The sequence below is a fragment of the Liquorilactobacillus aquaticus DSM 21051 genome, from assembly GCF_001436755.1.
GTDB lineage: Bacteria > Bacillota > Bacilli > Lactobacillales > Lactobacillaceae > Liquorilactobacillus > Liquorilactobacillus aquaticus.
Map to the genome: position 1 here is coordinate 1 of NZ_AYZD01000034.1, position 57671 is coordinate 57671.

The following is a 57671-nucleotide window of genomic DNA, read 5'->3' on the forward strand; positions in this document are numbered from 1 at the left end:
GGAGACCCTACACATTTGATTCGTCGAAACTTTGTTCAGTTTTCAAAGGTCTACATGAGTTGTTTAACACAACTTCATAAGTTTAACATGTACTTAAGTCAATGTCAAATCTTTTTTTGAATAAATATTCAAATTCGAACAATTTTATTCAATTTCTTAAGTGCAAATAATTCTTACGCGTTAATTCGAAAGAAACAATTTATGTTTCTTCGCCTTAACGACAATAAATATAATACCAAGTATCACGGCTGTGGTCAAGGCTTTTATCAAGCTTTTTTTATTATTTATTCAAATCCACATAATAATTAAAATTAGCAATTTATCATTCGTGTTTCATTGGATAAATTTCCATAAATACAATTTAGTTCCTTTTTTTAAGTAAAAAGGAACTAATATATATTTGATTTTCTTAGAACAAAACAAAATAGAAGCGTCAAGTTTAAAAAATGATAACCCACATTTTAAGAACAAGAATCATTTTTTGAATGCTGGCTAAGAATCGTATTCTTGCTTGGGATTGGTGCATTTAGTTCTTAATAAAAACCATTTTTTCTATTAGCTATATAGTAAGCAACTATTGCTCACTCTTCCACCAGATGATTCCACTAAAACATTTCACAGTTTTTACATTTAGAAATCCGCGTTATTGAATGAAAACGACTTTTAGGGACATTATTAGCAGAGCAATAGCCAAAGAAAGCTTTAGAAAAGCATTAGAGCGCATCTGGCGTGTATCTTTTTAACGTAATCAAAAGACCCAGTCAGAAATAGTTTTTAACCTCTTCCAACTGGATCTCTTCATAAAATGTATTCGCGTGCCTTAATAAAACCTTCGAGGGCTTATAGGGTTTACTTGCTTTCGTTTTTTAGTTCAGGCGCATCTGTACTAAACAAATCTGTCGTCGACTTTCCACCGTTTTGCTCAATTAAACTCTTTTTCTTCTTTTGAGCCTCTTTTAATTTCTTCATTGCATCGCTATATTTATAACTATAGTCAGCCTTGTTAACTTTTTTGAAATTAGCAGGTGTATAAAACCTCAACAAATCACCTGTAACTATCTTGTCCGATAGAGACAGCACCTTATCAGTCCGCTCTTGCTGCTTGGTTACTTCTTGTTTCTGTTCTTTCGTCAAACTATTTAATTCTTTACCCGTGCTATCATACACTTTGCTTCCAATCTTACTGAATGTTGGCGAAACAAAGTCACCATCTCTGAATGCAACAGTTTGATTCCGATTAGATGCTAAAAGATCATTTCCTAGCTGAATAGTATCATTGTTTTTGACACCTAAAAGGTCCAACAATGTCGGCATGACATCAATCTCACCTCCATACGTATGATTCACTCCACCCTTTAATCCAGGCATATGAATCATAAACGGTACCTTCTGGAACATCGCAAGATCATAGCTCGTAACACTCTTTTTGCCAAGCAATTGGCTAATAGCCTTCTTATGATTATTCGAAATACCATAATGGTCCCCATAAGCAACAATCATTGAATTATTGTATAGACCGGATTTTTTGAGATAATTGATAAACTCTCCGAAAGCTTGATCCAGATAATGAGCTGTTTGAACATAACCATCTACGGTTTGATCACCAGTATTGGTCTTAGAAATGGTTTGATTCATTTTATCTAACTCATAAGGATAGTGGTTAGTAACCGTGATAATTTTAGCGTAAAAAGGCTGTGGCAGTTGTTCAAGATATTGAATAGACTGTTTCAAAAAAATCTTATCCTTTAGTCCATACCCTACGCTATAATTTGTTTTTTCTTTGAAATAATTATCGTTAAAGAAATATTGATATCCCCAAGACTTATAGGTATTGTCACGATTCCAAAAACTTCCTACATCACCATGCATTGCAGCTGTTGAATATCCTTGTTGACTCAATATTGCCGGCATTGCTTGAAAAGTATTAGAAGTCCCATACGAGGTCATTACCGAACCGGAAGGAAGACCAAACAGTGAATTTTCAAGCATTGTTTCCGCATCAGATGTCTTACCTTGTCCAACTTGATTAAAGAAGTTATCAAAAGACAGCGTACTGCTATCACTATAAAACTTATTTATATTTGGTGTAACTTCTTTACCATCAACCTTATAATTTATAAGGAACTGTTGAAAGCTTTCTAAATGAAAAATAAACACATTTTTTCCCTTAGCCTTGCCGTAATAAGAAATATTAGGTGAAGTCCTATTTGTTTTCATATAATTCAAGACTGATTTTAAATCACTGCTGCTTGCGTTAGCACGTGTAGAACTTTCCTTATATGTTTGGTAAGCATTATACCCAGCATAAAAATTTATTCCCAAATATTTAACAATATAATTATTATCGAAAGTTCTTGTTAACAACTGCGGTCTATTTTTTTCCGCTAAAGAAAGATTGATTCCAAACAATGCAACTGCAGCAATTGAAATCATTCCTGCTGTTCTGAACTTTATTTTCCGATTATCGATCTTGATAATTTTGAAAATTAATAACAGACTAATGACAACAACATCAAAAAATATTAAGAAATCACTAGGATGTATAATTTCCATAATACTTAATCCCAAGTTGTTAGAAACTGAACCAGACGATTTAATTATTCCTAAAGATAAAAAATCTGAAAATTCACGGTAATATAACACGTTCGCGAAAAGCCAAAATGATTGAATCAAATCAATTATCATCATGATCCAATAAGATTTTCGTCCTCTAAAATAAAGCGCAGCTCCAAACAATAATAATCCAACAGGTATCGGATTAAGAATTAACAAAGCTTGTTGCATGCCATCACTTACGCCGAGGTTGAACTTGGTTTGGTAAGTTACATAAGTTTTTAGCCAAAATACCACCACTAAAAACACAAAAAAAACAATCCTATTGTTCAAGGCATTTCTGATTTTCCCCAAGCCTGACGACATCTAACTACCTCCATTATCTAAAAATCCTTTTTCCTAATTATTATATATTGTTATACATATCATGGAAAACTTTTTGCATCTATCTTCAAAATTATTTAAGAATATCTTCTAATCATTCAATAAATCATATACCTCAATCGCAGCTAAATCTATATTATCGAATTCAAATTTTTGCTTATCTGGCAGTTCTTCTAAGACAAATGTTTGCGTTGCTGGATCAAAGCTAACAACCCCTTTTTCCTTGCCATCTTTCTCGAACCTTCTCGTTTGAACATCTTGACCTTCATTTTTAACCATTGCATCCAATCTCGAAATTATTGCAACTAATTGTGAGCTTTCCATAAGGAGACCCTCTTTCATTTTTACTTTCAAACTCTACTAGCCATTCTTCTTATTATACCCAATTTTATCAAACTAACATATAACATACACTATATAAATCTAAATTCAAGTTTTAAATGGCATAATAACTATAAAAATCACTTTAAACTTTATTTTTCTTATTCTCATCATTTTGAATTTTTTTTGGTTTGAGTACTAACGCAATCATTCCCATAAACATTCCCAAATAATATGTAATTAAGCGCCATAACAGCATTGCTAAAACAAGTTTACTGGCATTTGAAATAAAACTTGTAAAAATAATTGAAAAGCTGTATTCAGCTCCACCCGAACCACCTGGAATTGGAAATAGGGAAATTATCATCACAATCAAGACATGCATTGTAGTAACCATTAAGAAATTAACGTTTGTCACACCTAAGGCAAGCAAAATAAAGAAGGGAATAATGTAATAAAAAAACAACTGAGCAAGTGTTAACAGGCTAATTTTAACAAGCAATTTCCAACTTCTTTTTAGCCTCAAACTTTCCCTGTAAAAATTATCTATCTTTTCATCCACAATATGTTCCCATTTTAAGTAACGTGCTTCCTTGAAGAAAAATTTCAGCGGTTTGAAAAAAAACTTGACCACTTTTTTTGTAAAGTTATACCAATACATAATCAGCAGCAGGCTGACAATCACTATAAAATGAACTATAAAACCAAAAACAAAAAGTAAAGATAAAGCATGAATCTTATCAGACACATATTCGAAGCCAATTACTAATGATACAACAAAATTAATAACAACCATTGACTGATAAACAATAAATTTCATTAACAAAACAGACGTTGCGCGCCCAGCATCAACGCCTGACTGAAGCAATGCAAATAGTTGTGCGGGCTGCCCCCCAGAAGAAAAAGGTGTTATCCCATTGAACAACTGTTCAATTAAAGGAATTCTGACCGCATCACGCATCGGAAAAAGTGAACCTTCTCTTTTTAAAAGTACTCTGACAACTAAAGCTTCTAAAAAGAAAGAGAACATCATGCTTGCCACAGCTAACAATAACCACTGCCATTTTAGCTTGGTAATATCACCAATAAGTGATTCAAAAGAAACATTCCTAACAGAAAAAGCAAAGATAGCAGTACCGAAAATAAGCATCAATGCGAGTACAATTTTGTTATTTCTTGTCATCACTTCACCATCTCTGTCTGCTTTTTGTAAAAGGAGTACCATATTTGTGCAAGATGATCTTCCGAATATTTCACAGAAGCATCAAGCGCTCTTTCATGTAATTTTTGCAATTTTTCTCTATTTCCAGCTAATTCCTTAACCTTCAATTCCATCCCATCAACATCACTTGCAGGTAAATAATACCCATTGATAATGGAATTGTACAACCCTAGTTCTCTAAGTATCACTGGTACCCCACAACTAAAAGCTTCTAAAACGCTCATCGGGAACAATTCATTAAATGAAGGAAGCAAGAAAACATCAGCTAAATTATAAAAATCATTCATCTTACTGCGTTCTACAATTCCTGGAAAAAACAAGTTAGCTGGTGGATTATCAACAACTTTTTTCAAATCACTATACCCATCCGTAATTTTTCCAAAAGAAAAGCCGCCCACCCAAATAAATTGAATGTTGGGCAAACGACGAGCTAATTCAATGAAATCAGCTACGCCTTTTCTTTCTTGAATTTGGCCAGTCCCAATAACGACGAATTTTTTTTCAGTTATTCCCTCTCTTTTGCGAAGTTTTCTTTTCTCTTCTTTGGATAATTCAAAAAAACTATTTTTTGAAACAAAGTTAGGAATATACGTTATCTTATCTTTAGATATTCCATAACTCATCAAATCATCGATAAAACTAGGATTTACAACAACTAGCTGGTCCATCCTTTTATAAAAAGCAATAAGATAATGGGAAAAAAACCATCTAAAAGGTTGTGGTATTTTCAAACTTCCATTTAAAGTTTCCGGCAAAAAATGAACATACCCTATTTTTCTTCCTCTCCCTGGTAAAAAAGTCGAGAGATAAAATTTAAAATCTACTGTATGATAATGGCTGATATCAGAACCACTTAACTTGTTAATCTGAACATCAATATCACTTGCGAAATGCTTTTTTAACAATTGGACAAGTTCAGTATATGCACTTCCAACTCCCTGGCCTTTAACCTTAGTTGCAGAAGAAAACATGTGAATCCTCAACATAAAAAAACTCCTCAAAAATAAAAATTAACTGGTTTCTCCAGAATGACTAGCCTGATTTTCTTTAGCATAAGTTGTTTGACAGTCCTTATACAACTGTAAAATACGATCACCAAAATTGTCCGCCGAAATATCATGCAGTTTTGCTTGTTGCTTCTTTCTATCGTCAAATTTTTTCTTATTTGTTAAGTAATCACAGACAATGTCAACAAGTTCATTTTCATCAAAAAAAGTAGCGCCGATCGCTGGATCATCTAATAACTGATCAGTGTAAGGGCTATGTGTGGCAACAACTTGTAAACCAGAGGCCAAGGCTTCAATATAGGTCAGTCCTTGTGATTCGGAAATAGACGTTGAAACAAATAAATTTGCCATATGATAATAATGGGGAACATCCTCATTATCAACTTCACCTGTGAAAACAATATTGTTATGCAACTGCAAATGATTAACTTGCTCACTCAGTTCGTCCTTTGCAGGACCGTCTCCTACAACTAGCAGACGAACATCAGGAACTCTTTGAATAATCCTTGGCATTGCAGCAATCAGGTTATTAATATTCTTTTCATATGCCAATCGACTCACTGTCAACAAAAGTGGTGTCTCCATAGAAATTCCATATTTAACACGCCAGTTGTCTGCCGTATCACAATGCTGAAATTTAGCAATGTTTACTCCAGTTGGTATTACTGAAATAGGGGTTTTTATCCCATAACTCTCAAGTGTGTTCAAGACTCGCTCACTTGGTGCTACGATTCCCGTCATATGATAGCAAAAAGATCGCGACATTTGTTTAACGTGATATGGCTTTAACAATCTTCCCTTAGCTACATAATGCAAATAGTCTTCATACATCGTATGGTAAGTATGCAGGCAAGGTATTTTTAAATTTTTCGCAACAAACTTGCCAATCCATCCCATTGAGAATTCAGTTTGAGTGTGAACAATATCTAAATTTAATTCTTTAGCAACTTGATAAGCCCGAAAAAGCCCCCTCACCGCTATTCTCCGATCAGTGAAAGAAATGAATGGAATACTTTTAAATCTAAAAATATTGCGTTCATAATGGTTAGAATCCACCTTGGGATCTGTAGTCGTGAAGATATAGACATTATGTCCATGACTTTCAAGCTGCTCTTTTAACGTTTTGATAGAGGTAGCTACGCCGCTAACTTGTGGATAGTATGTATCCGTAAAAATACCAATGTTCACGAGCATCCCCCTTAGTGTTTATAGTCACCACTAATTATATTGTTTCTGACACCGTTATGCAACGATTCATATGCTGTTCTTAACAAAACACCGCAAATCTTAACAAAATTATTACTTAGTCCCTCAGGTTAACAAAAAAAGACTAAAGCAATTTGCCTTAGTCTTTTTTATATGAGAAGTATATCCTTACTTCGTATACTGCTTAACTAATTCAATAACTTCTTCAGTCGTTTCACAATCATTAGTTGCTTTTGCAGCTAATTCCTGCATCTTAGTTGTGTCAATTTTCTTCATTAGGCTTCGTGTCTTCAAAATCGAAGTTGCACTCATTGAAAATTCATCTAATCCTAATCCTGCAAGGATAGGAACAGCTATTTGATCTCCAGCCATTTCACCACACATACCAGTCCATTTACCTTCTTTATGCGAAGCATCAATAATGTTCTTTACTAATCTCAAAATTGATGGATTATATGGCTGATACAAGTAAGACACTCTTTCATTTCCACGATCAGCAGCCATTGAGTATTGAATCAAGTCGTTTGTCCCAATACTGAAGAAATCAGAATATTTTGCAAGCTTGTCAGCAATCATAGCAGCTGCAGGTATTTCCATCATCATACCAACTTCGATATCATTAGAAACAGAAGTACCCTTCTTAACTAATTTTTCTTTTTCTTCTTCAAAGATAGCTTTTGCTTCTTTAAATTCTTTAACAGTTGCAATCATTGGGAACATAATCGCCAATTTCCCATAGTTAGATGCACGCAACAAGGCGCGCAACTGTGTGCGAAAAATATCTTGACGATCTAAGCTGATTCGAATAGCACGATAACCAAGGAAGGGGTTCATCTCTTCCGGCAATGGAAGATATGGCAACTCCTTATCGCCCCCGATATCCATCGTACGGACAACAACTTGCTTGCCATTCATACCTTCAACAGCTTGCTTGTATGCCTCGAACTGATCATCTTCACTAGGTAATTCGCTTGCATCCATATAGAGGAACTCAGAACGGAATAATCCAACTGCTTCCGCACCGTTATCATTTGCACCCTCAACATCTTTCGGTGTTCCAATGTTTGCCCCTAGGATAAAGTTCTTACCATTAGCCGTTACAGTCTTAGCATCTTTCAGCTCTTTCCATTCAGCTTTTTGTTTAGCAAAGGCTTCTGCTTTTTCAGCGTAGTTTTTTAATTCCTCACTTGATGGATCAACCAATGCATTTCCTTCTATCCCATCAATTATAACTGTTTGTCCCTCTGAGATAGTTGTTGTTGCAGACCCGGATCCAACAATTGCAGGAATTTCCAAAGTTCTTGACATGATAGCCGAATGCGAAGTTCTACCGCCAATATCCGTGATAAAGCCCTTAACATATTTTCGATCAAGCTGTGCCGTATCAGATGGAGTCAAATCATGCGCAACTATTACAACTTCTTCGTCAATCAATGCAGGATTAGGCAGTGTTACACCCAAAAGATGGCTCAATACTCGCTTCGTAACATCACGAATATCCCCTGCACGCTCTTGCATATAAGCATTATCTGTCATGCCCTCGAACATAGCGATGAATGTGTCTGTAACATCTTTTAAAGCTTTTTCTGCATTTACTTTTTCATCTTTGATCTTATCGTTAATGTTTCCCATTAATTCGGGATCTGAGAGGATAGTCAAATGAGCTTCAAAAACTTCTGCCTCCTCGGCACCAAGGTTTGCTGCAGCCTTTTCTTTAATGATCTTTAACTCGTCTTTTGCAGCATCAACAGCGTTTTCAAGACGTTTGATTTCCGCTGCTGGATCATCAATGCTTGCTTCGGAAAATGATAAGTCGGGTTGTACAAGCATATAAGCTTTCGCAGCGGCTATTCCATCGCTAGCAGCAATCCCCTTTAGCATTTTCGTCATTATTCAGCAAGTCCTTCCTTTTTCATTGCATCGCCAATTGCTGCGATAGCGTCTGCTTCATCGGCACCATCCGCTGCAATCGTTACATCAGCATTTTGACCAACACCAAGAGACATAACTCCCATGATTGATTTCAAATTAACTGATTTGTCCTTATAAGTTAAAGTAATATCTGCATTATATTTGCTTGCAGCTTGAACCAATAATGTAGCTGGACGTGCATGAATACCTGTTTCTGCAATAATGTGAAATTCTTTCTTTTCCATAATAAATCGTACCCCTTTGCTATATGAATGTTTATTAAGAATCATCCCGCCAAATAATGCATTCTTTCAAGAACGCGTTTTCATTATTTAATGCGACATTATTCTCACTAGGATAAATGTTAGCATGAATTAAATTGCAAAACAAGTGTTTTTGAATCATTCCTTTGTATGCTTGTCTTCACGCTTGTATATCACATTTCCACCTCTTTGGGCACTGCCGACCACATTTTTTCGATGTTGAAAATCCATGAAAACTTCTTGAAAATTCATAAATTCATCTGGCGTTATCTCAAAACTTTCGATTTGGTCGTTCATCAGTTGCTCTAGCAATTTTTGATAATCTTTTTTCATAGGTAAACTCCTCACATTAATAACCTTTTTACCAGTCCATAGTAACTAAAAAAAAGATGTAATACAACTTTGAACCAAATAAGCATTCTACTTGCGCTTTTTTTGCTGACTATGTATACTATTCTCGAAAGGTCAAAGATAGTCAAATTGATCTTTATCCGATAATGAAAGGTCGTGATTAGTACTATGTTATGTCAAAATTGTCATCAAAATCCTGCTACGATCCATTTATCGACTAGTATTAATGGACGTCAAACTTCGATTGATCTCTGCCAAAACTGTTATCGTACTATAAAGGAAAGAAATCAACAACAAAACAATTCCAATATGATGTCAGATCCATTTGGTTTTGGGAGTTTAGATGATATTTTCCGTACCATGAATAACGAAAACACTAACTCACAATATCAGAAACCATCTAAAGACCCACGTCCGAGTTCTGGTAACACGGGCCGTGGAAATGGAAACGGTGGAATAATTGCACAATATGGATTAGATCTAACTGCTGAGGCAAAAAACAATCAGATTGATCCAGTTATTGGACGTGATAAAGAAATTGCACGCGTTATTGAGATATTGAATAGACGTACTAAAAACAACCCTGTTTTAATTGGTGAAGCAGGAGTCGGGAAAACTGCTGTTGTTGAAGGACTAGCCCAAAAAATCGTTGATGGTGATGTTCCGCAGAAACTCCTTGATAAAAAAGTTGTTCGCCTTGATGTTGTTTCGCTAGTTCAAGGTACTGGAATACGCGGTCAATTTGAGCAACGCATGCAGCAATTAATGGATGAATTGAAACAACAACAGAATACTATTCTTTTTATAGATGAAATTCATGAAATTGTTGGTGCTGGTAATGCAGAGGGTGGTATGGATGCCGGAAATGTTCTTAAGCCTGCCCTTGCACGTGGCGAATTACAATTAGTCGGAGCAACGACCTTAAATGAATATCGTGCTATCGAAAAAGATGCTGCGCTGGCACGTCGTCTACAGCCTGTTCAAGTTAATGAACCAAGCATTGAAGAAACAGTAAAAATTTTAAAAGGTATTCAAGGCAAGTATGAGAGTTATCATCACGTTAAATATACTGATGCAGCTATTGATGCGGCTGTCAAGCTTTCCAACCGATACATTCAAGACCGGTTCCTACCTGATAAGGCAATTGACTTATTAGATGAATCCGGCTCTAAAAAGAATCTAACTATCCAATCCATTGATCCAGAAGTAGTGGCTGAAAAAATTGCGAATGCGGAGAAACAAAAACAGGAAGCTTTAAAGAATGAAGATTACGAGAAGGCTGCCTATTATCGTGATCAAGTCAATCGGTTCAATAAGCTTAAAGACTCAAACGTTGACGAAAGCAATGCCCCAGTCGTAAGCGACAAAGATATGGAAAAAATTATCGAAGAAAAGACAAAAATTCCTGTTGGAGAACTAAAAAATAAAGAAAAACAACAGTTACGGGATTTGTCTGCTTCACTTGAAGCACATGTTATTGGACAGGATGAAGCTGTCAGCAAAGTTGCCCGCGCTATCAGACGTAATAGAATCGGTTTTAATAAATCAGGTCGACCAATTGGCTCATTCTTGTTTGTCGGACCAACTGGTGTCGGCAAAACGGAAACGGCCAAACAGTTAGCGAAAGAATTATTTGGAACAACCGATGCGATGATCAGATTCGATATGAGTGAGTACATGGAAAAACACTCAGTTTCTAAATTAATCGGATCCCCTCCAGGTTACGTTGGATACGAAGAAGCTGGACAGTTAACTGAAAAGGTTCGACGCAACCCTTACAGTTTGATTTTATTAGACGAAGTTGAGAAAGCTCATCCAGATGTGATGCATATGTTCCTGCAGATACTTGATGATGGAAGGCTTACCGATTCACAAGGCAGGACCGTCAGTTTCAAAGATACTATTATCATAATGACCTCAAATGCTGGTAGCGGCGATGCAGTGGCAAGCGTAGGCTTTGGTGCTGCTTCATCCGGCAAGACACATTCGGTAATAGATAAACTTTCTAAATACTTTAAGCCTGAATTCTTAAATCGTTTTGATGACATCGTCGAATTCAATCCCCTGACGAAAGAGGATCTTGTTTCAATTGTTTCATTAATGCTTAATGACGTTAATAGTATGCTCGCACAACAGAATCTGACTATCAAGGTTACTCCAGAAGTTAAAAATAAATTGGTAGATTTAGGTTATAATCCCCAAATGGGAGCACGTCCTTTACGTCGTGTCATTCAGGAACAGATAGAGGACAAAATTGCTGACTACTATCTTGATCATCCAAATGTAAAGAGCTTCAAAACTCTACTCAACGATGAAGATATAGAAGTAGTCTCAGCCGAAGACAAATCATCTGCTACTGAAACAAAGTAAGGGCAAAATGTTCTGAGCTTTAGAGAGGACTACAAAAGTGAATATTGTTACCATTAGATAAGGAGGCTGCGACAAAACGATTGTTTTGCCTCGGTCTCCTTATTTTTTAAAATCATCATAGAAAGATTTTTTCTCAGAAAATCTCACTTGTCCGAATCCGAATATTCCTTGTTTCATTTTTTATTTAATAGGTTTATATTAGGAATTGAACTAAGAAACTACACATGTTTTCATTTTTGGGTATATTTTAATTCTATACGCATTATATAATGCACTTACAAAGACAAGGAGGAATTTATATGCACTTAGTCGATGTTAGTAACAGCTATTCAAGAAAAATTCAAAAAGAACTAGCACAGTCTTCTACCCATTTCATAAAAATCTATACTCTTGGCGGAACAAGAATCGTTTATAAAAAAAACCAACAAAAAGAAGAATTGGTTCTCTCTAATAAGGTCCGTAAAGTTACAGATGAAGAAATCGATTTTACTTTGTCAAAATTAACTAATTTAACGAAGCAGGATGTCGACATTACTAAGGCAAGAGACTTAGTTGAAATCATTATCAATGATAGTTCAAACTAAACGTTATAAAATTACAGTTCTTACTGTTAATAGTCAGCAAAGACGATTATAATTTATATATTCAATAAATTATTAAGGTGGTGTTATTATTGTCCTTTTCTGACCTCTTTAAACGCCTAATTATTAGAAATCCGCTTCGCAAGAACAGACATCATAAGAGAGTTTTCGAATCTGCTCCAAAAGATGAAACTTTAGCTGTTCGCTCTAAAACAATTACAGAGATCAAAGCAGCTGAAGAAAATGAAGAGGCAATCCGTCAGAAACCGATAACAATTGCACCTCAAAAGAACGTAACCCGTCAAAACGCGTTGCTTTTAGTTGTTTATCAAGATTTGCAAGGTAATCTTCTCTCTCCCTCACAAATTATTAGTGGCACACTGGGTGAAAAGTTAAGGTTACAGTTCAAGAAACTGACTGATTACAATTTGGTTAGGATCAAAGGATTTACCAGTTATTTTGCTTCGCACTACGGCATAATTACTTTAACCTATAGCAAAAAAGATGCTGGTGTAATTTGGGTAATCTGTCGCGATATTGATACTAACTTTTTCTTGACTGACCCGCAATTGGTCAAAGGAAAAGTTAAGGAACCATTCCAACTGTTTTCGCCTTCTCTTCCTGGGTATAACCTACTCCGCGTTTCGGGTAAACTGCGGGGTAATTTTTCTTATGACCAAAGCTTTGTTACCTTTTATTATCGTCATAGCTCATGGAAAGATGTTAAAAAAACTGAAACCTATTTAAGAATATTGGCACCTATTTCTAGCTATGAAAAACCGCAAGGGGAACAAATAAACATTTCTTTTGCACTGAACACTGTTTGGCGTACCTTTTCTTCGATTACACTGAACACTGGCGAACTTTGGTACTGCCTAGGGGGAACGATCTGGGTTAAGTTCGATTCTAAAAAAATGGCTTATTCAAATAAGATGGAAGACTTCTCCATGTTATCACCCAAGGCTGTGGCGCAAGTCAAGAGGTTTAAAAATTCTAAAGAAGCATTGATTGATTTTATCCCAAATAAAGATATCGGTGTCTATGACTCACCATTTGGACAAAAAGTGGGTGCCCTTAAAGATGGAACTAAAGTTTCCATTACTGCAAAAACTTTGAATGATGATGTCGTATGGTTCAAGCTTGTTCAAGATGTCTGGATTCCACGTCAATATCTTAAATTTTAAATAGTTAACAAATTTTTATGGTGTAAAAATAAAAAGACGACCGGTCAAAATTCAAATTTTGACTTGTCGTCTTTTTTGCGTTCTATTTTTGCACTTTAGCAGAATTCATACTGAAGCGCTTGTAGACAACCAACTTATACCTAACCCAAAGTTCAGAGCACGTTTGTAGTCTGCCGTTAGCGCTGTTCTCCCTTGGCTCGGCTCCGAGATAATTTTATAATTTAGCAGTCAGCTTAACTTCTGGGTACTTGTCTTGGAACCATCTTTCCGAAAATTCATTCTCAAATAAAAACAAAGGTTGTTCTTGGCGATCTTTAACCAACAAATTACGCGATGTGGACATTTTTTCGTCCAATTGCTCGGGTTTAATCCAACGGGCTATCTTCTTGCCCATTGGCGTCATTACAACCTCAGAATGATATTCATTTAACATTCTAAATTGAAAAACTTCAAATTGCAGCTGACCAACAGCCCCCAAAATATAATCTCCCGTACTATAGCTTTGATACAATTGGATGGCCCCTTCTTGAACCAATTGATCTATTCCCTTATGAAACGATTTTTGTTTCATAACATTCTTAGCCGTAACCTTAACAAAAATTTCAGGCGTAAATTGAGGTAACTTTTCAAACTGAATTGTTTTTTTACCACTATATATCGTATCCCCAATTTGAAAATTTCCGGTATCATACAAACCAATGATGTCGCCTGCAACCGCAGAATTCAGCGTTTCCCGTGTATCTGCCATAAATTGTGTAGAATTGGATAAACGAATTTTTTTGTTTCCCCGTGCCAGAGTGACATCCATTCCGCGTTCGAATTTTCCTGAACAAATTCTAACAAACGCAATTCGATCACGGTGATTAGGATTCATATTGGCCTGAATTTTAAATACGAAACCAGAAAAAACATCATCTACAGGTTTAACAATATCATCATCATTTGTCCGGTGCTCATGTGGTGCAGGCGCAAACTGAAGATATGCATCTAAGAAAGTCTTTACTCCAAAATTTGTTAATGCCGATCCAAAAAAGACAGGCGTTAATTTACCTTGACTAATTTTTGCAGCATCAAAATGATTCCCAGCATCTTTCAATAGCTCAATTTCGCCCAGTACTTGCTGATAAATACTTTCTTCTTTCAGTGGATGTTCACCAATAATTTCTCCACTATCATCAAGTTTAACGAAACTTTCATCCTTATCTTCACGACGGTAAAGTTCAATCCGCTTATTGAAAATATCATATATTCCTTTCAGACCTTTTCCCATTCCAATAGGCCAATTCATTGGGTAGGCTTGAATATTCAAAACTTCTTCAAGTTCAGTTACGAGATCTAACGGCTCTCTTCCATCACGATCTAGTTTGTTAATGAATGTGAAGATAGGAATTCCACGCATTTTACATACTTGAAACAACTTTTTTGTCTGTGGTTCTATTCCTTTAGCGGAATCAATCACCATAACAGCTGAATCTACTGCCATCAAAGTTCGATATGTATCCTCGGAAAAGTCCTCATGACCCGGTGTATCTAAGATATTGATCCTTTTCCCAGCATAATCGAATTGCATTACAGAACTAGTAACTGAAATACCACGTTTTTTCTCAATCTCCATCCAATCAGATTTTGCAAAACTGCCAGATTTTTTTGCTTTAACTGTACCAGCTTTGCGAACTACTCCCCCAAAAAGCAATAATTGCTCAGTAATTGTTGTTTTCCCAGCATCCGGATGAGAAATAATCGCAAATGTTCTTCGTTTTTCAACAGCATCTATCATTTTTTCCTTTTCCATTTCAAACCTCTTTCTTATACAAAATTATCTTTTTAAGTTCATTAAAATGAGCTCCAAATTAGAGCCATTTTTTTAACTTATTTATCAAATTTCACGCATGCTTTTTTCCTTGCGCACGTGTTCCATGACTAAAGCTGCTGGTAAAATCACACGAACCTTCATTATGCGTGAATCATCAATTAATTCCGTTAAAAGAACTACATGTTCATCCGTCTCGACCTTAACTTTTTCACCATCACTTGGTATAAAACCCAATTTTGTTATTATATATCCTGCAATTGTATCAACTTCATTCATCACCAAGGTTGTTCCAAATTCACTATTAAAATCATCGAGTGAAAGCCGCCCTTGCACGACAAATTCGTTATCAGATACCTTATGATATATTTGATCTGGCTGATCAGATTCATCATCAATCTCGCCGACAATTTCTTCTAAAAGGTCTTCTAAAGTAACTAGACCAACTACACCGCCATACTCATCAAATAAAATAGCCATTTGATTTTGAGTTTTTTTCATCTCAAACATTACTTCATCAATTGTCATTGTTTCAGGTATAAATAACGCTGGTTGCAATACCCGTCTGATGGTAACGTGCTCAAAACCGTCTTTACGGGCAGTACGCAGCACATTTTTTATGTGCACTACCCCTAAAATATTATCTTTATCCTCATTATAAACAGGTACTCTTGAATAAGGCATTTGCAAAATTGCATCAATATTACGATCATTGTCATTTTGAATATCAATCATGAAAGCATCAGTTCGAGCAACCATCACTTCACGTGCCATTTTACCATGCATCGAAATGACTCCTTCAATCATTTCAAACGCTTCGTTATTTAATTCACCATTTCCTTTTTCATGCGTAATCATGTCAATAATTGTTTCCCAAGAAGCTTTGTTTATCGTTTTATTTTTTTTGGTTTGGGGCGTCAGCTTTAAGCCGATTTTATTTAAAAACAAAGCAAAAGGGTAAAAAAGACTTCCCAAAATTACAGCCGTACGGTAAGTTCTCTGAAAAAACCTAGAAGGACGCTCCCCAATGATTACTTTAGGAAATATCTGTGTTAATAAATACAAAACACTGGTCAGCAAACAGTTAATAAGGATAAAACACCCTATACCGTCTAACTCTGCACTATACAAATTCAAACAGCCAAGCGTAACAATTCCAGCTTCCATCACTATTAGGAACACAATTGCCAAGTTGATTGCATTCAGATATTTTGCGAATCGCTCCAACTTATCAGGAATTTCGTTTTTTACTTCATTGTTTGCCTTTAATAAAGAAAAAGCGGCCACTGAACTTGATAATATATATAAAGCTGCCAATATTAAAAATATTAAAATTATTATCAGCCATCCTGCAGGTTCAGAATCTAAACTCATATCAGTTTTTACTCCTCTAAAAATTAATCTTAACTTAAGCCGCACTATCCATCATTTCGGAACTCTTATAATATCTCCCGATTTCAATTGGCTATCCGAAGTCATACTATTTATTTCTTTGATTTTATCAGCAGTTGTAGCATATTTTTGTGCAAGTCCCTCTAATGTATCACCATCAGAAACGTTAATGGTCTGCGTATTTTTTAATAACGCTGCCTTACTTTCACTAGACGCCTTAGCTGAAGAAGAGCTTGCTGCGCTCTCGCTTGATGCTTTTGACGATGCTGCTGAAGATGATGCGGCAGCTTGCGATGATGCTACTTTAGCTTTTGAATCCGACAACGCTTTGGATTTGCTGCTGTTTTTAGAAGCTTTTTTTGCCGTAGATTCCGTCTTTTTCTCTTGTTTACTTTTTTCAGAAGCTGTTTGTGTAACATCATTATTATTGCCAATACCTGCAAAAATTTTATTATCGATGCTGAACCACACACCACCTATAATTAAAAATGTTACTAAAACACCTACTGCATACTTTAATTTGCTGTTTTTATTTTTCTTCTTGTTTTGTGGATTCTTTTCATCATCATTTTTTTCTTCAATATTGCCATTCTCATTATTTACCGGATCCACACCATGGTCTTTATAAAAAGCTTTACGCATACGCGGTTCATCTTTACGTGTGAAGCCATGTTTGAATTGCTCGCTTTTAAATTCCTCATAGACAGTACTAACATCAAAATCAATGCGTTCTTTCTGTTTTTTTGCTAAATAATCATTTTTTTCAGGTAAACTCAGCGACCTAAACCAATTAATATAATATTCAAATTGTTCTAAGACCTCTTTTGTTGGTCCAAAACCTTGAACCTCACCATACTGAAGCCAGACAGTCCGTTCACAGAAGCGTTCGATATTGAAAACATTGGTATCCGCAATAATAAATGAGACCCCAATATCCTTCAATGACTGAATTTTTTGGGCCGCTTTTATATAGAATATATTATCCAAGTTACCTAAAACACTATCCAGCAATACCAATTTAGGTGTTACAAAAAGAGCTATCCCTAAACTCAAACATGAGTACATACCAATTGAATAATCACCCACAGGGCGGTACAGCAATTCTCCTAAATCAGTAAAATTAATGATCGCATTGACCAAATGTTTGGCTTTGATTTCATCAAGTTCGGTTGCAGAAATTGCTTTTTGAATATTTTCCAATCCGGTCAGTGCATTATCCATACCACGTCGTGCACTTGCACGATTAACTTTTCCGTCAATCGTAATAAATCCCGTTGTTTGCTTCGTATTTCCTGCTAAAATGTCAATCAAAGCTTCTTTTCCTGAACCATTTGTACCGATCACTCCGACGGCCTCACCTTCACCGATATTCAGCGAGACTCCCCGTAATTCCCAGAAACTTTTCTTGTCACTGACGGACATTTTTGTTTTACCAAGGTCTTTCTTCCCCAGCAACAAAGGTTCATTTTTAGTAATATATTTAACTTCCATTTTTCTCATAATTTTATTCACCTAATATTTTGATTACACTGAAGCGATTCCTCAGCTGCTAACATCTTCAAGTTAAAAATATATAATTTTTAACATAACAATAAAAATAGCCTCGGTTGACATAAAAATGTTACCAAAGCCAAAAACACACTTATTTTTCTAGTTCATTCCTAAATCATCTTTTATTTTTGTAGTTGAAATACCTTCAGTTCGAGGTAAATAAACAACTTGGCAATAATCTTCTAAAAAATCGAACTTTCCTTTCCAATCATCGCCCATCACAAATAGATCAATGTTGTACTTAATAACATCGTTTATCTTTTGATCCCAATTTTCCTCGGGGATCACATCATCGACATATTTAATTGCTTCTAAAATATACTTCCGGTCTTCATATGAAGTATACGCTTTTTTTCCTTTAATCGCGTTAAATTCATCAGTTGAAACGCCGACTGTCAGATGGTCTCCTAAGGCAGCCGCTCGCTTTAACAGTCTAACATGACCTTTGTGCAGCAAATCGAATGTTCCGTAAGTAATAACTCTCTTCATTTTTTTAACCTCATCGTTCAACTCGAAATCAAATTTCTGCATTAACAACTATATTCTGGCTAAACTTGTCCCAAGTTTTAACCACTGTACTACTACAGCGACAGTTTTACCTCAAGTAACATAATAGCCATATCTCAGCTATACAGAATAATACTTAATCACTGTCTTTATAAACTTAGTATACAATAACATAGTTGTATACTAGCGTCAATCAAGGGAAAACTATGCATTTATTTTCGTTCGTGTTCATTTTCTAAATGGTATATATCTACAAAATACTTAATAACAACCTTCAAAACAGCATATGTAGGTATTCCCAAGATCATTCCCATCAGTCCAGCAATATTTCCAGCTACCAAAAGCAAAATAATGATCGTCAACGGATGAATATCTAAACTTTTACCAATAACATTGGGATAAATGAGATTACCGTCAACCTGCTGAACTATCACACAAACGACAACAACCGTAATAACCATTTTAGGGGAAATAAAAACTGCTAGAATCAATGCTGGCAGTAACCCAATATATGGTCCAAGGTAAGGAATTATATTGGTAGTTCCGGCTAAGACTCCCAGCAAGAAAGCATAAGGCATTCCAATCGCCCAATAACCAAGGAATGTAAAAGTCGCAACAAAGGCACATTCAATTGCCTGACCACCAATATACTTTGAAATCGTATCCCCCATCTTCCCTAATAAGATCTCAGTTTTATCAGCCGGTCGCTCAGGCATCATTTTTTTTATGTTCGGAACTAATCTGTGTCCATCCTTAAGCATGTAAAAAAGCATAAATGGCACTGTTATTGCAGTTACTGTAATGCTGGTTATTGTCCCAATGATTGTTCCTAAACTGTTTGTGACTCCTCCCATAAAACTCTCCAATGAGTTTTCAACTGTCTTTTCAAATTTTTCGATATAGCTGTGAACATTTAAGCGTCTGACCCATTCATAATGGCTGAGATCAACATAGTATTGATTAAGAATTTCCTGTAATTTGGCTAGATATGTAGGTGTTTTAGCTATCAACTGTCCAACCTGAGAGATCAATAAGGGTATTAAAAAAATCAGTGCCAATGCAACTATTGTACCTAAAAGGAGAAACACAATAACAACAGCCAATGTCCGGTTCACTTTAAACTTATTAATTTTGATTTTCATTAATATATTGACAAGTGGTCTAAAAAGATAATATAAAAAACCCGATATAATAACAGGAGTAAACAACGTAGATATAAAAGTACCTATCGGTTCAAATACAAAGCCAATATTTGAACATACCCAAATTAAAGACGCTAAGAGGAGTAATTCAACCGTCCAAAATAAGATTCTTGATTTTTTTAAGCTTTCAAACATTTACATAACCATCCCTTATAATGCCCCATATAATTTCAAACACAATAAAACTTAAAAGTGTCAAAAAAAACTGTAATCACAAACCGAGGGACTTTGTAACTACAGATTTTCTGTTATAAACTGAGATATTCACTGACGTCGTGACAATTCGAGATACCGCTTATACCAAATTTCAATGTATTCCTTCGAAAAAGGTCCCTTGCCGCCGTCTATCCAATCGACAAGCGTTAAAACATTGTGCTTTAATATTTTGTCAATCTCACTTGAATAGTGCCATTTTGCTCCATGTTCCTCATACTCGTCAACATCTAACAATTTCTTTTCTCCATTAGGAAAAACTTTAACATCTAGATCATAGTCTATATATTTTAAAGCTTCCCTATCCAAAACAGCTGGAGATGCAAGATTACAATAATAGGACACTCCATTATCACGAATCATTGCAATAATGTTAAACCAGTAATGTTTATGGAAATACACTAGTGCAGGTTCTCGTGTGACCCAACGTCGTCCATCCGACTCAGTTACTAATGTATGGTCATTACATCCAATCAATGCATTTTCACTTGTCTTCAGCACCATTGTGTCTCGCCACGTTCGATGCAAACTACCGTCATGTTTATAACTTTTGATGGTGATAAATTCACCTTCTCTTGGCTCTTTAGACTGACGCATTAAAAACCCTGCCTTCTATAAACACAGGTGTATTCTACACCGATATCACATCCATTATAGCAAAGTTATGTGAAAAAGCCTAAAGTTTATTGCATCTTTTCTCGAACTTCAATTTTTTGCTTAATGTGTCAGTAAAAAATGATACAACTCAGAATCAACTACCATATTGAAAGGTTTTCTTGAATTTGGATTATTCGTCTGCAAAATAACAGCTTGTTTACCATCAGCCGAAATATCTCCAATTGTTTCGTAACCATACTCAGCACCATGGAAATGATAACCACTATTTATTCCAAGCTCTTTGAATTGTTGTAAATACTTTAGATGATAAAGACCAGAACTGTATGTATTGTTAGGAGGAAAAACTGTAAATAACTCAGATGTAGATCTAGTGTTCAACACTCCTCCAGTAACAAAAGTACGAAGCATTTTATATAAATCACCATTCGTCATGTAAAGATTTCCAGTCCCCAGCTCATTGGTGTATTGGTATTTTTGCTCATTTGCAAGTGTTCTATAATCATTCATATTCACAGAATTGTAGGCTATTGTCTTTCCGTTGATTAATTTATAATATTCATCGAAAAAACAAGTATTTTCTAAACCAAGCGGTTCTTGAATTGTCCGTCTGAATTCTTTATAATAGCTACGCCCAGTTAGTTTCTTGATTATTCCTGCTAATAACACAAAATTAGCCGGCTGGTAATACTGCTTACCTATATGTTTGGGATTTACTTCTACATTTTTGGCGACATAATTTACCAGTTGGTCTTGCGACATTACTTTCTCAGGCATTGTTTTCAAAGATACTCCCGAAATCATATTCAACATCTCTCTTAATGTAACTGCACTACTATATCCAATATTAGGATAGTACTTAGAAAGTTTGTCGTTTAATGACATTCGACCAGCCTGAACCAACTTCATAAGCATTACTCCGGTTGCTGCTTTTTGAACAGAAGCAATTTGAAAAAGCGAGGTAGCTGAATTTTTTTTATTATTTAATCTGTCTGCATAGCCATAGCCATTTTGAAAAATAGCCTTACCATTTTTGACGATCAAGACTGTTCCAATAAAATTATCTTTTTTTAATTCTTTTTCAGTATAATCTATAATTCTATTTTCATGCTCATTTCTGACATTTAATCCAAATTGATCTCTACTTTTGCTGGAACCTCCAACTTTCTGAATCACAATTTGCTTGTCTTCATTCACTTTATGCCCTGTATTATTTTCTATCATCTGTTTCGGGGCACTCTTTTTATATTCAAGAAAGATGCCCATTACTACGACCATAAGGGATAAAATAATAGTCCACATATATCTTTTCTTCATAATAGTTTTCCCTACCAATATAATTTAACCAGTTTTTCTCAAACCCCGCAAAATTTTAACTGTTTTTACGTGTCAGCTTCACGACCGCCTCACATCTTGCAGTTTGTGGGAACATATCGATTGATTGTATATATTCAACTTTATATATCCTTGTCAGCTTTACAAGATCACGTGCCAAGGTTGAAGGATTACACGAAACATAAACAAATTTTGTCGGTTTAATTTGCAAAATAGTTTTTATTAACTTAATATCTAGCCCTGAACGCGGTGGATCAACTACAAGTGCATTCGGAGCAAGACCCTCCGCGAACCATTGAGGTATTAGCTCTTCCGCTTTTCCGGTTTCATACATAGTATTTGAAAATCCGTTCAGCTTTGCATTAAAGCGTGCATCTTCGATCGATTCCGGCGTAATATCCATGCCCCGTACTTCTTTAACTTTCTCCGCAACAAATAAACCAATTGTTCCTACTCCACAATATGCATCTATCAAAACATCATTTTTCTTTAATGCAAGTGCTTTTTCTATTTCCTCGTACATCTTCTCCGTTTGCTGCGGATTCAATTGAAAAAAAGCACGCGCAGAAAGTTTAAATTGAATGTTTCCTAATTTTTCCATAAGATAGTTTTTCCCAGCTAAATGAACCGTTTTTTCCCCCCAAACAAGCGATTTTCTTCCCTTATTGACATTTTGCATGACAGAAATCACCATCGGCAATTTCTCTTTTATTTTCATCAGAAGTGTTTTCTTTTGGGGAAGTTTATCCGAATTCGTAATGAAAGTTAATTGCGCGTTCTCTTCTGCCCTTGATTCACGCACAACCAAGGTTTTGATAATTCCAGAATTCTTTTTTTCATCGTAAATCGGGATATCCAACTCCTGCAATAATTTACAGACCGTTCGAATAATTTTTAAGGTCAAAGGACGTTGAGTACTAAATGTTGGTAAAGAAACCAAATCATGACTATTACGTCGGTATAATCCCGCGATTACTTGTCCCTGCTCATTTTTTCGAACTTGAAATTGCGCTTTATTCCGATATTCAAATGGTTCTTTCATTCCGACTGTCGGCAAAAGGTTATAGTTTTTATAGCCTTCAGGTTTAAATTTTTCAAGTGATTGTCTAACAATGTCACGTTTAAATTCTAATTGGCTTGGATATTTTAAATGCTCTAATTCAATACCACCAACATCATAATGATCTTTTTTCTCTACTCGGTCTTGGCTACGATGTCTTAAACGATGCATTTTAGCAATCGCATAATTATGTTCGACCGAAGATACCTCAGCAACGATCACTTCCTGCGGCAAAGCACCAGGAACAAATATTACTTTATGCTTATAATACCCAATACCTTCTCCATTTATACCTAACCTTTTGATGGTAAGAGGGAAACGCTGCCCCACCTTGATTAAATGATTATCTTTTTTTTGATAATATGCTACCATTGTTTTCTCCCTTTAAAATGTTATAGATAATTATATCATGTCTCTTCAACATTTTATAATTTACACTAAATTGTTATAATAATTACAAAAGCTTGAATACCACTGCCAAAGGACGGTCATACCTTGAAAATAACAAAAATTCAACTTCAAAAGAGAAAAAAACGTTTTAACATTTATCTTAATGACAAATATTCGTTTTCAATTAGTGAGGATGTTCTTGTAAAATATCATTTATTTAAAGGACAAGAATTAAAAACTGAACAAATCGAAAATCTGTCGAATGCTGATGAAATAGCTAAAGCCCATTCTAAAGCACTAAATTATCTTTCTTCTCAATTAAGAACGGAAAAAGAAATAACAGACTATTTAAAAAAACACTTGATCTCGCCAGAAAAGATTCCGCATGTCATTGAGAAACTGCGCTATGAAAAGCTTGTAGATGATGAAAAATATGCAGAGAGTTATATTCGAACAATGATGAAAACCTCCGATAAAGGTTTCAAAGTTATTCGTAATAATCTCCGTGCAAAAGGTGTAGTCGAAAAGGACATCGAGCAAGCCGCAAGTGAATATAATAGCTCTTATATGATAGCTAAAGGCATAGCTTTGACTGAAAAATATGAAAAACAATATTCACGTTATCCTTTTAATAAAAAGATTCAGAAAATAAAACAGCGTTTTTTGTCTAAAGGATTCTCAACAGATGAAATACGTGCTATCACTCAGAACAGTGATTTTACCAAAGATGAGCAAATTGAAAAACAAATTCTCGAAAAAGAAGCTGCCAAACTATGGCAAAAGCACCACGCCATTGACAAAAAGCAGCGCTACTTTAAAGTCAAACAAGCTCTTTACCGTAAAGGCTTTTCATTGGATGAAATCGAAAATATTCTTGCAAATTTTTAACAATAAAGCTCAACTTCAAAAAACATACTTCAACAAATGATTAACTGAAAAGTATGATTTTATAATAGAAATCGAAAAGGGAACTGAATCAAAATTAAAAATTTTGATCCAGCTCCCTTTTTTTCTAACCTTGGCATTTAATTAAATTATCTATCGTAATTATCGCGTAAATATTTGCGTAACTTGCCTTCTCTAGGCTTTATTATATTATAGTAGCGGTATTCTAAGGTAGCGTTAAGACTAGCACCCAACATTATAATCCAGCCTGAGTAATTAAGCCAAAACAAAAGCACTATGAATGTTCCGATTGTTCCGTAGCTCAAAACTGATTTGGCAAAATAACGTACATAGATCGAAAAACCCTGGGCCAAGATGATCCACCCAAAAGTTGCTAATAACGCGCCCGGGAAAACCAACACTAAATGAAGTTTAGCATTTGGTAGAAAATAATACATCAAACTCAAAATGATAAAGAGCGCAAAAAAAGTAATCGGCCACTTTAGTTTTCCGAAGGTTCCAGCAAATTCAATAGGCAAGTTCAAGATTGGAGTAATGTAGCTTAAAACCATCTGACCAAAACTAAATAAGATAATAATTGAAATCAACAAAATTGCGAAAACAATCGTCAAAAAAAAAGAAATTACTCTAGCAGTTATGGCCCCTTGCGAATTCTCAACATCATATGCATTGTTCAATGCTAACTTCAAAACATTGACTCCCTTGCTAGCTGCCCACAAAGCAACTAATGCGCTGATTGAAATCAGTCCTCCACTGCCTTTATTTAAAAACGAGACGACAATTGGATGTAATGTCTCGTAGATAGTGGCTGGAACTGCTGTCTCTAAATAAGATAACACTGTTCCTGATTTTATATTTAAGAGCGGCAAAACATTGCCTATCAAAATAATAGATGGGAAAAACGCTAGAAGAGAGTAATACGCAATAACAATTGATGTATTACTAATGTCAATATCAGATGAACGCTGAAATATTGATTTTATTATTTTGATTAATCCCTTGAAACGACCATTTTCCTTAATCATTTCCATCCCCCGTCCGTTTCAACTGTATCGTAATTGTTTTATTAATATACGAACCAAGGTTACCACAATTACTTTCCAGCGTCACTTAACATGCGTTGTGATCATAGCTACAGTGAATTATCCTGCATTTCCTATTCACTATCTGCTGATGATGAAACTGCGGTGGATGTTTTTGTACTTGGCACTATCAATTTTGTACCAGGGTTTAATGTACCTGTGTCTAATTTATTCAGGTTCATCAGCTCGGTCGTAGTTGTATTATATTTCGCTGCTATCATTGTTAAACTATCACCATATTTTACTGTGTAAGATCCATAAGTAGTTTTCTTGCTTTTAGTCTTTGTATCTGTTCCGCTAGCTTTAGATTGTTTTTTATCAACACTTTGGGAAGCATCTTGACCCGAACTTGATACCTTGTCCGCAGTTGAACTTGCATCGACTTTCGCTTTTGATTGGTCCGTTTTCTTGACAGTACCATATTTTTTTTGAGCAAGACTCTGCTGTTTTTTATATTCGGCCTTTTGAGCACTTTTATTATCACTAAAAGAACTATTTAATCTTGCACGAATACTTCCATTCTTCCAGCCCCAAAAAATAATCAACAAAATAATAATAATAGCTGCAACATATTGAACCAACTTCTTATATTCCTTATGTCCCTTTTTCCGTGCCATTTTACTTCCCCCTACATCCTAAGATTGAACTTTTTTAACCATAAATAATTATTAAATATAAATCAAATAATTTCAATAAAAATATTGTATTATGAGTAAAAAAGAAACCGAGAGCAAACGAACATTTTGCTCCCGGTAAACTCATAATATCTTATTTTTTTAAATGTAATCAACAATTGAAAATTATTTTCAAAAGATAAGCTCTTAAAAGTAGATTACTTCAAAGACTTAGATAACTCTTTAATATATGCTCGCAAATCATCTTTAACTTCGGGATGTTCAAGTCCAAATTGAATTGAAGTCTTTAAATAACCAAACTTATACCCTACATCGAAACGTTCACCTTTAAATTCGTGCGCAAAGACGCGCTGAATTTTATTCAAACGATCAATTGCATCCGTTAATTGAATCTCATTGCCCGCTCCTGGCTTTTGCGTTTCCAACATACCAAAAATCTCTGGTGTCAGCAGATAACGTCCAATAATAGCTAAATCACTTGGCGCCTTATCTACGTCTGGTTTTTCAACAAACTTCTTTACATCATAAAGGCCCCTGCTTGTCTCAGAGCCCGGATCAATGACTCCGTATTTATATACTTCTTCATGCGGAACATTCATAACTGCAAGTGTAGATGCGTGTGTTTGATCGTAACGATCAATCAGTTGTTTGGTCAATGGAACCTTGTCACGCATCAAATCGTCACCTAACATAACCACAAAAGGTTCGTTGCCCACAAAATCCTTCGCCATCAAGACTGCATCGCCGAGACCTCGTGGATGTGACTGTCGAATGAAATAAAGATTGATATCTGTTGTCTGTTCAACTAATTTTAATAATTCTGTCTTGCCTTTTTCCTTCAAGTTCTGTTCAAGTTCTGGAACAGAATCAAAATGATCTTCAATAGGTCTCTTACCCTTACCAGTAACAACAAGGATGTCTTCTATTCCTGATTTCTTTGCTTCTTCTACAATATATTGAATTGTTGGTTTATCAATTATTGGCAACATTTCTTTTGCCAATGCCTTTGTGGCTGGAAGGAAACGTGTTCCTAATCCTGCCGCCGGAATAACAGCTTTTCTGACTTTCATTATGATAGCTCCTTATCTGTTAGCGTTATCAGAATACATAGATTATTATAGCATTCTTAATAGGCAAAACAAGAAAAATTTTTTTATGTTTTAAATTTTGTTTTCAAATTCTTTTAAAATTTGGAAACTACTAAGATCATCATACTCGGATCATTTAAACTATTTATTAAGCAGATATTTTTTATCTCTTGCAGGGTCTTGGGAAGTTAAAATCTTAGGACCATCATTTGTAATAGCCAAAGTATGCTCGTACTGACAAGATAAACTTCCATCAGCAGTTCTTGCCGTCCAACCATTGGGATCGTCCATTTCTGCTTTCCATGTTCCCATATTGATCATTGGCTCTATTGTGATCGTCATTCCAGCCCTTAACCGAAGACCCTTTCCAGCTTCACCGTAGTGAGGCACATTGGGGCTTTCATGCATTGTTGGTCCAATGCCATGACCGATGAACTCACGCACATCCCCGTAACCATTCTCATCTTCTGTGAAATGCTGAATTGCTGCACCGATATCTCCGATCCTATTTCCTACCTGTGCCTTTTCGATTCCTAGGTACAGAGCGTCTTTAGTAACCTTCATTAGGCGGTCAATTTCAGGGGTTGACTTGCCAACAACATAGGTCCAACATGAGTCACTCATTGCTCCGTGATAATTAACAACCGTATCGACTTTCACAAGATCTGCATCTTTTAAGATCAAACTTTTACGGGGAAATCCATGACAAATCTCATCATTAACACTTATACAAGTCGCATACTTATAACCTTCAAAACCAACTTGTTCTGGAATAGCATCGTGTTCTTTAAAATATTTCAAAGCAAATTTTTCAATTTCCCAACTTGAAATACCAGGTTTGATGATATCTCTAAGGCCGACATGCATTCCGGCAAGAATAGCTCCTGACTTTTGCATTTCCTCAATCTCGCGTGGTGATTTTAATGTAATCATTATTTCTAAATGCCTCCAATTTATTTTCACTATTCATTATAACTTAAATCCTTGAAAATGGCGCATTAAGTTTATCTCACATATATTAACCTCAATTGTTATCGTTCGTTTCAACCGTTATCTGTTATAATGTTTCATAGTGATATATTATGAAAGAAGGTATTTTAATGGCTAAAGCCAAAGTCGTTTTTGCATCTATTACTGGCAATAATGAAGATGTAGCTGATATTATTTCTGAAGCGCTGGAAAATAAAGGAGTAGAAGTCGACACCGAAGAAATCTCACAATGTGATGCTGCGGATTTTGAAGATGCTGACATCTGTGTTGTCACTCCTTATACCTACGATGAAGGAGCTCTTCCTGACGAAGGAATGGATTTTTTTGAAGATCTTGCTGAGCTTGATCTAGCTGGAAAAGTTTATGGTGTTGCAGGTTCAGGTGACACTTTTTACGGTGAATATTACTGTGTTGCAGTTGATAAATTTGACGAAGCATTCGCACAAGCTGGTGCTTCAAAAGGTGCTGAAAGCGTTAAGATTAATCTAGCTCCTGATTCTGATGACGATATTAAAAAGCTTGAAAATTTTGCAGACTCCCTACTTTCTGCATACAAAAAAAGGCAATAAAAAAATGATCTTCCACTGCCTGATTATAAAAAAATAAAATTTGAAAAATTTCGGATAAAGGTAACATAATCTTAAAATAACCTCTCCTTGACTTCACACAAGTGTTGTTTGTAATGTACAATACTTGCAGATAGTCAGGAGGGGCTTTTTGTGCAGTTTTCCTTTGAAAAAAAACATAATATTTCGTTGTACTTTAAATATACATTAATTTTTTTATTTGTCTCGTTTTTTGTTTATGGGACTTATTTGGTGACAGGTCATTCACTTATTTGGCGGCTTGATGGTGCTCAGCAACATCTTCCACTTCTGCAAGAGTATCAGCAGTTATTGCGCTCATTCCTACACCATCCACTACAGGATCTTCCTCAGTGGTCATGGAAGTTAGGAATTGGCGGAGATATTTTTCAAGTTTATAGCTATTACGTTCTAGGGGATTTTTTCAGCTATTTGACTTTGCTATTTCCTGCCAGCAAAATAGTCTTTGCCTATCAGTTTTTGATTGTAATTCGCCTTTATTGTGCCGGAATGGCCTTTTGTTTTTTTGCTTCTCACTTTAAAAAACTTACACATCCTGTAATAATCACTGGAGCTTTAGTTTACATTTTCAATGCTTTTTTGCTGTATTCAAACATTGCTCAGCCATTTTTCACCATCCCCTTTATTATTTTTCCATTACTAATCATTGCTATTGAACGTGTCTTACAAGGGATGTCTATTTGGCCGCTGACTATTGTTTTCTGCTGGATGCTCTTTAACAACTTTTATTTTGCGTACATGCTTGGAATCGGTGCAGCCATTTTTCTTGTACTGCGTTATTTACTATATTATCGAAAAAGAATTCCTTTACTCAAAACACTCCTTAAACTGTGTTTCTGTACATTATTAAGCCTCTGTCTCACTGCAGTTGTTTTGATTCCAGAAATATTTGCAGTTCAAAATTCTACCCGTAGCGGAGGAGTTTTTGCTAACGGGCTAACCTTTTATCCACTTTACTATTACCTTGCACTCCCTTCACAACTGATTAATGGAGGAAATCGTGATTTTTATTTTTGGAGTGCGCTTGGCTTTGCCAGCATTGTTTTTTTCGCTATTATCTATGTCCTAGCCAAATGGCGCCACTATCCCTTATTAGCTAGTGTTTTTATAATTGGTGGTCTGATGCTCCTTTTCCCTCTTTTTGGTGCTTTTTTTAATGGCTTTATGGCACCTTCTAATCGTTGGACATTGATGCTCGCCCTTCCGCTATCACTTGCATCCTGCATCTTAATTCAAAACGTGCCTCAGCTTTCACCTAAAATTGTTCGTTTGTTTCGGAACACTCTCATTATTTATGCCGTTTTTATTATCTGCTGCTATTACTTTCAAAATGACGAAAAAATTTTTATCCCGCTTTTATTCTTGCTTATAACATACAGAGCACTTATTTTTTACTCGCAGCACAAACCTAACAAGTCAGCACAAGCTTTTTTAGTTGTAGTTTTGCTGAATGTAATCCTAAACGCTATCTATTTTGAAGCGCCCTATAATGGTGGCTACTCTAACGAGATGCTTCCATCTGGTTCATATGAAAAACTAATAAAGCAGCGCTATGCCGGTCTTGACAATGATCTGAAAGCAACGGACACATATCGTGTTTCTACAATAAGCAGCAACTATTCCTTAGGAGCAGGGTTCCACATGTACAATACACTGCCGAGCAACACGAATTCTGTTAACTCATATTATTCACTTCAAAACAAAAATATAGGATCTTTTGCCAATATAATGCAAAATTCACAATTTGAAGCAAATATTCCTTTAGGCCAACTTGACGATCGAACAGTTCTTAATAATTTTTTTGGTGTCCGTTATTTGTTTACACAGCTTAATCAGACAAACGAAAAGAAAATTCCAGCTGGTTATACACTCGATAAAGTCAGTCCACTGATTTCAGATACCAACCAGAATAGCTCTCAAAATCAGCAAACACAACGTTATCGCACTGATTATGCTTTTCCCTTAATATATTGGCAAGATCGTGCTTTTTCCAGCTCAACCTATGCTAAAATGTCTCCAACACAAAAAGAACGTGCTTTAGCGACCGGAGTCTTCTTAAATACAAAATCTATCGCTTCTTTGAAAAAAGCTTCTATCGGAACAAATGTTCAAAACGTTGAATATCAATTGATATCTTCACGCGGTAATCTTGTATCCTCACGTAACATTCAGAGAAAAGATAGCGATGAATCTTATTCGATTGTTCTTAAAAATCCCGACGCATATAAAAATTCCGAGTTGCATTTAGAATTCAGCGACATTAAATACAAACCTGAGAAGCTAAAAAATCAGCTTGAACTTGAAAAGCAAAAACGTCTCTCTACTTCGAGCGGTAGTTCCTTGACTCTCAATAATTCTCTGAGTTACTACCAAAACCTTCGTTATCACATTCTACAAGGAACACCTGATAGCAGTTTTTTACTGACAGTCACTTCACCACTTACAAGCGGAACAATTAAGCAACCAAAGCAAAATGAGCTTTCATTTTACAAAACTGTCAAAAACGGGGTCTTAAATATGGGATACTTTGCTTCTTTACCAACCAATCTGACCTTAACACCGTCAAAAATTGGCAACTATACTTTTAAATTGAAAATAACCGCTGAAAAAATAGATGATCACTATTTTGCGGAAGTTAAAAAAATTCAAAAAAATAGATTGAAAAATTTAAAATTTTCACGCAATAATGTTTCGGGTGTCATTACTACATTGCATACCGGAGTACTCACTTCTTCGATTCCTTACTCTAAAGGCTGGAGTGCAACCGATAATGGTCATCCTGTGCCTGTTCTCAAGACCAACAATGCCTTTACTGGTTTAAAGCTTAAACCTGGGCGTCATGTTATTAAGCTGACCTACCACACGCCTGGTTTAAAGCTAGGCTGGTATCTTAGTTTGGGAGGACTTTTGTTGATTCTTATCAAAATATTTCTCTCATTCGTCAAGCAAAAATTCCATTAACATATTACAATTAAACAAAAATGGGTCATCTAACTAACAAAAATTACAGTTTTTGTTAGCTAGATGACCCTTTACTTTACCTGATTTTTTAATTTAAAATTCTACTATGGTTTTCTAAAATGATTCAAATCTAATATTTTGTCCTTTGTTGCCGCAATTTCACGCGTTGCTTCAGGATCATGCGCAATCATATATTTAAGCTGTTCCAAGACATCAATGATTTCACGCAATTCCTGTACCTCTTCAGATATTTTTTCATCGGTTTCATTCACATCACTGACTGCTTGTAAATTAACTAAATCCTTTGTCATCTCTTGATAGCGCAGAATCGCAAAAACAATATTCATATTAGAAGATACCGTGCGCACGTTCTCAATATCAGGATGCTTTTCAATAAGGTTAAGCAATTCGGGATAGTATCTAAGTGCAATTGTATATCCTGGAAAGTAACGGTTAAAAACATGCTCTTCAATACCAAAACCATACCGATCTAATTTTTGTTCACTCATATTGATTCCCCCCATAAAGCATTATTGAAAATCAACTGGCCTCTTTTTCTGATTTCCAAAAAAATAGTTTAAACTTTCAATAATTCTTTCAGCTGCATGGCCGTCACCATAAGGATTGTTGGCTTCCGACATCTCCGTATACGCTGCTTGATCGTCAAGCAGTTTTTCCATTTCTTTTTTTACGTCATCAAACTCAGTCCCAATTAGTTTTAAAGTGCCTGCAGTTACTCCCTCTGGTCGTTCAGTGGTGTCACGCAAAACTAAAACTGGCTTTCCAAGTGCGGGCGCTTCCTCTTGAACCCCTCCGGAATCAGTCATTATAAAATAGCTTTTGGCACTGAGATTGTGGAAATCAACTACATCTAGTGGTTCGATTAAATGAACACGCTCAAAATTGCCCAACACTTCGCGTGCAATCTTACGGACTTTGGGGTTTAAATGCATTGGATAAATGACATCGACATCTGGATGGCTCTGCAATACTTCCCGTACTGCCAAAAAAACATCTTTCATTGGATCGCCTTGATTTTCACGTCGATGCATTGTCAGTAAAACTATCTTATGCTGGGGATCTATTTTTTTCAATGTTTCATGTCTATAATTATCGCGGATCGTCTCATTTAATGCATCAATTGCAGTATTACCTGTCACAAATATTTTTTTCTCAGCATGACCCTCTCTGAGTAGATTTTTTTTGCTCTGCTTCGTGGGTGCAAAATACAAGTCGCTTAATACATCTGTCATTTGTCGATTCATTTCTTCAGGATAGGGTGAATATTTATTCCAAGTTCGCAAACCAGCCTCCACATGTCCTAATGGAATTTTTTGATAAAAAGCCGATACTCCTGCTGCAAAAGTTGTTGTTGTATCACCATGAACTAAAACAATGTCGGGCTGTTCTTTTTCAAGCACCTTGTTAAGCAGCTTCAGAACGTTTGCTGTTATTTCACCAAGTGTTTGATTGGCATGCATTATATTCAGGTCATAATCGGGACGAATATTGAAAGTTTTCAAAACCTGATCCAGCATCTCACGGTGTTGTGCTGTTACAACAGTTAATGCTTCAAAATTTTTATTTTTTTTGAGCGCCAACACCAATGGAGCCATTTTAATTGCTTCTGGCCGAGTACCAAAAACCGTCATCACTTTTATTTTCTTCAAAAACAATCAACTCCATTATATTAATCCTTACTCTCATTGTACTACAAATTATTTGTTACAGATATTCTTAAAAGAAAAAGGCTGTCTTCCGATTCGCTCGGATACAGCCTTTATTATAATGCGCTTGATCGGAATCGAACCGATGACCTACCGCTTAGGAGGCGGTCGCTCTATCCTGCTGAGCTACAAGCGCAAATCCACAATAACTAACAACCATATAAGTATAAAAACTTATCTCATTAAAGTCAATACTAATAATGGCGTCATCATCATTTTCAAAGTAAATAATTGAATCCCAACTTACTTTATTAATTACTGTGGAATGAGGCCGTTGGAGCTAAAGAACAGAGAAATTCATTTTTTATTTTTATCGTGTTTTCCCTTGTTCAGCTGCTGCCTCTTGCGCTTCTTTTTATGCTTTTTAGGCACCAATTCCTGCTCTCTTCTTTTTAAAACATTGACTTTATTCTTATTCTTACTTTTGCTTTTGCTTTTTACTTTTCGTTTACTTTTTTCCGACGATTCATCAGCCGCGCGCTTTTTCTCAACAAACTCTTCCTTGTCGACTAACTCTCCTCTATACAAATATCCTTCATGAAGCATGTATTCTTCGTGTACGAGCAACTGTCTAAAATGACGCAAGTCATGTTCATTACCCAAATTAATCACAACTCCGGCAGCACCCATCCGACCTGTTCGGCCCACACGATGTATATAAGTATTAGAATCCTTAGGCAAATCAAAATTAACAACTGCTGGTAAAGCATCAATATCTAATCCACGCGCTGCAACATCAGTAGTCAACAATAGCGCTATTTTTCTTTGCTTTAGATCACGCAATGCCTGTTCCCTCTGCACCTGGCGTTGTTGCCCATCTAAGATGGCCAACTTGACGCCAAGATAATGCAATTTCTCCGCAGCAGCCTGAATCGTCGCAACTTGCTTAAAGAAGACGAGCGCATAAAATCCATCAAGATGCGCTAATTTTCTTAAAGTATCTACTCTTTTGCGCACAGGTGTTTCAAGTAAATAATGCGTAACCTCACCTTGTGTGTTGTCGCTTGAACGAACATCGACTGTTTCAACCTCTGTGCCGAACCAGCGTGGTAGTTCATCTAGAATTTTTGTCTTAGTAGCCGAAAAGAAACACATCTGTACGCGTGCTGGTCCGTGACTGATTAGTTCACGGCAAGAAATCAACGTCTCTTCCGTCAATAACTCATCTGCCTCATCCAATACTACTGACTGTAGTTTATGCAGCTTCAGTTTTTTTGCATCTGCTAGCTCTAGCATACGGCCTGGCGTTCCAACCACAATTTCTGGATGCTTTTTCAGCTTTTCAATCTGGCGTTTCACATTTGCTCCGCCAATCAAAGAAACAACTTTGAGATCCAGAACTTTAGCCCAGACTCGCATTACATTAGTCAGCTGTGCAGCTAATTCTTGTGAAGGCGCAATTACCATTAGCTGCGTACCGCCTCCATTTGATATCCGTTCTAGCAGGGGGATAGTATACGCTAAGGTTTTCCCTGAGCCTGTTGGTGCTAATCCTAAAACATTACGCCCCGCATTGAGTAGCGGATAAGTTTTTTCTTGGATAGGCGAAAAGTTTTCAAAGCCTTGATTTTTAAAAAAAATGTCAAATTTTGGATTCATTTTTCCCTCTTCATAGTAATTGTTTTGAATCCGCATCAAAATGCAGATGCGCACTGTTACGCAAATCATACATAACCCGGTTAACCTGGACAGCAATTGCCAGCCAATCATCCATCTGCTGCTTTGAATCTAATGAAGTCGGGTCATTCAAAATATTTGTAAAATCCTGCACTTCAGAAAGCATTGGATTTTTATCGACCTCCTGAGTCAAGTCACGTTTATTCCCTTGACCGTCAAGTAGCATTATTTTTTGGAGTTCTGCCGCATTATCCATTACAATTGTTTCTTTCAGACCATAAACTTCACTCGGCAAGTAAGAATTGACCGTTTTTCCAAAATTCAAATTAACTTGATAACCTGAATATTTTAAGATTGCAGTCCCTTTTCCGTCAATTCCATTATGCAGCTTAGTTGGGTAATATATGGCATCATTGGGAACACCAAACCAAGAAACAGCATTATAGACGAGATATACACCAAGATCTTGTAAGGCCCCTCCAGAAAAACGCAAAGAAAAAATATTTGGCTCTTTCCCGGCTAAAAAACTGTCATAACGTGATGAATACTTCATGTATGTTAGATTTGCGCCTTGAATAACATTCATTTCTTTTATTCTCTGCTTAAGCATCTTAAAATTACGTTCATGAAAATGTCGCGCGGCTTCAAAATAATAAACACCACGGTGTTGTCTTAACAAACGAATAATTTGCCGCATCTCTTTCGGGTTTGAACAAGCTGGTTTTTCAACAATAACATGCTTCCCAGCAAGAATTGCAGCTCGCGACTGTTCAAAATGCAGACTGTTAGGTGAAGCGATATAAACTACATCGAAGTTTCCTTCTTTAAAAAAACGATCCAATTCAGTATAACATTCCGCATTATCCGTAAATTTTTGTGCGAAAGTTTCAGCCTTAGTCAAAGTTCTGGAGTACACACTTGTCAGCTGCCATTGTTCAGTTTCGAGTACCGCATTAATAAATTGTTCTGTTATCCAATTGGTACCGATAATTCCTAGCTTCAACATCTTAGACTCCTCCTTTTAATCGCTTTCTATACATTATTGTAGCAGAAATTCTATACTGCGTATATATTACAGATTTCAGATTCTTAACATAATTATTACAAACGCAATAACATGACTATAATATTTCATTTTCATCATGTTACTGTTAAATTTCAATTCATTATCTATGTTGTTCTATCAAAAAATGTTATATTAGAGCTGAAGATACGTGACACCATACAGTTCCGTTGTCTATCCAAGTACTACCCAAGGAGGGGCACCTTTATAATGAAACCCGGAAAAATAAAGAAGTTAAGTCTACTTCTTAAAAAACATTTTTTTAACAACCTATCAAGTGATACTAGTCGCAAGCAAAATGCTCTTTTGCCATCTCTTTATGTTGGAACTTGGAACTTCTCAGATGAACTAAGTCATCGCAACCACCAGTTGGAGATCACTCCTGCACTTGACGTATTAATAGACAAGCGGAAACTGCCTGGTAGAATTGAGCATTTAGATACGAAGGAACTAATCTTTTTGGACAATTATGGCTATCATCTGCGCATCGATGCAACTGATTACCAGCCAATCAGTCTCTTTGATGAAGCAGACAATCGTGTTTACCCAATTAGTACCATTGGACTTCCTGAAAATTCTTCTGACAAAAAAACACCAATTAATTAAGAATATCCCATAACTGTTAGAAAAACTAACAATTATGGGATATTTTTGAAGACACGTTTGTGTTTTTCGCTGCTGAATATGCAAAACACATGGCAAGACCTTACGAATTATCTATTATTTATTCTCTCTCTAATCTGATCAACTTAGTGATAACATTAAATTTCCTTGTTGTAGCGTCTATCTTCAACTTACGTTCTAAGAAATTATTGTTGAGTCTTTTCTTTGCAGCATCTTTTGGCAAATACATATAGATACACTCCGAGCCGATTTCTAGTTTCTCTCCCAAAAGCGAGACATTATTTAATAAATCAAAATTCAATTCGGATAACCGCTCATTGAAAAACACCAAATGTACTCTAGAATAATCATAAGTATCATCAAATGGATTCTCATTAAGTGCTACTGCAAGTTCCTTCCTGCTTTTGACAATTACTTTTAAATCAGCCCCTATGTTTTCTAATATCCGCATATGAACTTCTTTTGCAACTTCTGGTTTTGGCAAATCAGAATCAAAGATAATATTCCCACTTTGAATATAGGTCATCACCTTCTTAAAACCAGCATCTTCCATAATTGACTTTAAGATGACCATTTTGGGTATTCGGTTTTTCCCCGTTGGTGTAACACCACGCAAAAAGACATAGTATTTCATCAATATCTACTCTTTCATAAGAAAATTTTATTCTTCTACCCTATATGACTTTCTATTCGTTATTAATCTTGTGTTTTTATAGTATTATTAATTTCATCAACCAGTTTTCGCCCATTTTCAACTCCTAAAACCAAACGTGCATACTTTTCATTTCTAAGTTGGATAACAACGACTGTACTGGTACGTTTGACATTGAAAAAAGTTTTTTCATTGTTTTTGTGAAAAGTCCCTGCATAAAATCCAGGAATACTTGTACCCGGCGCCTTTAAACCACGAAATTCATTGAGAATACCATTATCAATAGTTGCTCCATCTATATTCTTCAAAGGTATTTCTAACCGTTTCTTTACAGCAAAAATTTTATTAATGCCTTGTGGTACTACTACTAACTTGTTGCCTGTTAAACTAACTTTATTTTCCATGCTATTCTCCCCCTTCTAAAATACCGCTTCGCTTAAGTACGGCTTTGCCTAAAAGCTCCATCACATTTGAAGAAGCACTTTCTTTATACCATTGTTTTAAAAGCTGTCTAATCGTATTGTCTTTTGCAGCCAACTCCATCATTGCAATAATGACCAAATTAATTGTAATTTCACTATCTTTCTGCTGCTTAATATTTTCTGATAAGGCATCAATAAACATTCCACGTTTGCTACCGAAAGCAGAATAAAGACTTCCACGAAGAAGACCTGTAGCTTTGACTAAATCATCAAGCGATGTTCCTTCAAAGCCATATTTAACAAAAACATCACTGATGATTATTAAAATTTCAGATTGCTGAAAACTCTTTTTTCTTCCCATGACTCTATTCTAATTATATTTGACTCATCAGTCAACAATTATTTTTGAATGATTGTTCAAAAATAATTAATTATAATTTTCTTGTTTGAATTAAGATTCTTACGGTTAGCTTAAAAAATAAAGTTTCTGTAAGTATTATTTTTGTATTAATCAACACGTTTTGTCACTCAAAAGCTGTTTTACCTTGCAAATACACACCATCTTAATAACATGAGTTTTTTCGCTATTGGATAATTGTTGTAAAACTTTTTGAATCCTCTCTAATATGACGATGGCCGAATCTAAGTGCTTTGCCTATCGGCAAAAGCATTATTGGAGATAAATTTTTAGGTATCTTCAAATAGTCAAGAACAGCGTTAAAATTAACTCCTCTCATCGGGACTGAATCGTATCCAAAAGCTCGAATCACATGCATTAAATTCATGCTGAACAAACCCATATCCAAGCGCAACCCCGGCTCTCTGCTGTCTTCTGGATGCATTGCAAAATAAGTTTCAATTCGATTCTGCTTAATTTCTGCTTGATCCTTTTCAATGAGACGATGCTTAATACTATAATTAACTAGTTTCTCTATATCGTATTGACTCTTATCACCCAATATTAATAATACTGCTGACGCCTCGGCGACGTGGCTCTGACCAAAAGAAAGTTCTTTTAATTTGTTTTTCATGATCGTGTTTTTAATAACAACAACTCTCCATGGCTGAGAGTTGTTGTTCGAAGGCGCATTTGCAGCATGATTCAACATCTCTAATATTCTCTGATCACTAATCTCCATATCGGGCACAAAATGACGAATCGATTTTCGTTCGTCTAAACTATTCAAAAAATCCATTGGTAATACTCCCCTTCTCTGTTATAAAATTATTGTATTAGTAAAAACAAACAATAAACAGTACGCACATTTTTGTAACTTAAAAAAGGCAGGTTATATTATGCAATCAACAGATGAATGGTCTTGTGGTGTTTCAAAAGTAATGGATATCTTTTCTGGAAAATGGAAGCTCAATATTTTATGGACAATCTACAACGAAGACGGTATTCGCTTTAACCAACTCAAACAAGAAATTACTGGAATTACAAATATCATGTTGACCCGATCACTTGAAACGTTAATTTCTGAAGATTTTGTTTCAAAAAAACGCTTAGGAAGTAAACCTCCCTTCAGATCTGAGTATTATTTGACAGCCAAGGGAAAAAGCTTACTTCCGCTCATGCATTCCTTAAATGATTGGGGAAAAATTAATCTGTGATTTAAAAATATTTTCATACAACACAAAAAAAGGTGTTGGGTCAAAAGTTGAATTTTGAGCCAACGCCTTTTTGATTCCATATAAACGTGTTTTGGTGTAAATAAAAATTACTTTTTAGCATACAGATCTCCAACAACACTGCTAATTTAATTCTGAAATTGATTATTATTTCAGCTTTAAATATTCTTCAACTTCATCAGCATACGTTTCGAGTAAAGCTGAAGAATATTTTTTCTCTTGTTTAGTGTTTTTTACATATCCCCACAACAGGCCTGCCACTTTAAGACGATCAGTAAATTGGACTGTTGCTGGATCCAAGAAAAAGCTCCGTACAAAATTGTTCCACTGGTAGGTCCTTTCTTCAGATACAGAGGCAATTTGGTCTTTATCCTTGCTTAATTGCAAAGAGCGTCTGATTAAGTCAGCCACAGTCATTTCAGTATCATTTTCTTGCTCAGCTTTGCGTTTGACAATTGCCATTTCTTTTTTAAAGGAGAACTTTTCAGTACCAAAATAAGCAGCAAAAAATTTGCGCGCTTCATTATTAAAAACAAAACCAGATCCGACAACCTTAGTGTCCAGCCTAATCGAGTCTGCCATGAGTGCCGGTTTTTTAACCCTAGGGCGCTTTGCTTTTATTTCGGAAACCGGCGTGCCAGAAAGGTATTTTTCGATATAAGAATTCAATTCTGCCTTTGTTCCCGACATAGGTAAGCCAACTCGGCGACATAACTCGCTTAACTCCTTTTTGTAATAATACTGCTCTTTAAATTGAGTTGAAGTGCTTGGCATTACTAATTTTTTCATCAAATTTATCCTTCTTTCATTTCTGGTACTGATCAAGTTAAAACATAGCTATTTCGATTTTTTTATGGTAGCACAGCACCAAAAAAGATTAAGTGATTTGGTCATAGTTCTAGCCCCCTTGACAAAACGTTGAATTTCTTTATATCTTTTGTATAATAACTTTTCCCGTTTACTATCACGCGGCTGCCAGTAGACTCTATCTATTAAATCTTCAGGAAGATAATGCTGCTTTGCGGTCTGATATGGTTGTGAAAATGGGGCAATCAGCCCAGTCCCTGCACCAGCCGCCTCTCCTGCATGTTTATATAGTGATAATCTCGTAGGTAGTTCGACATCGGATGGTACTTCTTCAAGCGCTCGTGCGTAGGCCCAACGGACTGAATCGGATTTTAGAGCTAAGCAGAGCGTAATAACCGCATATGTTAGCCGCGATGCTGCTCAAGGCAAGCCAATATTGACAGTTGGAAAAAACAAGGTGAGCGCGAAAAAAATACCAGACATTAAAACTAGCACAATCCAATTATATTCGAAAATCTACTCAAGTAACTGTCTAGTAATTAATTTTCAAGATACAAAAAAGAGTGAATCTCTCCACTCCATAATAATCTATCTTTGTGTGAATATTGCAAAGACATTACTATAATTCTTAATAACCCTTATTTCTAATTTAGTATCCTCGCCTGCTAAGCTAAGACGTTACGCTTGAAAAAAACTAAACCAAGAGGATCTTCTAACTATCTGTTCGTTGCAGCAATGCGACACTCTCGACATGTGTTGTCTGTGGAAATTGATCGACAGGCTGAATTGGCTGTTCAATTGTGTAACCTTTTCCAAGAAACAATTGCAAGTCTCTGACCAAAGTTGCAGGGTTGCAACTGACATAAACAATCTTGTCAGGGTTCATCTTAACTGCACTCTCAATCAAGCTTTCAGCGAGACCTTTACGTGGAGGATCAACGACAAGAACATCTGGCTTAATTCCTTGCTCCTCCCATTTTTGCATCCATTCTTCTGCCGTACCCGTTTCAAATTGTGTATTCTCAATTCCATTTGCTGCTGCATTTAACTTAGCGTCGACTACGGCTTCTGGAACGATTTCTACCCCATAAACTTTTGCAGCTTTAGTTGCAAGCGTCAATGAAATTGTTCCAATTCCACAATAAGCATCGATCACCGTTTCTTTTCCTGTTAAGTTAGTACCTTCGGCAACTGCTTGATAGAGCCTTTCAGTCTGGACAGGATTAACTTGGTAAAACGACTGCGGTGAAATATTAAAAGTTATTCCATTTAGTTGATCTTTGATCTGTTTTCTACCCGCTAATAGCTTATTCTGCTTACCTAAAATCACGTTAGTGGATGCTTGATTAACGTTCTGAATAATACTGCAAACATCGGGACATTTTTTCTGGATTGCTTCCACAATCTGTTTCTGCATTGGAAGCCTCTTAGAACGAGTAACAAGGACAACCATCACCTCATGCGTGTAATAGCCCCTTCGAACCATAATATGCCTGATAACACCGCTGTGTTTACGCTCATCATAAGCTTCAATATTGAATTCACGCAAGATATCACGAACTTCTTTAATGACCTCATCAATTCTTTTGTCTTGAATGAGAAAATCTTCCAGAGGAACGAAAACATGACTGTTTTTCTTGAAGAAGCCTGTTTCAATTTTACCATTGACTAGTCTAACCGGTACCTGTGCTTTGTTTCGGTAGTGGTAAGGTTCATTCATGCCAATCGTCGGCGCAACTTTAATGTTTTCTAAGTGAACTTTCTTAAGCAGTTCTGATATCTGATTACGTTTAAATTCAAGTTGAGCCTCATAATTAAGATGCTGCAATGGTGCGATCCCCGTTTGGAGATAATGATTCTCAGTTACTTCAACACGTTCTTCACTTGTAGTCAACCGTTCTACGACCTTAGCAAAGCCATAGTTTTTGGATGTCTTAAGCACATGTACTTTAACTTTTTCTGTAGGTAGCGCATTTTCTATAAATAACGGGTAATGATCAATTTTAGCCACACCCATTCCTTGGTACGTTAAATCCTCAATTGTAACTGTTAATTCTTCGTTCTTGCTTACCGGTGGTTTACTCCCCATATTTTTCTCCTCTTCGCTCAAAAAACACCGCGTTCTTATCTACAAAAAAGTTCGCGGTGTTTTTTGATTACTTTTTATTTTTTTCTCCAACTGCTCCATCGCCGTTGATATCTTCACCTATCAGATCTTCCACACTTTCAACAAAGTGTTGGCTTGCATCTATTTCTTCCGGCGTTTTATTAGAAGACGTAATTGCTCCCTTGGGTATCTCTTCAGTATTAGCAAACATTTGAATATGCTGCTTTAAGTTTCTGAAAACCATCGGAGCATCTCCGCCATATTCCCCATCAATATTAATCATCATTTTCTCGTCTACCGGTTTAGCCGTTAGCTTCGCCGTTTTTACGTATAATATCCTAGGATCGTTAATATGGCGTCCTCCGTTCAAGACCATTGTCATCAGTTGCAATATTTCAACTAAGTTGCTGGTCTTGACAACAATCAAAGTAAACTTGCCATCATCCAAAGATGCGTCTGGAACAATTTGTTCAAATCCGCCAATCGAATTAGTCAATGCCAGTAAAAACATCGACGCTTTCCCATCAAAAATTCCATCATCATATTCTAAATGCATTTTTATAGGCTTAATCCGCGGCAGCATCTCTGCACCCTTCAATAAATAAGCTAAGTACCCGAATAAAGACTTGAATTGTGATGGAACACCATATGTCAATTCCGTCAATAATCCGCCGCCAGCAATATTTACAAAATATTTTTCTCCGGCCTGTCCGATATCCATATTAACAGTTTGGCCCTTGGCGATAACCTTAGCAGCTTCAACAGGATCTTCACGCGGTATCCTTAAAGCACGGGCATAGTCATTGGTCGTTCCAGCTGGGATAATCCCCATCTTCGGACGCTGTTTAAGTGGTGCAATTCCATTTACAACCTCATTGATCGTTCCGTCACCGCCAGCGGCAACGATCAAATTAAAACCAGCTCTGGCAACGCGTTCAGCCTCATTGCGCGCAGAATCGGGCTCAGGCGTTGTCTGAAAAGCACTGGTTTCATATCCAGCACGTTCCAAAATATTTAAAATTTCTACTAGATCATTCTTCATCGCTTCGCGACCTGAAGTTGGATTATAAATGATCCTGCAACGCTTTTGCATCCTTAACTCCCCTTATCCGGTATTCAAGATCACAATTTAAAGTTGTTTCAAACTTGCTATCAATAATTTGTTGACAACTTTTGGATTTGCTTTGCCACGTGTCTGTTTCATGATTTGGCCCACTAAAAACCCAATGGCACGGTCCTTACCATTCTTGTAATCTTCAATTGATTTTCCATTATTTTGAAGTACATCGTCAATAATTGGTTGAAGTACAGCAGGATCTGATAATTGAACAAGTCCCTTTTTCTCAACCCATGCTTTTGGTTCACTACCGTTAGCAATAATTTCCTTAAATACTTTTTTAGCTATCTTGGAGGAAATAGTTGCATCTTGAATCAGTTTAATCATCGTTGCTAAATGTTCTGGAGTTAATTTCGTATCTAACAAACCAATCTGGTTAGCATTTAAATACGCATTAACGTCGCCCATCAACCAGTTACCAGCTAATTTAGGTTCGGCCCCTTGCGCAACAGCTTCTTCAAAGAAATCGGACATTTCCTTAGTCTGTGTTAAGACGTTTGCATCATATTCAGGCAAGCCCCAATCTTCAACATAGCGTTTGCGGCGTTTGTCCGGCATTTCAGGAATCGACTCTTTAACTTCCTGCACCCAATCATCAGAAATATGTATTGGTGGCAGATCTGGTTCTGGAAAATAGCGATAATCACTTGCGCCTTCTTTAACACGCATTAAGACCGTTTCACCTGTCGCCTCGTCAAAACGACGTGTTTCTTGTCTAATTTCATCACCAGCCATCAAAACTCTTTGCTGACGCTTAGACTCATAATGTGAACCCTTGCGCACATGTTCAAACGAGTTAAGATTTTTCATTTCAGTCTTCGTGCCTAATTTATCGGACCCGATAGGGCGGACAGAAACATTAACATCAGCACGCATCGATCCTTCTTCCATCTTCACATCGGAAATACCAGTAAACTGTATTATCTGACGCAGACGTACTAAATAAGCATAAGCTTCATCAGCGGAGGCAATATCTGGTTTTGAGACAATTTCAATCAGCGGTGTGCCTTGACGGTTGAGATCAACATACGAATAGCCATCAGGACTATGGGTATTCTTACCCGCATCTTCTTCAACGTGCATTTCTTCAATCCCAATTTTCTTTTTCTGACCATCAACTTCAATCTCAAGCCATCCATGACGCCCAATTGGTGTCTGCGCTTGTGTTATTTGATATGCTTTAGGATTATCAGGGTAGAAATAGTTTTTGCGGTCGAAGTGAATATCTCTTGTAATTTCACAATTTAATGCTAAGGCAGCACGCATCCCAAATTCCAATGCTCCTTTATTAACCGTTGGCAACACGCCTGGAAGTGCCCAGTCGACCACATTTGTATTGGTATTAGGGTCTGATCCATATTGTACAGGAGCTGGAGAAAAAGCTTTGGAATTTGTTTTCATTTCAATATGAACTTCCAGACCGATCGTTGTTTCAAAATTCATTAATTTTGCCCTCCAATCATTGGTATCTGCTTATGAAATTCAGTTGCTTGCTCAAAAGCATAACCCGCACGGTACATCGTTGTTTCATCGAATTGATTTGCAATTAACTGTAAACCAACAGGTAATCCCTTGCTGTACCCAGCAGGCAGTGACATTCCTGGTAATCCTGCAAGATTGACCGGAATAGTCAGAATATCATTCATGTACATCGTAACAGGATCTTTGATATCCTCTCCAATACCAAATGCTGTCGTTGGCGTTGTAGGCCCTAAAATCAAATCATACTTACCAAACACATGAGCAAAGTCTTGGCATATTAATGTTCTAACTTGGGCAGCCTTCTTGAAGAAAGCATCATAGGTACCAGCAGACAATGAGAATGTTCCCAACATAATACGACGTTTTACCTCATCGCCAAAACCTTCAGATCTGGATTTTACGTATACATCTTCCAGATTTTTAACATCTTGAGCACGATGACCATAGCGAATTCCATCGAAGCGCTGCAAATTAGATGATGCCTCTGATGAAGCAATAATATAATAGACCGGCACACCGTATTTACTGTGTGGCAAGCTGACTTCATCAACTTTTGCTCCTAATTTTTCAAAAACGGAAATAGCATTTTTAACAGCTTTTTTGATGTCGTCCGCAACACCTTCACCTAAATATTCCTTAGGAACGGCAATACGCATTCCCTTCACTCCACTATCTATTCCCTTAGTAAAATCAGGTACTTCATGCTTGGAACTTGTAAAATCACGCGTATCTGCACCACTAATTGCATTTAGAAGTAAAGCATTGTCCTTGACTGTTCTCGTAAACGGGCCAATTTGATCTAGGCTAGAGGCAAAAGCTATCAACCCATAACGTGATACACGACCATATGTCGGTTTTACTCCGACAATTCCATTAAAAGATGCAGGCTGACGAATTGAACCACCTGTATCTGAACCTAAGGACGCAATTACTTCCCCAGCAGCAACAGCTGCTGCTGAACCGCCGGAAGAACCACCAGGAACTTTAGTTTGATCCCAAGCGTTCTTTGTTAATTTGAATGCTGAGTTTTCTGTTGAACCACCCATTGCAAATTCATCCATATTGGTTTTCCCAATTGTAATTGCCTTGGCACTCTTCAGTTTTTCAATGACTGTTGCATCATATATTGGATCAAATTTTTCTAAAATTTTGCTGGCTGCTGTCGTTCTCAAGCCCTTAGTAACAATGTTATCCTTAATTCCCAATGGTATCCCAGATAAAACATTATCAGCATCAATGCCTGTTTTATCTACCTCTGCTGCTTGTTTCAAAGCACCTTCTTCATCAACGCTCAAAAATGCATCGACTTTTTGCTCACGTTCATTAATCACAGCAAGCGTTTCTTTTGTTAGATCAGTAGCACTGATTTCTTTTTTTACTAATAAATCGTGCAAACTCGTTAAATCATTTGCAAAGTAGTCCATTTACTATGCCTCCTCGTTTTCATCAATAATTGCTGGAACTTTGATAAAACCATCTTGATGTTCAGGGACATTTTTCATTAGCAGTTCACGCTCTGTTCCCTTGACTGCGACGTCTTCGCGCATTGTATTGATAGAGTCCGTAATGTGCGTTGTAACCTTAACCCCAGTCGTATCAATGTCACTAAGCTGCTGAACCATATTTATAATTTCATCCATTTGTCCAGTAAATTTTTGTAATTCTTCCTTTGAAAAAGCAAGTTTAGCCAATCCGGCGACATGCGCTACTTTATCTTCACTAATTGCCATTTATTCTCCCTCTTTCTTCCTTTTATAGTTTTATTCTAGCATATCTAATAAAGCAAATGCGCGGTTGAATTTAATTCACTAACCGTATGCTTGTTTTTCTAATCAATAACTGCTAAAGACATGTGTATAGTAACTGCTGTCCTTGGCTTTCCGTGCAAGGAAACTCTGAACAGTTCCATCGCTCCCCTTAACCGTAATATCAATCGGAATCCCACTAGGGAGATAGGTTTTAGCAGCCTGTGCAATAAACTGGGTAAAGCTGGTTATCTCTGTTTCACTATAAAACTGGGTCGTAATATTCACATGCAAACCCTTTAAAGACTTATCCTCATATTGACCTTGGGCGGTAACTCCGGCCAAATTGGGGAAAAAGTTTTGAATTTGTTTCTTAAAACTTTCAAATGATGTTTCGTCATTGTCATTCGGCACAGAAGAAGTCGATGTTGATGGGAAGACATAGCTTTTCACATTAACATCCTTCCATGAAGAAATTGAGTTGCCGCTTTTGCTAACTGTGTAAGCGTAAAAAGATCCTCCAACCAAACTGTCATCCGAAGCTTGCTGATACATCCCAATCATGATTGGAACATTGTCGGAAACACCCTCTGTATTTCTTAGTCGTGATAGAACTTTTGCCGCAGCAGCCTGTCCTTCTTGAATCATTTTCTCCTTTGAGATAGTTGTCGTAAACGTTGCTCCATATTTTTCTTTCTCGTAATAATCCTTACTATTCATTCCGATCCCAATTGTTATTCCTGACAGAGTTAACTTGCCATTTTTTTGCTTCATGTAATCTTGTTCTTCTATTTGCTGAACATAAATTGGGTTACGCTTATTAGCATCTGTTTGACCATTATCAACAGGGTTTAACCCACTTGGATTTGATTTTGATTTTCTGTCTAACCATTTTTCCACTGTTGCAGACGATAACAACTGCCCTTCTTGAAAAACATAGCTGTTCGTTGGAAACTGATTCTTTGATAGTTGTGTTAACCCTGCTTCAAAACTTTTCAAATTTAAAATGTTGTCCGCATTCTGAGTTACTCCGACACCACGAGCCTTGCTTGTCAAATATTTTCCATTTTTGACGACTCCTTCATATTCGCTATCACTATTTTGCCCTGTTGTCTGATATCCTGATGAAGAACTCTTTGCAGCGCTATTACCAGTCGAGGTTGAGTCACCAATTTTTCCACAGGATGCAAGCAACAATACACTTAATCCCAAGCCAAAAATAACTCCTATCTTTTTCACTTTTCTTCCTCCATTTGTTCGATAAATTGCTCTTCATCTATGACTTTAACTTTTAATTTCTGTGCCTTCGTCAGCTTACTTCCTGCACTATGGCCCGCAATTACCAAATCAGTTTTTTGAGAAACACTCCCAGTAACATTCGCACCGTGAACTTCAAGCCAATTTTTTGCTTCAGATCTGCTCATATGTTCCAAAGTTCCAGTCAAAACGATTTTTTTGCCAGTAAAATAACCTTCTTTTACTTTAAACTCATTTTGATCTGCACCTTTGTAAATCAAATTAATTCCGACACTAGTTAGCTCATCGATCAGTTCTCTAACTTCATCGTTGCTAAAATATGTGACAATGCTATCAGCAATTACCTCACCCATTGAATCGATTTTTGCAATTTCCGCAGTATCTGCCGCCATTAATTTCTTTAAATCCTGAAAATGCTGCATTAAAATTCTGGCTACTTTAGCTCCAACGTGTCGAATACCTAAACCAAAAAGAAGCCTCTCAACGGAATTATGCCTACTTTTATCAATAGCTGTCAACAGGTTATTGGCAGCTTTATCTTTAAATTTATCTAACTTAATCAAATCTTCAAAATTTAGACGATATAGGTCGGAAACATCCGCAACCAAACGACGCTCAAATAGCTGCTCGACTACTTTAGGTCCCAATCCTGAAATATCCATTGCATTTCTTGAAGCAAAATGAACCAAACTCTCCTTTATCAATGCTGGACATTTAGGATTAATACACCTTAATGCAACCTCGTCATTCAAATGTACTAGTTCCGCATTACAGATAGGACAAACTTTCGGGATAACGCTCTTTTGTGAATCAGTTGGCCGCTTCGCTAATATTACATTGGAAATTTCAGGGATAATATCGCCTGCTTTATGCAAAACAACCGTATCCATTAAACGAATATCTTTTTGTTTTAGATAATCCGGGTTATGCAATGAAGCTCGTGCAACAACAGAACCGGCTAAAGTTACTGGATCCATGACTGCCGTTGGGGTAACAATACCGGTTCTGCCAACTGTCCATTCTATTTGGCGAACAACTGTTTCCTGCTCATCTGGTGGAAATTTATACGCAATTGCCCAACGTGGAACCTTAACCGTATTCCCAACTATTCGTTGAACACTGAATGGATCAGCTTTCAAAACAATTCCATCAATATCATAAGGAAGCGTTATCCGTTTCTCTTGATATTCGTCAATGTATGCATCTACATCGGCCATAGTATTAGCTACACGCGACTCAGTATTAATTCTAAATCCCCATTCTGACATCTTCCGTAATGCTTCGCTTTGTTTATTTATTCCTAATTTTTCTGGATTCATCAAATAATAAATAAATGTACTCAGATGCCGCCTTGCTGTAATAGCTGTATCCAACTGTCTCAAGCTCCCAGCAGCTGCATTACGCGGATTAGCAAATACAGTTTTACCTTCTGCCTCGCGTTTGGCGTTCAACTCAACAAAAGCACGTTTAGGCATATAACATTCGCCTCTCACTTCAATTGAGACAGGTTCTGTTAGTCGCAGTGGAATTGCTTTTATTGTCTTAAGATTTTCCGTAATGTCTTCACCAACAACACCGTTCCCTCGTGTCGAGCCTTGAACAAAAAGACCATTTTCATAAACAAGTGAGATTGCTAGACCATCTATTTTCAATTCACAGTTGTAAGCAAATTCATCATTTATTGTTTTGTGCAACCGTTGATCAAATTCTGTCAACTCCTCTTTGGAAAAAACATCTCCCAATGACAACATCGGCAACACATGATTCAGTTTGTTAAATCCCGACAATACTTGTCCCCCAACGCGCTGCGTAGGAGAGTCATCTACTATAATTTTGGGGAATTTCTTTTCCAAACCGACTAATTCTTGATAAGCTTTATCATAAACTACATCTTCTACAGTTGGCTGATCCATAACATAGTATTGATGGCTCCACTCACTAAGCTGTTTCCGAAGTTCCTGCGCTCGTTTTTTCGCAGACAGTTCAGTCAACACAATTACTCACTCTCCTATCATTTTTCGAGTTCGAAATCTCTAACTTATTTTTTCGTAATTGGCGCAAAGGCAGCTAACAAACGTTTAATACCTTTCCCTTCAAAAGCAATATCAAGCTCAAGATCTTCCCCTTGGCCCGAAGTTTTGACAACAGTTCCTATGCCCCATGCCTTGTGCATGACCTTGTCCCCAATCTGCCAAGACTTTTTATCAGCCCCTGTTCCTCTATTCTTTTCGATTGTACCAGCAGGCTGCCGGTACAAGGGCTTACTAAAGGCCTTTGTTTCCTTTGAATGCCGCATTTTACCTAGAGAAGCATTTGCAACTTCATGATTTTCAGCTTGCAGCAAATCAGGATCAATCTCTTGAATAAAGCGTGAAGCAGGATTAGTTTGTCGTCGACCATACAGCATACGTGAAAAAGCATTGGTTAAATATAGTGCCTTTTCAGCACGAGTAATCCCGACATATGCTAACCGACGTTCTTCTTCAAGTTCACTTTCATTCATCATTGAACGTGAAAGTGGGAAAAGGCCTTCTTCCAACCCCATTAAAAAGACAATAGGAAATTCCAAACCTTTGGCAGCATGAAGTGTCATCAATGTTACTTCGTTCGCATTCTCTTCGACTCCGTCTTGATCTGAAACAAGCGCTAAATCAGCCAAAAAATCAACAAATGGATCACTAGTTTCATCTTCAGGTTCCCAATTGTCATCAAATTGTTTTGTAACTGTCAAAAATTCATTCAAATTATCGAGCCTGCTCTGGTTTTCCAGATTTTTGGTCGCCTCTAGTGCTGCCTTATACCCCGTCTTATCTAGCAACTGTTCCGTCAATTCAGTAACTTTCAGTTTTTCCTGCATTGTGCGCAACTGCTTAATTGTATATGCAAAATTGCTCAAGGCCTTGCTGGCTTTACCCGAAATATTCGCCAGCACTGAGTTACTTGCTGCTTCAAGCAAAGACATATCGTTCATTTCTGCAAAAGCTGTTAATTTTTCAATACTAGTTGCGCCGATGCCCCGCTTAGGTTCATTCACTATCCGTTCGAAACTGATATTATCTTGCGGATTAGCAATTAATCGAATATATGCTAGCACATCCATAATTTCCTTACGATCATAAAACTTATGCGCACCAACAATTTTGTAGGGAATATTTGCTTTGATAAATGTTTCTTCTATTACACGCGACTGCGCATTTGTCCGGTATAAAATTGCAAAAGATCCAAAATTATATTGTTTTTGTTCCAACAGTTTCTGGATATTACGAACAACATAAAAAGCTTCATCATTAGCATTTTGGCCGCGATAATAATGAATTTTTTCGCCTTGGATATTGTTTGTCCACAATTGTTTTTCTTTTCGTCTAACATTGTTTTTTATAACTGAATTTGCGGCTTGCAATATGTTTTTGGTAGACCGATAGTTCTGTTCAAGTTTAACAATTCTCGTATCTGGATAGTCTTCTTCAAAGTTTAGAATATTTTCCATGTTTGCACCGCGCCAACCATAGATACTTTGGTCTGCATCACCCACAACACAGATATTGTGGTTTACTTGGGCTAGACAATTAACAAGCTCATACTGAGCTTTGTTTGTATCTTGATATTCATCAACATGAATATAGAGAAATTTTCTTTGATAATAGTTTAATACTTCTTCATCCTCTTTAAACAAGCGCAAAGTCAACATTATCAGATCATCAAAATCTACTGCCTGATTCTGCTCCAGCCCTTTTTGATACTCTGCGTAAACATCTGCTACAATCTTTTCAAAGGGTGTCTTTGCCTCCTGTGCATAATTTTGTGGCGTTTTCAAATCATTTTTTGCATTGGAAATCGCGCTTAAAATTGAACGTGGATCAAACTTTTTAGGATCAATATTCAAATCTGCCAAAATATGCTTAACTAATGTTCGTTGCTCGCTTGTTCCTGTGATCGTAAAAGCACGGTTGTATCCTAATTTGTCAATATCTCTTCTCAGAATACGAACACACAAAGCATGAAATGTTGAAACCCAGACATCCTCTGCCCCTTCGTCGAGCAGTTTGTTCACTCGCTCACGCATTTCCTTAGCAGCTTTGTTGGTAAACGTAATTGCTAAGACATTCCAGGGATTGATATTTTTTTCTCTAATCAGATAAGCTACACGATGGGTTAAAACCCTCGTTTTCCCACTTCCAGCACCAGCAATTATCAAAAGCGGTCCTTCAGTACATAAAACAGCATCTTTTTGCTTTTCATTCATTCCGTTCAATAGATCATCTGCTACCACTATTTTCAATCCTCTCTTTAGTCCAGTCGCTCTCCATTATAGCAAAAAAAAGAGAACACTTCTCTAAAAAAAGAAACAAACCTACTCTTGTTAGATTGGTCATCTTTTCTCAAAGTTGTGTACCCTTAAAATCTAAACATCCATTTAAAACTATACCTTTTCCTCTAAAAATATATATTCAGAAATAATTTTTACTCTTTTTCTTCCTTTATATCCTCTGTCATTGTCTCTTCAATTACAGTTTTATCGTTTTTAGCCTCTTCATTACAGATCCCTGTTGCATCGATCTGTTGGATCGCAGCTTCTGTTGTGTCAGCTAAGACCATCAAATAACCATTCTCACGCACATGAGCTGTTTTAGGATAACGATAAAAACGGTAATACCAGTTATCTTTAAGAATCCACTGTGTCCTAAGTTGATCCATCTCTTCCGAACGCAATGAAACCGCCACTGTCGGCTGTAAAAATTTAACTTGCGGTAGAGGCATCTGCGCAAGCGCACGTACATGCTGTTCAAACATTGAAACATTTGTAGCCTTATCAAAGACGTAACCGGCTTTATGCAGAGCAGGCACAATCCGTTTGACATATAACGTTCCGCTTTTAGTCAAGAAAAAGGCTATTTCTAAAATACCGACATAGTCCAACTTACTAGAAATATCACTTGCTAGCCTTTGCACTTCAGCTTTGATTTCTTCGGCAACATCGGATTTAACGACAGATTGGCACAACCGATGATTATGATAAATATTCTCAACAATTGGAAACATGTTCAAATTTCCATTTTTTTCTTTCGCAATAACAACCGATAGCTCTTTTTCATAGGGAATCCAAGCCTCTAAAATAAAAGTTCCCAAATCGATTAAATCCGCACACTTTGAGATATCCGACTGTTTTTTGATAATTTGCTGCCGCCTTCTACCGTATCCTTTTTGAATTGGTTTAAGTACACATGGATAGCCGATAGACCCGATCGACTGATAGACATCATCTAACCCCACGATCGTTGCATATGGTGCAATATTGATATTAAGCTGTTCAAGGAATGCACGCTCTAATAATCGATCCTGTGCAATTTCTAGAGTTTCTTTCCCTTGAGGCACACGCGTAAAGCGCTCCAAGAAAGCGACAACTTCAGCCGAGACACTTTCAGACTCGTACGTCACAACATCGCATCTTTCCGCAAAGTCTTGCAATTTGCTCTTATCATCTTGCATACCAATGATTCTTAAATCGGCCTCTTGCATAATAGGATCAGCTTCGTTGGGGCCATAAACAGCAACTTGAAAGCCCATCTTTTTTATTGTTTCGGCCAACATTATGCCATTAGGGCTATCTCCGATTATTCCAATCGTACTTCCGGGAAACAATACTTCATTATCCATTGTCTCACTACTTTCTCTATGGTCAGTTAATCTTAGTCTAATAATTTCTAACCTTACAAACTATAACTGCAAGTTGTTCTCTCACTTGATAGTTTACCATACATTGAAGATTTCAATTATTTATTAATTCTAAAAAAAAGCTTGTTTTATAAAAAATTTTGTCTTTTCTTAAAAAAGAGGGCTGGCCCATAGAATCATCGAAGTTACTTTGAACCTTTATGCCTAAGCTTTGTAAAACATTTTGCTTCTGCTTCGCTCACTTTATTCAATTGCTTATTATCATTCTAAGCCATGATGACCTTTAAAAAGAACATTCAGGCCAACCGATACTAAGCTTGCAACGACAATTCCATTTCCCAACAACAACTGAACTGTTTTAGGCAGAAACTGAAAAATCTCAGGATATACTGAAACTCCTAACCCCATTCCCACTGATAGAGCAACAATCAATAAATTTTTCTGATTAGAAAAATCAACTTTCAACAGCATTCTCATTCCCTGAACACTTATCATTGCAAACATTACCAGCATTGCACCACCTAAAACTGGTGTCGGAATAATAGTTGCAACGGCTCCTATTTTAGGCAAGAGCCCCATTAACATTAATAAACCTGCGGACCAATAGATTGGCTTTTTGGTTTTAATACCGGAGAGTTGCAACAATCCGACATTTTGTGAAAATGTCGTATACGGAAAGGTATTAAAGATTCCTCCCAAAACAGCCGCTATTCCTTCTGCACGATAACCGTGTTTTAGCTCCGTCGCAGATATTGGTTTGTTCAAAACATCTCCTAACGCAAAAAAGACACCTGTGGATTCGACCATCGAAACTAATGAAATAATAATCATTGTGACCGCAGAAGACCATTCAAAGTGAGGAGGCCCAAAATAAAAAGGCTGAGGTATCCGGAACCATGAAGCTTGCATAACAGGTTCTAACGAAACCAATCCTAACATTGCAGCTACAAGCGTTCCAATAATCAAGCCCAATAAAACGGCAATGGTACTTATGAATTTTTTGCCCCACACTTGAATAACTAAAATAACAGCAATCGTTAGAAAACCCAATAATATATTATGTAATTCACCAAAATCTTTTGAAGTTGCATCACCACCTCCGATATTTTGGACTGCAATCGGAATCAGTGTCAATCCAATGACTGTTATCAGTGAACCTGTTACAACTGGAGGAAACAACTTCCTCACTTTGGAAAATTGACCGGAAATTAAAAAAACAAAAAGGCCTGCAATAATAATAGCTCCATACATTGTTCCAATTGTAAATTCTTTTCCAATCATTTTTAAAGGTTCAACGGCTTGAATGGCACATCCCAGTACAACGGGCAGTCCAATGCCAAAGTAGCGGTTTCGCCAAAGTTGCAGCAAAGTTGCCAAACCACACATGAAAATATCAATTGAGACTAGATATGTCATTTGAGAACTATTAAACTTCAAAGCCGTTCCTATCAATAAGGGAACCGCAACTGCTCCTGAGTACATTGCAAGTAGATGCTGTAGTCCTAAAACTGCTGCCTTTCCGTGACCAACTTTTTTCTCGATTTGATTAATCATTTTCAGAGCTCCTCACGAAATGTACTTTATTATCCCGAAATGAAGAAATTCGTGCTAAAGATTCTAACCTTACGCCTCTTTTTTTTATCAGCTCGGCACCTTTTTGAAATGATTTTTCAATTGCAATTCCCACTCCCGCAACCTCTGCTTCTGCTAGGTTGCAAATATCAAGTAAGCCGTTGACAGCTTGACCATTCGCCAGAAAATCATCAATTATTAAAACATTATCATTAGCACTCAAAAATTTTTCATCTACCGAAATTGTATTTTCGACTTTCTTTGTATACGAGTAGACTTTTGCTGTGTACAGGCTGCCATCTAGAGTAGAGCTTTTCTGCTTTTTTGCAAACACAACAGGGACATGCATTAACAAACCTGTCATGATTGCAGGGGCTATCCCTGAAGATTCAACCGTTAATATTTTCGTAATAGTTTCTTCTTTATATAAACGTCCAAATTCCTGTCCTAAAGCATACATCAATTCTGGATCAATTTGATGATTCAAAAATTGATTAACTTTTAGTACATCTCCAGGAAGCACCACTCCATCTTCACGAATCCGTTCTTCTAATAATTTCAACTACTCAACCAACCTTCCTTTTTCTTGAGAATATAAAAAGGCTTCTTTTGATACGACAAGTCGTAAAAGAAGCCTTCCTCTTTGCTGATAGCTTTTTTTACTTATAGTCCAAGATTTGCGGTCTTGGGTAGAAACTCGTCAACCATATTATGACATTATATAAGTACAATACTTAAAGTAGATTAGCATATTTTATTTCAATCAACAAATTAAAATGTTTCTATTTAATTTGTTGATACTTTATCATATCTATTTAATTGATATTCTTGAATGATTTGGATTAGCTTTTTTGCATATCCTGGATCCGTCGCATATCCTTGTTTTTGTAGTGCAGCTGCTGCCTCTTGATAGTTTTTAGCAGTTAATACTGTTTGATAGTGTCCTTGATCCCACTCAGTTCCATTTACAAACAACTGAGTATGCGCTTCAATTGATTCGTTCCAGTCTTTGTAAGTTGCAAATTTCGCTTTAACTGTTATCCATTGCCCATTAACATATTCAGAGGTTGTCATTAACTGTGCATCTGCCGCATTACTTTTAACACCAAATAAATTGTGATATTTGCTTGCTAATTGGCTCTGTCCCCAATTTGACTCGAGTGCTGCTTGAGCAAGCGTAATACTAGCTAAGAGTTGGTGCTTTTTTTGTTCAGTTTGTGCGATTGGCAAAATTTGATTAATAAAATTTCTTTTAGTATTATCACTGAATTGTGTGGTATCTATATTATTATCATCTGACGTTGAGTATTTTCCAAGCCAATTCATCGCTTGAACTGTCAGAAGACTTATAATCAAAACCAGCACTAAAGCATCAGTTAATTGTAATTTACCATTAACTAATAAAAAGCCTCTTTTTTTCCGACTGCTTTTTCTTTTTTTTCTTCTTTTTTTAACCAAATTTTTCAACCCTTCATAAAATTAACTACGCTTTGCTTGGGAAGTTTGTCTCACTTACCTTTTCTGAACAGCTCTGAATTAATTATTGGTATCTTAAGCATTAATTAATTCAGCCTTAACAATATTATTCTTCCGAATAACTTTTGTCACACAAAAGAATAATCAAGCTACAGTGACTCTTCACTAAAAAACGCCGCCTTCTTCATCGAGCTGATTATATCATATAACACTTTATAAAATTTTTGAAAAACAGTTAAAAAATGTTTAATTTTTAAAATTAAAATCGATAAGCCTTAAAATGTTACTTTTAATCTTTAATGTTTGGATAGAACTATTCATCAGTATAAATGTGCCTCAATCTGTGCCCCTTAAACGTACATAATATTAGCCGTTTATCATTGTAAATAAAAAAAGTCGAGATACACTCTCAACTTTTAGCCATCATAAATGTTACACGTCCTTTTATTAAAATTCATCCAAACTCTCATCCGTAATTATCTCAATTGTTTGACGTAAAACACGCTTAAAAATAGCCAAATCCTTAGGTGCGACTTCATCTTCAAGCTTGTTTTCCAGTCTCTGCCAAAACTCATTGTCTGAATCCATCATCTGATGATACTTGTCTGTGACCATCAAGTGCGTAACCCGTCGATCTACATCGTCTAATCTTTTCTCAATCAACCCTAACTTCATCAACTTTTTGATGTGATAATTAGTGTTGGGCGTTGATTGATCAAGAAGTTTAGATATCATACCAATTGTTGGTTCCTTGAGTTGATAGATAGCTTCTAAATAATAAATATCAATTGCGCCAAGTTTTTCAAAATCAGGCGAGTTTTGATGCCGCTCATGCAACCTTAAAACTTGCGTTAAGTTCGTTAAAGATTTTTGTAAAGTAATCACGCTTTTTTCCCCCGAATGTTTAAAATAATTTATATAACATACGAACTATCATAATATACTAAAATAATATATCATTGTCAAGCAAACGCTGTAAGTTATACATTTTTTTACCTTCTAT

Annotated in this window: 50 protein-coding genes, 1 tRNA gene, 1 pseudogene and 1 riboswitch; of the genes and pseudogenes, 8 read left to right on the forward strand and 44 right to left on the reverse strand. The window is 36.4% G+C overall.

Translation table 11 applies throughout. The annotated features are described in order from the left end of the window. Positions 1-849: 849 nt before the first annotated feature. From FC19_RS10450 to FC19_RS10485, 8 genes are all read right to left on the reverse strand, one after another. Positions 850-2919 carry an LTA synthase family protein gene (locus FC19_RS10450; RefSeq protein WP_057876892.1) on the reverse strand — a complete coding sequence of 690 codons (2070 nt, stop codon included), beginning with the start codon at positions 2917-2919 and terminating at the stop codon, positions 850-852. Positions 2920-3027: 108 nt separating this feature from the next. Then, complete coding sequence (locus FC19_RS10455) at positions 3028-3261, reverse strand: YkuJ family protein (protein WP_057876893.1); 234 nt, start codon at positions 3259-3261, stop codon at positions 3028-3030. 142 nt (positions 3262-3403) lie between these two features. Continuing rightward, complete coding sequence (locus FC19_RS10460) at positions 3404-4441, reverse strand: lysylphosphatidylglycerol synthase transmembrane domain-containing protein (protein WP_057876894.1); 1038 nt, start codon at positions 4439-4441, stop codon at positions 3404-3406. After that, positions 4441-5466 (reverse strand): glycosyltransferase family 4 protein, encoded by a 1026-nt coding sequence (locus tag FC19_RS10465; RefSeq protein ID WP_057876895.1) that lies wholly within the window; start codon positions 5464-5466, stop codon positions 4441-4443. The genes FC19_RS10460 and FC19_RS10465 overlap by 1 nt, the downstream gene beginning before the upstream one ends. A gap of 24 nt (positions 5467-5490) precedes the next feature. After that, the gene (locus tag FC19_RS10470) at positions 5491-6675 is read right to left on the reverse strand and encodes a glycosyltransferase family 4 protein (RefSeq protein WP_057876896.1); all 1185 of its coding nucleotides are present in this window, start codon (positions 6673-6675) and stop codon (positions 5491-5493) included. A 186-nt stretch (positions 6676-6861) separates the two neighbouring features. After that, positions 6862-8583, reverse strand: a complete 1722-nt coding sequence (gene ptsP / locus FC19_RS10475; RefSeq protein WP_057876897.1) for a phosphoenolpyruvate--protein phosphotransferase — start codon at positions 8581-8583, stop codon at positions 6862-6864. Continuing rightward, positions 8583-8849 carry a phosphocarrier protein HPr gene (locus FC19_RS10480; RefSeq protein ID WP_034989766.1) on the reverse strand — a complete coding sequence of 89 codons (267 nt, stop codon included), beginning with the start codon at positions 8847-8849 and terminating at the stop codon, positions 8583-8585. The genes ptsP and FC19_RS10480 overlap by 1 nt, the downstream gene beginning before the upstream one ends. A 156-nt stretch (positions 8850-9005) precedes the next feature. Then, on the reverse strand, positions 9006-9200 hold the full coding sequence (locus FC19_RS10485; protein WP_057876898.1) for a hypothetical protein: 195 nt from the start codon (positions 9198-9200) through the stop codon (positions 9006-9008). Positions 9201-9386: 186 nt separating this feature from the next. Between FC19_RS10485 and FC19_RS10490 the strand changes: the two genes are divergently transcribed. From FC19_RS10490 to FC19_RS10500, 3 genes are all read left to right on the forward strand, one after another. Further along, positions 9387-11588 (forward strand): ATP-dependent Clp protease ATP-binding subunit, encoded by a 2202-nt coding sequence (locus FC19_RS10490; protein WP_057876899.1) that lies wholly within the window; start codon positions 9387-9389, stop codon positions 11586-11588. Between the two features lie 299 nt (positions 11589-11887). Further along, the gene (locus tag FC19_RS10495; RefSeq protein WP_057876900.1) at positions 11888-12172 is read left to right on the forward strand and encodes a DUF1827 family protein; all 285 of its coding nucleotides are present in this window, start codon (positions 11888-11890) and stop codon (positions 12170-12172) included. Positions 12173-12261: 89 nt separating this feature from the next. After that, positions 12262-13353 (forward strand): MucBP domain-containing protein, encoded by a 1092-nt coding sequence (locus FC19_RS10500; protein WP_057876901.1) that lies wholly within the window; start codon positions 12262-12264, stop codon positions 13351-13353. Between the two features lie 214 nt (positions 13354-13567). Here the strand turns inward: FC19_RS10500 and FC19_RS10505 are convergent, their stop codons facing one another. The 8 genes from FC19_RS10505 to rlmD (FC19_RS10540) form a co-directional block, all read right to left on the reverse strand. Continuing rightward, positions 13568-15145, reverse strand: coding sequence for a peptide chain release factor 3 (locus FC19_RS10505; RefSeq protein WP_057876902.1), 1578 nt, complete (start codon positions 15143-15145; stop codon positions 13568-13570). A gap of 84 nt (positions 15146-15229) precedes the next feature. Then, positions 15230-16537 (reverse strand): hemolysin family protein, encoded by a 1308-nt coding sequence (locus tag FC19_RS10510; RefSeq protein ID WP_057876903.1) that lies wholly within the window; start codon positions 16535-16537, stop codon positions 15230-15232. 51 nt (positions 16538-16588) lie between these two features. Continuing rightward, a complete protein-coding gene (locus FC19_RS10515; RefSeq protein WP_057876904.1) occupies positions 16589-18055 on the reverse strand; it encodes an ATP-binding cassette domain-containing protein in 1467 nt (488 codons plus the stop codon). Positions 18056-18205: 150 nt separating this feature from the next. Further along, positions 18206-18595, reverse strand: a complete 390-nt coding sequence (gene tagD, locus FC19_RS10520) for a glycerol-3-phosphate cytidylyltransferase (protein ID WP_057876905.1) — start codon at positions 18593-18595, stop codon at positions 18206-18208. 230 nt (positions 18596-18825) lie between these two features. Then, a complete protein-coding gene (locus FC19_RS10525; RefSeq protein ID WP_057876906.1) occupies positions 18826-19950 on the reverse strand; it encodes an AI-2E family transporter in 1125 nt (374 codons plus the stop codon). Positions 19951-20079: 129 nt separating this feature from the next. After that, positions 20080-20625: a nucleoside tri-diphosphate phosphatase gene (ntdP, locus tag FC19_RS10530; RefSeq protein WP_057876907.1), complete on the reverse strand. Its 546-nt coding sequence runs from the start codon at positions 20623-20625 to the stop codon at positions 20080-20082. A gap of 120 nt (positions 20626-20745) precedes the next feature. After that, the gene (locus tag FC19_RS10535; protein ID WP_083488447.1) at positions 20746-21960 is read right to left on the reverse strand and encodes a serine hydrolase domain-containing protein; all 1215 of its coding nucleotides are present in this window, start codon (positions 21958-21960) and stop codon (positions 20746-20748) included. Between the two features lie 55 nt (positions 21961-22015). Then, complete coding sequence (rlmD, locus tag FC19_RS10540) at positions 22016-23410, reverse strand: 23S rRNA (uracil(1939)-C(5))-methyltransferase RlmD (protein WP_057876909.1); 1395 nt, start codon at positions 23408-23410, stop codon at positions 22016-22018. A 123-nt stretch (positions 23411-23533) separates the two neighbouring features. Between rlmD (FC19_RS10540) and recX the strand changes: the two genes are divergently transcribed. Continuing rightward, positions 23534-24316, forward strand: a complete 783-nt coding sequence (gene recX / locus FC19_RS10545; RefSeq protein ID WP_057876910.1) for a recombination regulator RecX — start codon at positions 23534-23536, stop codon at positions 24314-24316. 146 nt (positions 24317-24462) lie between these two features. Here recX and FC19_RS10550 read toward each other — a convergent pair whose 3' ends face one another. The 4 genes from FC19_RS10550 to map all read right to left on the reverse strand — a co-directional run bounded on the left by FC19_RS10550 (position 24463) and on the right by map (position 28072). Next, the gene (locus FC19_RS10550) at positions 24463-25359 is read right to left on the reverse strand and encodes a YihY/virulence factor BrkB family protein (RefSeq protein ID WP_235809378.1); all 897 of its coding nucleotides are present in this window, start codon (positions 25357-25359) and stop codon (positions 24463-24465) included. A gap of 131 nt (positions 25360-25490) precedes the next feature. Continuing rightward, entirely contained in the window at positions 25491-26033 is a 543-nt protein-coding gene (locus FC19_RS10555; protein ID WP_057876911.1) for a LysM peptidoglycan-binding domain-containing protein, read from the reverse strand. A gap of 215 nt (positions 26034-26248) precedes the next feature. Then, positions 26249-27121 carry a UTP--glucose-1-phosphate uridylyltransferase GalU gene (gene galU, locus FC19_RS10560; RefSeq protein WP_057876912.1) on the reverse strand — a complete coding sequence of 291 codons (873 nt, stop codon included), beginning with the start codon at positions 27119-27121 and terminating at the stop codon, positions 26249-26251. 159 nt (positions 27122-27280) lie between these two features. Continuing rightward, positions 27281-28072 carry a type I methionyl aminopeptidase gene (gene map / locus FC19_RS10565; protein WP_057876913.1) on the reverse strand — a complete coding sequence of 264 codons (792 nt, stop codon included), beginning with the start codon at positions 28070-28072 and terminating at the stop codon, positions 27281-27283. 167 nt (positions 28073-28239) lie between these two features. Here map and FC19_RS10570 point away from each other — a divergent pair, with 167 nt between their 5' ends. Both FC19_RS10570 and FC19_RS10575 read left to right on the forward strand, forming a co-directional pair. Continuing rightward, entirely contained in the window at positions 28240-28698 is a 459-nt protein-coding gene (locus FC19_RS10570) for a flavodoxin (RefSeq protein ID WP_057876914.1), read from the forward strand. A 150-nt stretch (positions 28699-28848) separates the two neighbouring features. Further along, a complete protein-coding gene (locus FC19_RS10575) occupies positions 28849-31695 on the forward strand; it encodes a YfhO family protein (protein ID WP_057876915.1) in 2847 nt (948 codons plus the stop codon). Between the two features lie 104 nt (positions 31696-31799). Here the strand turns inward: FC19_RS10575 and FC19_RS10580 are convergent, their stop codons facing one another. From FC19_RS10580 to FC19_RS10600, 5 genes are all read right to left on the reverse strand, one after another. Then, positions 31800-32204: a hypothetical protein gene (locus FC19_RS10580; RefSeq protein WP_057876916.1), complete on the reverse strand. Its 405-nt coding sequence runs from the start codon at positions 32202-32204 to the stop codon at positions 31800-31802. Between the two features lie 21 nt (positions 32205-32225). Further along, positions 32226-33365, reverse strand: a complete 1140-nt coding sequence (gene wecB / locus FC19_RS10585) for a non-hydrolyzing UDP-N-acetylglucosamine 2-epimerase (RefSeq protein ID WP_057876917.1) — start codon at positions 33363-33365, stop codon at positions 32226-32228. 119 nt (positions 33366-33484) lie between these two features. Next, positions 33485-33558: transfer RNA gene (locus tag FC19_RS10590), tRNA-Arg, on the reverse strand. A gap of 161 nt (positions 33559-33719) precedes the next feature. Beyond that, positions 33720-35021: a DEAD/DEAH box helicase gene (locus FC19_RS10595; protein WP_057876918.1), complete on the reverse strand. Its 1302-nt coding sequence runs from the start codon at positions 35019-35021 to the stop codon at positions 33720-33722. 10 nt (positions 35022-35031) lie between these two features. Further along, positions 35032-36045 carry a Gfo/Idh/MocA family protein gene (locus tag FC19_RS10600; RefSeq protein WP_057876919.1) on the reverse strand — a complete coding sequence of 338 codons (1014 nt, stop codon included), beginning with the start codon at positions 36043-36045 and terminating at the stop codon, positions 35032-35034. Positions 36046-36312: 267 nt separating this feature from the next. Between FC19_RS10600 and FC19_RS10605 the strand changes: the two genes are divergently transcribed. Then, positions 36313-36708 carry a DUF4828 domain-containing protein gene (locus FC19_RS10605; RefSeq protein ID WP_083488449.1) on the forward strand — a complete coding sequence of 132 codons (396 nt, stop codon included), beginning with the start codon at positions 36313-36315 and terminating at the stop codon, positions 36706-36708. 118 nt (positions 36709-36826) lie between these two features. Here FC19_RS10605 and FC19_RS10610 read toward each other — a convergent pair whose 3' ends face one another. The 4 genes from FC19_RS10610 to FC19_RS10625 all read right to left on the reverse strand — a co-directional run bounded on the left by FC19_RS10610 (position 36827) and on the right by FC19_RS10625 (position 38996). After that, positions 36827-37363, reverse strand: coding sequence for a DUF1697 domain-containing protein (locus FC19_RS10610; RefSeq protein ID WP_187327552.1), 537 nt, complete (start codon positions 37361-37363; stop codon positions 36827-36829). A gap of 59 nt (positions 37364-37422) precedes the next feature. Continuing rightward, positions 37423-37782, reverse strand: a complete 360-nt coding sequence (locus tag FC19_RS10615; protein ID WP_057876921.1) for a PH domain-containing protein — start codon at positions 37780-37782, stop codon at positions 37423-37425. A gap of 1 nt (position 37783) precedes the next feature. Further along, positions 37784-38161: a TetR/AcrR family transcriptional regulator gene (locus tag FC19_RS10620; RefSeq protein ID WP_057876922.1), complete on the reverse strand. Its 378-nt coding sequence runs from the start codon at positions 38159-38161 to the stop codon at positions 37784-37786. 223 nt (positions 38162-38384) lie between these two features. Continuing rightward, positions 38385-38996: a nitroreductase family protein gene (locus tag FC19_RS10625; protein WP_057876923.1), complete on the reverse strand. Its 612-nt coding sequence runs from the start codon at positions 38994-38996 to the stop codon at positions 38385-38387. Between the two features lie 100 nt (positions 38997-39096). Here FC19_RS10625 and FC19_RS10630 point away from each other — a divergent pair, with 100 nt between their 5' ends. Continuing rightward, on the forward strand, positions 39097-39414 hold the full coding sequence (locus FC19_RS10630; protein WP_057876924.1) for a winged helix-turn-helix transcriptional regulator: 318 nt from the start codon (positions 39097-39099) through the stop codon (positions 39412-39414). Positions 39415-39579: 165 nt separating this feature from the next. On the opposite strand, the gene FC19_RS10635 is transcribed toward FC19_RS10630, so the two are convergent. The 15 genes and pseudogenes from FC19_RS10635 to FC19_RS10700 form a co-directional block, all read right to left on the reverse strand. After that, complete coding sequence (locus tag FC19_RS10635; RefSeq protein ID WP_235809379.1) at positions 39580-40221, reverse strand: SAP domain-containing protein; 642 nt, start codon at positions 40219-40221, stop codon at positions 39580-39582. 48 nt (positions 40222-40269) lie between these two features. Further along, positions 40270-40638: pseudogene (locus FC19_RS12015) on the reverse strand (AAA family ATPase); the annotation flags it as partial. A 313-nt stretch (positions 40639-40951) separates the two neighbouring features. After that, positions 40952-42328 (reverse strand): 23S rRNA (uracil(1939)-C(5))-methyltransferase RlmD, encoded by a 1377-nt coding sequence (rlmD, locus tag FC19_RS10640; RefSeq protein WP_057876925.1) that lies wholly within the window; start codon positions 42326-42328, stop codon positions 40952-40954. 67 nt (positions 42329-42395) lie between these two features. Next, on the reverse strand, positions 42396-43439 hold the full coding sequence (locus tag FC19_RS10645) for a diacylglycerol kinase (protein ID WP_057876926.1): 1044 nt from the start codon (positions 43437-43439) through the stop codon (positions 42396-42398). A 36-nt stretch (positions 43440-43475) separates the two neighbouring features. Then, entirely contained in the window at positions 43476-44906 is a 1431-nt protein-coding gene (gene gatB / locus FC19_RS10650; protein WP_057876927.1) for an Asp-tRNA(Asn)/Glu-tRNA(Gln) amidotransferase subunit GatB, read from the reverse strand. Beyond that, positions 44906-46369 carry an Asp-tRNA(Asn)/Glu-tRNA(Gln) amidotransferase subunit GatA gene (gatA, locus tag FC19_RS10655; protein WP_057876928.1) on the reverse strand — a complete coding sequence of 488 codons (1464 nt, stop codon included), beginning with the start codon at positions 46367-46369 and terminating at the stop codon, positions 44906-44908. The genes gatB and gatA overlap by 1 nt, the downstream gene beginning before the upstream one ends. Before the next feature lie 3 nt (positions 46370-46372). Beyond that, a complete protein-coding gene (gene gatC, locus FC19_RS10660) occupies positions 46373-46675 on the reverse strand; it encodes an Asp-tRNA(Asn)/Glu-tRNA(Gln) amidotransferase subunit GatC (protein ID WP_057876929.1) in 303 nt (100 codons plus the stop codon). 102 nt (positions 46676-46777) lie between these two features. Next, the gene (locus FC19_RS10665) at positions 46778-47929 is read right to left on the reverse strand and encodes a CamS family sex pheromone protein (protein ID WP_057876930.1); all 1152 of its coding nucleotides are present in this window, start codon (positions 47927-47929) and stop codon (positions 46778-46780) included. Continuing rightward, the gene (ligA, locus tag FC19_RS10670; RefSeq protein WP_057876984.1) at positions 47926-49938 is read right to left on the reverse strand and encodes an NAD-dependent DNA ligase LigA; all 2013 of its coding nucleotides are present in this window, start codon (positions 49936-49938) and stop codon (positions 47926-47928) included. The genes FC19_RS10665 and ligA overlap by 4 nt, the downstream gene beginning before the upstream one ends. Before the next feature lie 47 nt (positions 49939-49985). Continuing rightward, positions 49986-52217: a DNA helicase PcrA gene (gene pcrA / locus FC19_RS10675; RefSeq protein ID WP_057876931.1), complete on the reverse strand. Its 2232-nt coding sequence runs from the start codon at positions 52215-52217 to the stop codon at positions 49986-49988. Between the two features lie 191 nt (positions 52218-52408). After that, a complete protein-coding gene (locus tag FC19_RS10680; RefSeq protein ID WP_057876932.1) occupies positions 52409-53602 on the reverse strand; it encodes a 5-(carboxyamino)imidazole ribonucleotide synthase in 1194 nt (397 codons plus the stop codon). 279 nt (positions 53603-53881) lie between these two features. Then, positions 53882-55174: a nucleobase:cation symporter-2 family protein gene (locus FC19_RS10685; RefSeq protein WP_057876933.1), complete on the reverse strand. Its 1293-nt coding sequence runs from the start codon at positions 55172-55174 to the stop codon at positions 53882-53884. Beyond that, entirely contained in the window at positions 55167-55754 is a 588-nt protein-coding gene (locus tag FC19_RS10690) for a xanthine phosphoribosyltransferase (protein WP_057876934.1), read from the reverse strand. Before FC19_RS10690 ends, FC19_RS10685 begins: the two co-directional genes overlap by 8 nt. An 84-nt stretch (positions 55755-55838) precedes the next feature. After that, a riboswitch (purine riboswitch) is annotated at positions 55839-55937 on the reverse strand. A gap of 41 nt (positions 55938-55978) precedes the next feature. Then, the gene (locus FC19_RS10695; protein WP_420805510.1) at positions 55979-56659 is read right to left on the reverse strand and encodes a glycoside hydrolase family 73 protein; all 681 of its coding nucleotides are present in this window, start codon (positions 56657-56659) and stop codon (positions 55979-55981) included. 456 nt (positions 56660-57115) lie between these two features. After that, on the reverse strand, positions 57116-57553 hold the full coding sequence (locus FC19_RS10700) for a MarR family winged helix-turn-helix transcriptional regulator (RefSeq protein WP_057737569.1): 438 nt from the start codon (positions 57551-57553) through the stop codon (positions 57116-57118). Between the last annotated feature and the right edge of the window lie 118 nt (positions 57554-57671).

Bases quoted from the DNA above. Each gene is read 5' to 3' on its own strand.
- FC19_RS10450 (WP_057876892.1), bottom strand. From the start codon at position 2,919: ATGTCGTCAGGCTTGGGGAAAATCAGAAATGCCTTGAACAATAGGATT.
- FC19_RS10455 (WP_057876893.1), bottom strand. From the start codon at position 3,261: ATGGAAAGCTCACAATTAGTTGCAATAATTTCGAGATTGGATGCAATG.
- FC19_RS10460 (WP_057876894.1), bottom strand. From the start codon at position 4,441: ATGACAAGAAATAACAAAATTGTACTCGCATTGATGCTTATTTTCGGT.
- FC19_RS10465 (WP_057876895.1), bottom strand. From the start codon at position 5,466: ATGTTGAGGATTCACATGTTTTCTTCTGCAACTAAGGTTAAAGGCCAG.
- ptsP (WP_057876897.1), bottom strand. From the start codon at position 8,583: ATGACGAAAATGCTAAAGGGGATTGCTGCTAGCGATGGAATAGCCGCT.
- FC19_RS10480 (WP_034989766.1), bottom strand. From the start codon at position 8,849: ATGGAAAAGAAAGAATTTCACATTATTGCAGAAACAGGTATTCATGCA.
- FC19_RS10485 (WP_057876898.1), bottom strand. From the start codon at position 9,200: ATGAAAAAAGATTATCAAAAATTGCTAGAGCAACTGATGAACGACCAA.
- FC19_RS10490 (WP_057876899.1), top strand. From the start codon at position 9,387: ATGTTATGTCAAAATTGTCATCAAAATCCTGCTACGATCCATTTATCG.
- FC19_RS10495 (WP_057876900.1), top strand. From the start codon at position 11,888: ATGCACTTAGTCGATGTTAGTAACAGCTATTCAAGAAAAATTCAAAAA.
- FC19_RS10505 (WP_057876902.1), bottom strand. From the start codon at position 15,145: ATGGAAAAGGAAAAAATGATAGATGCTGTTGAAAAACGAAGAACATTT.
- FC19_RS10510 (WP_057876903.1), bottom strand. From the start codon at position 16,537: ATGAGTTTAGATTCTGAACCTGCAGGATGGCTGATAATAATTTTAATA.
- FC19_RS10515 (WP_057876904.1), bottom strand. From the start codon at position 18,055: ATGAGAAAAATGGAAGTTAAATATATTACTAAAAATGAACCTTTGTTG.
- tagD (WP_057876905.1), bottom strand. From the start codon at position 18,595: ATGAAGAGAGTTATTACTTACGGAACATTCGATTTGCTGCACAAAGGT.
- FC19_RS10525 (WP_057876906.1), bottom strand. From the start codon at position 19,950: ATGTTTGAAAGCTTAAAAAAATCAAGAATCTTATTTTGGACGGTTGAA.
- ntdP (WP_057876907.1), bottom strand. From the start codon at position 20,625: ATGCGTCAGTCTAAAGAGCCAAGAGAAGGTGAATTTATCACCATCAAA.
- FC19_RS10535 (WP_083488447.1), bottom strand. From the start codon at position 21,960: ATGAAGAAAAGATATATGTGGACTATTATTTTATCCCTTATGGTCGTA.
- rlmD (WP_057876909.1), bottom strand. From the start codon at position 23,410: ATGGTAGCATATTATCAAAAAAAAGATAATCATTTAATCAAGGTGGGG.
- FC19_RS10550 (WP_235809378.1), bottom strand. From the start codon at position 25,359: ATGATTAAGGAAAATGGTCGTTTCAAGGGATTAATCAAAATAATAAAA.
- FC19_RS10555 (WP_057876911.1), bottom strand. From the start codon at position 26,033: ATGGCACGGAAAAAGGGACATAAGGAATATAAGAAGTTGGTTCAATAT.
- galU (WP_057876912.1), bottom strand. From the start codon at position 27,121: ATGAAAGTCAGAAAAGCTGTTATTCCGGCGGCAGGATTAGGAACACGT.
- map (WP_057876913.1), bottom strand. From the start codon at position 28,072: ATGATTACATTAAAATCACCACGCGAGATTGAGGAAATGCAAAAGTCA.
- FC19_RS10570 (WP_057876914.1), top strand. From the start codon at position 28,240: ATGGCTAAAGCCAAAGTCGTTTTTGCATCTATTACTGGCAATAATGAA.
- FC19_RS10580 (WP_057876916.1), bottom strand. From the start codon at position 32,204: ATGAGTGAACAAAAATTAGATCGGTATGGTTTTGGTATTGAAGAGCAT.
- FC19_RS10595 (WP_057876918.1), bottom strand. From the start codon at position 35,021: ATGAATCCAAAATTTGACATTTTTTTTAAAAATCAAGGCTTTGAAAAC.
- FC19_RS10600 (WP_057876919.1), bottom strand. From the start codon at position 36,045: ATGTTGAAGCTAGGAATTATCGGTACCAATTGGATAACAGAACAATTT.
- FC19_RS10605 (WP_083488449.1), top strand. From the start codon at position 36,313: ATGAAACCCGGAAAAATAAAGAAGTTAAGTCTACTTCTTAAAAAACAT.
- FC19_RS10615 (WP_057876921.1), bottom strand. From the start codon at position 37,782: ATGGAAAATAAAGTTAGTTTAACAGGCAACAAGTTAGTAGTAGTACCA.
- FC19_RS10620 (WP_057876922.1), bottom strand. From the start codon at position 38,161: ATGGGAAGAAAAAAGAGTTTTCAGCAATCTGAAATTTTAATAATCATC.
- FC19_RS10625 (WP_057876923.1), bottom strand. From the start codon at position 38,996: ATGGATTTTTTGAATAGTTTAGACGAACGAAAATCGATTCGTCATTTT.
- FC19_RS10630 (WP_057876924.1), top strand. From the start codon at position 39,097: ATGCAATCAACAGATGAATGGTCTTGTGGTGTTTCAAAAGTAATGGAT.
- FC19_RS10635 (WP_235809379.1), bottom strand. From the start codon at position 40,221: ATGAAAAAATTAGTAATGCCAAGCACTTCAACTCAATTTAAAGAGCAG.
- rlmD (WP_057876925.1), bottom strand. From the start codon at position 42,328: ATGGGGAGTAAACCACCGGTAAGCAAGAACGAAGAATTAACAGTTACA.
- FC19_RS10645 (WP_057876926.1), bottom strand. From the start codon at position 43,439: ATGCAAAAGCGTTGCAGGATCATTTATAATCCAACTTCAGGTCGCGAA.
- gatB (WP_057876927.1), bottom strand. From the start codon at position 44,906: ATGAATTTTGAAACAACGATCGGTCTGGAAGTTCATATTGAAATGAAA.
- gatA (WP_057876928.1), bottom strand. From the start codon at position 46,369: ATGGACTACTTTGCAAATGATTTAACGAGTTTGCACGATTTATTAGTA.
- gatC (WP_057876929.1), bottom strand. From the start codon at position 46,675: ATGGCAATTAGTGAAGATAAAGTAGCGCATGTCGCCGGATTGGCTAAA.
- FC19_RS10680 (WP_057876932.1), bottom strand. From the start codon at position 53,602: ATGGATAATGAAGTATTGTTTCCCGGAAGTACGATTGGAATAATCGGA.
- FC19_RS10685 (WP_057876933.1), bottom strand. From the start codon at position 55,174: ATGATTAATCAAATCGAGAAAAAAGTTGGTCACGGAAAGGCAGCAGTT.